The organism is Acidobacterium capsulatum ATCC 51196, from assembly GCF_000022565.1.
GTDB classification, from domain to species: domain Bacteria; phylum Acidobacteriota; class Terriglobia; order Terriglobales; family Acidobacteriaceae; genus Acidobacterium; species Acidobacterium capsulatum.
On record NC_012483.1, the window covers coordinates 1,959,023 to 2,016,693 of the forward strand.

General features: G+C 62.4%; 52 protein-coding genes (2 of these 52 running past the window's edge). 22 read left to right on the forward strand and 30 right to left on the reverse strand.

Annotation, left to right across the window (positions count from 1 at the left end):
• The 3 genes from ACP_RS07865 to ACP_RS07875 all read left to right on the forward strand — a co-directional run.
• Positions 1-745: the 3' portion of a glycoside hydrolase family 31 protein gene (locus tag ACP_RS07865; RefSeq protein WP_015896764.1), read on the forward strand. 1,709 nt of this gene lie to the left of the window's left edge; only the last 745 of its 2,454 coding nucleotides appear in the window; its start codon lies off the left edge, out of view; its stop codon occupies positions 743-745.
• Positions 746-914: 169 nt separating this feature from the next.
• Complete coding sequence (locus ACP_RS07870) at positions 915-1,343, forward strand: type II toxin-antitoxin system RelE/ParE family toxin (RefSeq protein ID WP_015896765.1); 429 nt, start codon at positions 915-917, stop codon at positions 1,341-1,343.
• A gap of 4 nt (positions 1,344-1,347) precedes the next feature.
• Positions 1,348-1,665: a helix-turn-helix domain-containing protein gene (locus tag ACP_RS07875; protein WP_015896766.1), complete on the forward strand. Its 318-nt coding sequence runs from the start codon at positions 1,348-1,350 to the stop codon at positions 1,663-1,665.
• A gap of 136 nt (positions 1,666-1,801) precedes the next feature.
• Here ACP_RS07875 and mqnC read toward each other — a convergent pair whose 3' ends face one another.
• Positions 1,802-2,848 (reverse strand): cyclic dehypoxanthinyl futalosine synthase, encoded by a 1,047-nt coding sequence (gene mqnC / locus ACP_RS07880; protein WP_015896767.1) that lies wholly within the window; start codon positions 2,846-2,848, stop codon positions 1,802-1,804.
• Between the two features lie 378 nt (positions 2,849-3,226).
• On the opposite strand from mqnC, the gene ACP_RS07885 reads away from it, so the two are divergent.
• Positions 3,227-4,492, forward strand: a complete 1,266-nt coding sequence (locus tag ACP_RS07885) for a DUF481 domain-containing protein (RefSeq protein WP_015896768.1) — start codon at positions 3,227-3,229, stop codon at positions 4,490-4,492.
• A gap of 113 nt (positions 4,493-4,605) precedes the next feature.
• On the opposite strand, the gene ACP_RS07890 is transcribed toward ACP_RS07885, so the two are convergent.
• From ACP_RS07890 to der, 4 genes are all read right to left on the reverse strand, one after another.
• Positions 4,606-5,190 (reverse strand): c-type cytochrome, encoded by a 585-nt coding sequence (locus ACP_RS07890; RefSeq protein WP_015896770.1) that lies wholly within the window; start codon positions 5,188-5,190, stop codon positions 4,606-4,608.
• Positions 5,191-5,255: 65 nt separating this feature from the next.
• Positions 5,256-6,257 (reverse strand): glycosyltransferase family 2 protein, encoded by a 1,002-nt coding sequence (locus ACP_RS07895; RefSeq protein ID WP_015896771.1) that lies wholly within the window; start codon positions 6,255-6,257, stop codon positions 5,256-5,258.
• A 140-nt stretch (positions 6,258-6,397) separates the two neighbouring features.
• On the reverse strand, positions 6,398-7,522 hold the full coding sequence (gene mnmA / locus ACP_RS07900) for a tRNA 2-thiouridine(34) synthase MnmA (protein ID WP_015896772.1): 1,125 nt from the start codon (positions 7,520-7,522) through the stop codon (positions 6,398-6,400).
• Between the two features lie 150 nt (positions 7,523-7,672).
• Positions 7,673-9,091 (reverse strand): ribosome biogenesis GTPase Der, encoded by a 1,419-nt coding sequence (gene der / locus ACP_RS07905; RefSeq protein ID WP_015896773.1) that lies wholly within the window; start codon positions 9,089-9,091, stop codon positions 7,673-7,675.
• Positions 9,092-9,324: 233 nt separating this feature from the next.
• Between der and ACP_RS07910 the strand changes: the two genes are divergently transcribed.
• The 3 genes from ACP_RS07910 (at position 9,325) to ACP_RS07920 (ending at position 12,030) form a co-directional block, all read left to right on the forward strand.
• Positions 9,325-9,579: a ribbon-helix-helix domain-containing protein gene (locus ACP_RS07910; protein WP_015896774.1), complete on the forward strand. Its 255-nt coding sequence runs from the start codon at positions 9,325-9,327 to the stop codon at positions 9,577-9,579.
• Complete coding sequence (locus tag ACP_RS07915; RefSeq protein WP_015896775.1) at positions 9,580-9,954, forward strand: type II toxin-antitoxin system VapC family toxin; 375 nt, start codon at positions 9,580-9,582, stop codon at positions 9,952-9,954. It begins immediately after the preceding gene.
• Between the two features lie 102 nt (positions 9,955-10,056).
• Entirely contained in the window at positions 10,057-12,030 is a 1,974-nt protein-coding gene (locus tag ACP_RS07920) for a DNA repair helicase YoaA (protein WP_238525682.1), read from the forward strand.
• 36 nt (positions 12,031-12,066) lie between these two features.
• On the opposite strand, the gene ACP_RS17325 is transcribed toward ACP_RS07920, so the two are convergent.
• Positions 12,067-12,531 carry a hypothetical protein gene (locus ACP_RS17325; protein ID WP_148215087.1) on the reverse strand — a complete coding sequence of 155 codons (465 nt, stop codon included), beginning with the start codon at positions 12,529-12,531 and terminating at the stop codon, positions 12,067-12,069.
• A complete protein-coding gene (locus ACP_RS07930; RefSeq protein WP_041839411.1) occupies positions 12,518-12,979 on the reverse strand; it encodes a Panacea domain-containing protein in 462 nt (153 codons plus the stop codon). Before ACP_RS07930 ends, ACP_RS17325 begins: the two co-directional genes overlap by 14 nt.
• A 392-nt stretch (positions 12,980-13,371) precedes the next feature.
• Here ACP_RS07930 and ACP_RS07935 point away from each other — a divergent pair, with 392 nt between their 5' ends.
• Entirely contained in the window at positions 13,372-14,829 is a 1,458-nt protein-coding gene (locus ACP_RS07935) for an amidohydrolase family protein (protein WP_015896777.1), read from the forward strand.
• A 235-nt stretch (positions 14,830-15,064) separates the two neighbouring features.
• On the opposite strand, the gene ACP_RS07940 is transcribed toward ACP_RS07935, so the two are convergent.
• From ACP_RS07940 to ACP_RS07965, 6 genes are all read right to left on the reverse strand, one after another.
• Entirely contained in the window at positions 15,065-15,433 is a 369-nt protein-coding gene (locus ACP_RS07940; protein ID WP_015896778.1) for a hypothetical protein, read from the reverse strand.
• Between the two features lie 366 nt (positions 15,434-15,799).
• Positions 15,800-16,246 (reverse strand): ester cyclase, encoded by a 447-nt coding sequence (locus ACP_RS07945; protein ID WP_015896779.1) that lies wholly within the window; start codon positions 16,244-16,246, stop codon positions 15,800-15,802.
• Positions 16,247-16,261: 15 nt separating this feature from the next.
• The gene (locus tag ACP_RS07950) at positions 16,262-16,648 is read right to left on the reverse strand and encodes a DUF6979 family protein (protein WP_015896780.1); all 387 of its coding nucleotides are present in this window, start codon (positions 16,646-16,648) and stop codon (positions 16,262-16,264) included.
• Positions 16,649-16,763: 115 nt separating this feature from the next.
• A complete protein-coding gene (locus tag ACP_RS07955) occupies positions 16,764-17,666 on the reverse strand; it encodes a polyprenyl synthetase family protein (RefSeq protein WP_015896781.1) in 903 nt (300 codons plus the stop codon).
• Positions 17,667-17,805: 139 nt separating this feature from the next.
• The gene (locus ACP_RS07960) at positions 17,806-20,274 is read right to left on the reverse strand and encodes a penicillin acylase family protein (RefSeq protein ID WP_015896782.1); all 2,469 of its coding nucleotides are present in this window, start codon (positions 20,272-20,274) and stop codon (positions 17,806-17,808) included.
• Between the two features lie 227 nt (positions 20,275-20,501).
• Positions 20,502-21,104: an HAD family hydrolase gene (locus ACP_RS07965; protein WP_041839412.1), complete on the reverse strand. Its 603-nt coding sequence runs from the start codon at positions 21,102-21,104 to the stop codon at positions 20,502-20,504.
• Positions 21,105-21,256: 152 nt separating this feature from the next.
• Here ACP_RS07965 and ACP_RS07970 point away from each other — a divergent pair, with 152 nt between their 5' ends.
• Complete coding sequence (locus ACP_RS07970; protein ID WP_015896784.1) at positions 21,257-22,246, forward strand: hypothetical protein; 990 nt, start codon at positions 21,257-21,259, stop codon at positions 22,244-22,246.
• A 16-nt stretch (positions 22,247-22,262) separates the two neighbouring features.
• On the opposite strand, the gene ACP_RS07975 is transcribed toward ACP_RS07970, so the two are convergent.
• The 5 genes from ACP_RS07975 to ACP_RS07995 form a co-directional block, all read right to left on the reverse strand.
• The gene (locus tag ACP_RS07975; RefSeq protein ID WP_015896785.1) at positions 22,263-23,057 is read right to left on the reverse strand and encodes an enoyl-CoA hydratase/isomerase family protein; all 795 of its coding nucleotides are present in this window, start codon (positions 23,055-23,057) and stop codon (positions 22,263-22,265) included.
• A gap of 8 nt (positions 23,058-23,065) precedes the next feature.
• On the reverse strand, positions 23,066-23,941 hold the full coding sequence (locus ACP_RS07980) for a hydroxymethylglutaryl-CoA lyase (protein WP_015896786.1): 876 nt from the start codon (positions 23,939-23,941) through the stop codon (positions 23,066-23,068).
• A gap of 40 nt (positions 23,942-23,981) precedes the next feature.
• Positions 23,982-24,437, reverse strand: a complete 456-nt coding sequence (locus ACP_RS07985) for a hypothetical protein (protein WP_015896787.1) — start codon at positions 24,435-24,437, stop codon at positions 23,982-23,984.
• Positions 24,438-24,506: 69 nt separating this feature from the next.
• On the reverse strand, positions 24,507-26,225 hold the full coding sequence (locus ACP_RS07990) for an acyl-CoA carboxylase subunit beta (RefSeq protein ID WP_015896788.1): 1,719 nt from the start codon (positions 26,223-26,225) through the stop codon (positions 24,507-24,509).
• Positions 26,226-26,823: 598 nt separating this feature from the next.
• Entirely contained in the window at positions 26,824-27,741 is a 918-nt protein-coding gene (locus ACP_RS07995) for an alpha/beta fold hydrolase (RefSeq protein ID WP_015896789.1), read from the reverse strand.
• A 448-nt stretch (positions 27,742-28,189) separates the two neighbouring features.
• Here ACP_RS07995 and ACP_RS08000 point away from each other — a divergent pair, with 448 nt between their 5' ends.
• The 3 genes from ACP_RS08000 to ACP_RS08010 all read left to right on the forward strand — a co-directional run bounded on the left by ACP_RS08000 (position 28,190) and on the right by ACP_RS08010 (position 29,975).
• Complete coding sequence (locus ACP_RS08000) at positions 28,190-28,540, forward strand: ArsR/SmtB family transcription factor (protein WP_238525695.1); 351 nt, start codon at positions 28,190-28,192, stop codon at positions 28,538-28,540.
• Positions 28,518-29,024 (forward strand): SRPBCC family protein, encoded by a 507-nt coding sequence (locus ACP_RS08005; RefSeq protein ID WP_015896792.1) that lies wholly within the window; start codon positions 28,518-28,520, stop codon positions 29,022-29,024. Before ACP_RS08000 ends, ACP_RS08005 begins: the two co-directional genes overlap by 23 nt.
• Positions 29,025-29,438: 414 nt before the next feature.
• Positions 29,439-29,975 (forward strand): helix-turn-helix domain-containing protein, encoded by a 537-nt coding sequence (locus ACP_RS08010; RefSeq protein WP_041839413.1) that lies wholly within the window; start codon positions 29,439-29,441, stop codon positions 29,973-29,975.
• A gap of 187 nt (positions 29,976-30,162) precedes the next feature.
• Here ACP_RS08010 and ACP_RS08015 read toward each other — a convergent pair whose 3' ends face one another.
• From ACP_RS08015 to rodA, 4 genes are all read right to left on the reverse strand, one after another.
• Positions 30,163-32,106: an aryl-sulfate sulfotransferase gene (locus ACP_RS08015; protein WP_015896795.1), complete on the reverse strand. Its 1,944-nt coding sequence runs from the start codon at positions 32,104-32,106 to the stop codon at positions 30,163-30,165.
• Between the two features lie 160 nt (positions 32,107-32,266).
• Positions 32,267-33,151 carry an outer membrane beta-barrel protein gene (locus ACP_RS08020; RefSeq protein ID WP_015896796.1) on the reverse strand — a complete coding sequence of 295 codons (885 nt, stop codon included), beginning with the start codon at positions 33,149-33,151 and terminating at the stop codon, positions 32,267-32,269.
• 267 nt (positions 33,152-33,418) lie between these two features.
• Positions 33,419-36,460, reverse strand: a complete 3,042-nt coding sequence (locus ACP_RS08025) for an Rne/Rng family ribonuclease (RefSeq protein WP_015896797.1) — start codon at positions 36,458-36,460, stop codon at positions 33,419-33,421.
• Between the two features lie 400 nt (positions 36,461-36,860).
• Complete coding sequence (gene rodA, locus ACP_RS08030) at positions 36,861-37,961, reverse strand: rod shape-determining protein RodA (protein WP_041840089.1); 1,101 nt, start codon at positions 37,959-37,961, stop codon at positions 36,861-36,863.
• 186 nt (positions 37,962-38,147) lie between these two features.
• Between rodA and ACP_RS17330 the strand changes: the two genes are divergently transcribed.
• Positions 38,148-38,750, forward strand: coding sequence for a DUF4232 domain-containing protein (locus ACP_RS17330; RefSeq protein WP_083770558.1), 603 nt, complete (start codon positions 38,148-38,150; stop codon positions 38,748-38,750).
• 7 nt (positions 38,751-38,757) lie between these two features.
• Here the strand turns inward: ACP_RS17330 and ACP_RS08040 are convergent, their stop codons facing one another.
• Positions 38,758-39,753 carry a KpsF/GutQ family sugar-phosphate isomerase gene (locus ACP_RS08040; RefSeq protein ID WP_015896800.1) on the reverse strand — a complete coding sequence of 332 codons (996 nt, stop codon included), beginning with the start codon at positions 39,751-39,753 and terminating at the stop codon, positions 38,758-38,760.
• A gap of 122 nt (positions 39,754-39,875) precedes the next feature.
• On the opposite strand from ACP_RS08040, the gene ACP_RS08045 reads away from it, so the two are divergent.
• Positions 39,876-40,529 (forward strand): TlpA family protein disulfide reductase, encoded by a 654-nt coding sequence (locus ACP_RS08045; protein WP_041839415.1) that lies wholly within the window; start codon positions 39,876-39,878, stop codon positions 40,527-40,529.
• Positions 40,526-41,056 (forward strand): protein-disulfide reductase DsbD domain-containing protein, encoded by a 531-nt coding sequence (locus ACP_RS08050; protein WP_015896803.1) that lies wholly within the window; start codon positions 40,526-40,528, stop codon positions 41,054-41,056. Before ACP_RS08045 ends, ACP_RS08050 begins: the two co-directional genes overlap by 4 nt.
• Positions 41,057-41,154: 98 nt before the next feature.
• Here ACP_RS08050 and ACP_RS08055 read toward each other — a convergent pair whose 3' ends face one another.
• The gene (locus ACP_RS08055; RefSeq protein ID WP_015896804.1) at positions 41,155-42,294 is read right to left on the reverse strand and encodes a helix-turn-helix transcriptional regulator; all 1,140 of its coding nucleotides are present in this window, start codon (positions 42,292-42,294) and stop codon (positions 41,155-41,157) included.
• Between the two features lie 296 nt (positions 42,295-42,590).
• Between ACP_RS08055 and ACP_RS08060 the strand changes: the two genes are divergently transcribed.
• The 3 genes from ACP_RS08060 to ACP_RS08070 all read left to right on the forward strand — a co-directional run bounded on the left by ACP_RS08060 (position 42,591) and on the right by ACP_RS08070 (position 44,418).
• The gene (locus tag ACP_RS08060; protein ID WP_015896805.1) at positions 42,591-42,965 is read left to right on the forward strand and encodes a hypothetical protein; all 375 of its coding nucleotides are present in this window, start codon (positions 42,591-42,593) and stop codon (positions 42,963-42,965) included.
• Between the two features lie 295 nt (positions 42,966-43,260).
• Positions 43,261-43,560 (forward strand): hypothetical protein, encoded by a 300-nt coding sequence (locus tag ACP_RS08065; RefSeq protein WP_148215088.1) that lies wholly within the window; start codon positions 43,261-43,263, stop codon positions 43,558-43,560.
• Positions 43,561-43,671: 111 nt separating this feature from the next.
• Complete coding sequence (locus tag ACP_RS08070; protein WP_169305949.1) at positions 43,672-44,418, forward strand: hypothetical protein; 747 nt, start codon at positions 43,672-43,674, stop codon at positions 44,416-44,418.
• A 154-nt stretch (positions 44,419-44,572) separates the two neighbouring features.
• Here the strand turns inward: ACP_RS08070 and mrdA are convergent, their stop codons facing one another.
• From mrdA to ACP_RS08090, 4 genes are all read right to left on the reverse strand, one after another.
• The gene (mrdA, locus tag ACP_RS08075; RefSeq protein WP_015896808.1) at positions 44,573-46,705 is read right to left on the reverse strand and encodes a penicillin-binding protein 2; all 2,133 of its coding nucleotides are present in this window, start codon (positions 46,703-46,705) and stop codon (positions 44,573-44,575) included.
• 60 nt (positions 46,706-46,765) lie between these two features.
• Positions 46,766-47,284, reverse strand: coding sequence for a rod shape-determining protein MreD (gene mreD / locus ACP_RS08080; RefSeq protein WP_015896809.1), 519 nt, complete (start codon positions 47,282-47,284; stop codon positions 46,766-46,768).
• A gap of 2 nt (positions 47,285-47,286) precedes the next feature.
• Positions 47,287-48,666, reverse strand: a complete 1,380-nt coding sequence (mreC, locus tag ACP_RS08085) for a rod shape-determining protein MreC (RefSeq protein ID WP_015896810.1) — start codon at positions 48,664-48,666, stop codon at positions 47,287-47,289.
• A 61-nt stretch (positions 48,667-48,727) separates the two neighbouring features.
• A complete protein-coding gene (locus ACP_RS08090) occupies positions 48,728-49,792 on the reverse strand; it encodes a rod shape-determining protein (protein WP_041839418.1) in 1,065 nt (354 codons plus the stop codon).
• Positions 49,793-50,030: 238 nt separating this feature from the next.
• On the opposite strand from ACP_RS08090, the gene ACP_RS08095 reads away from it, so the two are divergent.
• A complete protein-coding gene (locus ACP_RS08095) occupies positions 50,031-51,524 on the forward strand; it encodes an aldehyde dehydrogenase family protein (protein ID WP_015896812.1) in 1,494 nt (497 codons plus the stop codon).
• A gap of 86 nt (positions 51,525-51,610) precedes the next feature.
• On the opposite strand, the gene ACP_RS17335 is transcribed toward ACP_RS08095, so the two are convergent.
• Complete coding sequence (locus tag ACP_RS17335; RefSeq protein ID WP_169305950.1) at positions 51,611-52,783, reverse strand: acyltransferase family protein; 1,173 nt, start codon at positions 52,781-52,783, stop codon at positions 51,611-51,613.
• Between the two features lie 168 nt (positions 52,784-52,951).
• On the opposite strand from ACP_RS17335, the gene ald reads away from it, so the two are divergent.
• Entirely contained in the window at positions 52,952-54,067 is a 1,116-nt protein-coding gene (gene ald / locus ACP_RS08105) for an alanine dehydrogenase (RefSeq protein ID WP_015896814.1), read from the forward strand.
• A 92-nt stretch (positions 54,068-54,159) separates the two neighbouring features.
• Here ald and ACP_RS18295 read toward each other — a convergent pair whose 3' ends face one another.
• Positions 54,160-54,906, reverse strand: a complete 747-nt coding sequence (locus ACP_RS18295) for a hypothetical protein (RefSeq protein WP_015896815.1) — start codon at positions 54,904-54,906, stop codon at positions 54,160-54,162.
• Between the two features lie 204 nt (positions 54,907-55,110).
• On the opposite strand from ACP_RS18295, the gene ACP_RS08115 reads away from it, so the two are divergent.
• Both ACP_RS08115 and ACP_RS08120 read left to right on the forward strand, forming a co-directional pair.
• Positions 55,111-57,453 (forward strand): sensor histidine kinase, encoded by a 2,343-nt coding sequence (locus ACP_RS08115; RefSeq protein WP_015896816.1) that lies wholly within the window; start codon positions 55,111-55,113, stop codon positions 57,451-57,453.
• On the forward strand, positions 57,450-57,671 hold the beginning of the coding sequence (locus ACP_RS08120) for a sigma-54-dependent transcriptional regulator (RefSeq protein ID WP_015896817.1). Its footprint extends 1,131 nt past the window's final position; 222 of the gene's 1,353 nt are visible here — the first part of the coding sequence; the start codon lies at positions 57,450-57,452; its stop codon lies off the right edge, out of view. The genes ACP_RS08115 and ACP_RS08120 overlap by 4 nt, the downstream gene beginning before the upstream one ends.

Below are 57,671 nucleotides of genomic sequence, written 5' to 3' on the forward strand. Positions count from 1 at the left end.
GCTCAGCCCGGCCGGCTCGCTCAACAACCTGCGCGGCGATACGGATTACCCGGAGCTTTACGTCCGCTGGTTTGAGTACGGCGTCTTTGAGCCGACCTTCCGCACGCACGGCAGCCGGCAGCACAACACCGTGTGGTCCTATGGCGACCAGGCCACGCCGATTCTGGAGAAGTACCTGCGCCTGCGCTACAAACTGATGCCCTACATCTACTCGCTGGGCTGGCAGACGCACCAGACCGGCGCGCCCTTCATGCGCGCGCTGTTCATGGACTTCCCCAACGACGCCAAGGCCGCCAAGCAGCGCTATGAATACATGTTCGGACCCGATCTGCTGGTGGCCCCGGTCTACCAGCAGGGCATGACCACCCGCAAGGTGTATCTGCCGGCCGGCGTGGACTGGTACAACTACTGGACCCACGAGCGCTATCACGGCGGGCAGACCATCACGGTGGATGCGCCGATTCAGACGATTCCGCTGTTTGTGAAGGCTGGCTCGATTCTGCCCATCGGCGAGCCAATCCTGAGCACGGCCACGCCGCAGAAGCTCGCCAGGGTGGAGGTCTTTGCGGGAGCCGATGCGCACTTCACGCTCTACAACGACAACGGTGTCAACTACGACTATGAGAAGGGCGATTACCACCTCACCCAGCTCCAGTGGAATGAGGCCGCGCACAAGTTCAGCTACACGGGCACCAAGGAATGGACGATGCCCGAGTCGCAACTGGTGACGGTGATCGGAAACTGACGACGGCATTTCTCGAAAACGCCCACGCCGGAGGAACTGGCGCGGGCTGAAACTGGAAGCGCAGGAGGGCGGCCCGGATGCAGCGGGCCGCTTTTCCGTTTGGGTTCAGGCCGGGACCGCTCTGTACACGGGCAGCCCTTTTAAGGTGAGGCGGCACGCGGCACCTATTATGGCACCAAGTGCTATACTTTTTCCGTTGCGGCCCTCTTCTCCCAAGACGCTGCCGGTTTACAAGACGAAGCCCTTTACACGCTTCGCGAAAAAGGCCCGCATCGCCGATGCGGATCTTTGGAGGGCCGCTCAGCAGGTCAATCAAGGCCTAATGGATGCAGACCTCGGCGGAGGAGTGATCAAACAACGGATTGCCCGCGCCGGGGAGGGAAAGTCGGGCGGGTCGCGGACGATCATTCTCTTCAGGAAAAACAACCGCGCCGTTTATGTCTACGGCTTCGAGAAAAAGGACCTTGCCAACATCAAGCCGGACGAACTGGAGGCATTCCGGGAACTGGCGGAAGTGATTCTAGGCTACACAAGTGCCGAAATCGCCAAGCGGGTAAAAGATGGAGCGCTCTTCGAGGTCGAAGAGCCGGAGGAATAGAGCTATGCCCAGGAAATACCGCAGCCGTGTCATGGCTGCCATTCACGAGACAGCGGCGGATTTGCATCGCGTGGGTGGCATGGACAAAAAGACCATGCGCAAGTTTGACGCGCTTTGTCTGACGCCGATTCAGAAGATGACACCGCAGAAAATCCGTGCCCTGCGTGCCCGTGAAAAGGCGAGTCAAACGGTTTTCGCGGCCTATCTGAATGTGACCCCGAGCCTGGTGAGCAAATGGGAACGCGGAGAAAAGCACCCGCAGGGCGCATCGCTCAAGCTGCTCTCTCTCGTCGACAAAAAGGGTCTGGAGTCTGTGGCCTGAGAATAAGCGGAGCATGAAACCGGCAGCTTCCCATGCAACGATCCGCTTCCCAACCGCCCCCATAAGCATTTCAAGTTCGCGCAAAACAACAAGGGCCAGCATGGCATGCATGCTGGCCCTTCTGCTTGCAGCAAATCTAGTTGAGGAAGAGCGTGTGGTAGAGGGTGTCGCGCTGCACGGGCTTGAAGCCGGCGTCGCGAATCACGCGGCGCAGCTCTTCCTCGGTGGTGCAGTTCGAGGTGCCGGCCGCCTTGACGACATTCTCCTCCAGCATGACCGAGCCGACGTCATTGCCGCCGAAGCGCAGGCCCATCTGCAGCACCTTGAGGCCCTGCGTGACCCAGCTGGACTGCACATTCTCAATGTTGTCGAGGTAGAGCCGCGAGATGGCCAGCGTCTTGAGGTATTCGACGGCCGTGGCCTCGTTCCAGCCGCGTCCGCCGAGAGCGGTGTGCTGAGGCTGGAAGCTCCACGGGATAAACGCGGTGAAGCCGCCGGTCTCTTCCTGCAGGCGGCGAACGTGCTCGAAGTGGTTGACGCGGTGCTCAAAGCTCTCGCCCACGCCAAACATCATGGTGGCGGTGGTGCGCAGTCCGAGCTGGTGCGCCGTGCGGTGAACGAGCAGCCAGTCCTCGGTGCCGCACTTGAGCCGTGCGATGCGGTGGCGCACCTCGTCGTCGAGAATCTCGGCGCCGCCGCCGGGGATGGAATCAAGCCCGGCATCGCGCAGCCGCAGGATGGTGTCATGCACGCTGAGGTCGCTGTATTCGGCAATGGCCAGAATCTCAGAGGCCGAGAAGCAGTGCAGCCATATCTGCGGGAAGCGTTGCTTGATGCCCTTGAGCAGGCGCTCAAACCACTCGATCTTGAGATCAGGATGCAGGCCGCCCTGCATCAGCACACCGGTGCCGCCCATCTCGACCGTCTCGGCAATCTTGGCGTAGATGGTCTCAAAGTCGAGAATGTAGCCTTCGCTCGCCATCTTGCCTTTGAGCGGGCGATAGAAGGCGCAGAAGGTGCAGTACTCGGTGCAGAAGTTGGTGTAGTTGATATTGCGGTCGATGATGTAGGTGACCACGCCCTCGGGGTGCAGCCGGCGGCGTACGGCGTCGGCTTCCATGCCGAGGCCGATCAGATCATCGGAGGCGAAGTAATCGAGGGCTTGCTGGCGGGTGATTCCCATGACTCTATTGTATGAAACCCCGGGCTCGCGTGGAAATGTGCGCTCCCGCCGGTTTTGAGACGGCAAAGAGAGCGGTTACCAATTGGATGCGGGGCAAAGATCGCCACAACTTCGCGACGCAAGGCCGGGTCCATGCATCCGACAAAAGGGAGTCTGGAGAGATGCCGGTCAATGCCGCTCGCTGAAGAGGACGTGTGTCCTTTCTCTGCACAAGTGCGGTAGCCTGATCGGGTCTGAGTCTGCGCCCCCTGGTCTTAGCTCGATCTTGCATCCAACCGGGCCTTTGTAGAACGAATACTCAATGGATCTGCCGCATGGCCCGCCTGGGAGTGGCAGTATCTCAACCTTGATTTCATTGCTTTCGACAGGTTTGTTCCCTTGCAATATTTTGTACGCAGTTCTCCTCACCAGATTCGCAGGACGCCCGCCGGCGTTTTGCTGTGCCTGCTGATGCTGGCGTTATCCATGCCCCTTGCCGCGCGGGCCGATGGCGACGGCGGAGCGGCGGCGGCCAAGAAGAAGAACGCGCCGCCCCCTGATGTCGTGGTCTTCACTAACGGCGATCAAATCTCCGGCACCTTTGTGCGCGCCGTGGGCAAGAGCATCACCTTTCACAGCGACATGCTCGGCGATGTCACGATTCCCTGGAGCAAGGTGAAGACGCTGCACACGCACTCGAAGCTGGCCGTGCTGGCCGGCAGCGTCACGATTCGCCACCGGCATCTACCGCCGGAAATTCCCATCGGCACGCTCTCGCTTGCAAACAGCATGTTGACCGTGCAGCCCACTCAGCCGGCCCCGGCTGTGACGTTTCCGGTCAAGCGAGCGCAGTATGTGCTCGACAAGCAGACCGTGGCCAAAGAGCTGCGCGGCGCGCCAGGCTGGCTGCAGGCCTGGAACGGCACCCTGACCGGCGGCGCGACGGTGGTGCAGGCCACACAGCAGGAGTTCACCTTCACCGGCGGAGTCGCGCTGGCACGCACTGTGCCCACCGTGCCATGGCTGAACACTCGCTCACGCACCACGGTGGACTTTAGCGGCTCCTACGGCAAGATCAAGCAGCCGGCCTACTCGTACGTTTCCGGTACGCCTCCGGCGATCACCTATGTGCCGGCGAGCATCACCAAGAGCGCCATCTATCACGCCGACGCGGAAGAAGACCGCTACTTCTCCCCACGCTTTTATGCGCTGGCCCAGACCTCGTTTGACCACAACTATGCCCAGAACCTCGATCTGCAGCAGGCCTATGGCGGCGGCATCGGTTGGACGACGATCAAGCGGCCCAAGCAGGAACTGGATCTGAAAATCTCACTGCAATATGAAGGGCAGACGTTCATTCAGGCGACATCAGGGCAGAACCAGACACTGTTTGGCTCGACCGTGGCAAGCGTCTATCAACTGAAGCTGCCACACAACATGCAGTTTGTGCAGAACGTCTCCTACATCCCGGCCTTCAACAACACAGCCGCCTACTCGGGAAGTGAAACCGATACGGTGACGATTCCCTTCTTCAAGAATCTGAGCTTCTCGTTTGGCACCATTGACAGCTACCTGAACGATCCCCCAGCCTCGGAGCCGCCAACCAAGCGGAACTCCTTCCAGTTGACGACCGGGGTCAGCTACACGATCAAGTCGAAGTACTAGAGCACCCCACGAACAAAGACCTGTTCGTGGGGGCCCCGCAAAGACCGCCCCATCGACGAACGCAAAAAGCCCCACGCCTCTTCATCAAAGCGTGGGGCTTTTCTTGTTGCCGTTTACTTTTTGGCAGGAGCAGGCATGGGCATAGCCGCCGCGGCCGGAGTAGCCGAGAAGTCGAGCGGCTGGTGCAGAATCTGTTCCACTGCAGGCGGCAGCGGCGTGTTTGCCTTGGAGAGCAGCAGGCTCACCTGCCACATCTGCTCGGGGCTGAGCACCTTGTCAAACGAGGGCATGCCGGTCAGGCGAATGCCATTGGCGACCTTCCAGTAGGTGACCCCGGCCGGATCGTCACTGACGCCAACCACGCTCTTGTTCCAGGGATGAGGCACCCAGAGCTGCGGCGCATGCGGATACATGTGCGCGGCAAAGTCGGAGTTATGTCCCACCACGCCGTGGCAGGCCGCACACTGCTCACGGTAGATCTCGGCGCCCGCATAGAGATTCTCCGGAGTAATGGCGATAGGGGCTGCGCCGGGCATCTCCCGCGCAATGCGGGCATGTAACGGGACATGCACAATCTGCTTTTCAAAAGGGAAGGGTTGATCGGCCACAGCCACCGGCGGATGACCGAAGCGGAAGTAAAAGAACACAGCCAGAGGCAATATCAGCAGACCAACAATCAGACCCGACAGGAATTTCATGGAGCGCTCCTCGCGAACCATCATAGCGGGAGGCGATGTTCAGAGAATCAACAATGACAAGTTCTTCATGCTTGCGGCGGACGCCAGCCGCGGTTGCGCTCATCCGGCGCGAAGAGGCGGCGAGCAACCGTAATCCGAAAGGCTCGTCCTCCAAGCGACATAAAGAAAAGCACCCATGTCAAAAATGGCCCGAACGAGAACTCCGCGCTGCCCAGCTCCCGCATGACCACGCGCAGATAAGTGGAGTCGCGCCGAAAGAGAAGTCCTTTGACGCCGCGATCCATGTGCTGCGCAGTGTAGCCCATGGTGAGCATCAGACGCAGCCAGAGACCGGGGGTGCCGGATGCCACCGCATTGCGGTAAAGAGGCTCCAGCACGGCGCGCATCTGTTTCATCAGCTCACCTTTGAAATTCAAAAAGTTCGACGCCTGCCCGTCGTGCGAGCGGATCACCGTCGTGCGGGTCTGGCTCAGCGCCCAGGGAGAGCGGTGGCCGACACGGCTCCAGAACTCAAAGTCCCCGGAGTAAGGCAGATCGGGCCGATACCATCCGGCCTCGGCCACCACCGCCGTACGCAACGAAACATTCGAAAGATTGCCCGGAATGCAGCCGAACACAGCAAAGTAAAGATCAGAGCGGGCCGGGTCCACCCAGGCCGGTAAAACCTCGCGCTCGAATGCGGAGAGCTTCGAGTTCGCATTGGCCGGATCATGATTGCAGCGCAAAAAGGCGATCTGCGGCGGCAGCTTCTCCCATTCCGCCATGAGCCTGTCCAGAGAGTGCTCATCATGGAAGTAGTCATCCTGACAGAAAATCTGAATGATCGGATACCGGGCCTGAGCGCACACAAAATTAAGGTTGCCGAAGATGCCGAGATTCTTCTCTTGAAAATGCACGTGAATGCGCGGGTCATTCAGAGTGGACAACCAGGCGCGGGTGTCGTCCTTGGAGCCATCGTCGCTGATGATCAGCTCCCAGTCCTGATAATGCTGGGCCAGCACCGATTCCACTGCTTGCGGCAGAAACTTCATCCCGTTGTAGGTGGGCATGACGAGGGAAACCGGCATTCTCTCTCCTGAATTTCTCGGGTCGGTTCGGGGCAAGGTTGACAGAGGATGACGCTTGACGGACGGCAGAGACTGCTTTTCCCGAGTGTATCGCGTGGGCTGCGGATGGGCATGTCAAAAAAAGCTGCCGCTCGCCGGCCTCAAACGATCCAGCCGCCGCCGATCACCTCGTCCTCGTCATAGAAGACGGCCGACTGCCCCGGAGTCACCGCACGCTGCGGCTCGTCGAAGGTGATCTCAGCCTCGGCCGTGCCATCCGCGCCGCGCACCGGGCGCACAGTGGCCCAGGCGGGCTCATGGCGGTGGCGAATCTTGACCTGCGCGCGCCGCTCGCCGGTCAGATCAGCAATGCTGATCCAGTTGCAGTCGCGGGCGCGGAAGGTCTCGGTCGCCAGCTCCGTATCGCTGCCCACGGTGACGCGGTGCGATGCCGGATCAATCTGCAGCACATAGAGCGGATTGGGCGCGGTGACGCCGAGCCCCTTGCGCTGGCCCACGGTGAAGTTGTGAATGCCGGCATGACGCCCCAGCACTTCGCCCGTGGTGGAAACAAGCTCGCCCGCGCTGTCTGGAATGCTCTCGCCCTGCTCATCGAGATAAGCGTCAATGAAACGCTTGTAGTCGCCGTTCGGGATGAAGCAGATCTCCTGCGAATCCGGCTTGGCCGCGAGGGCCAGCTTGTGCGTGGCGGCAATTTCGCGCACCTCGGGCTTGGTGTAGCCGCCCAGCGGAAACAGCGTGCGCGAAAGCTGCTCCTGCGTGAGGCCAAAGAGGAACCACGTCTGATCCTTGCTGCGGTCGGCCGGACGCTTCAATATCCAGCGGCCGCGCGCCGGGTCATACTCGTTGCGCGCATAATGGCCCGTCGCGATGCGGTCGGCGCCAAACTGGCGCGCGCGCAGCAGAAGCTGATCAAACTTGAGGTGGTTGTTGCAGAGCGAGCACGGAATGGGCGTGCGTCCGTGCAGGTATTCGCTGACGAAGGGGCGCACCACGTCAGACTCGAAGCGCTCCTGCTCGTTGACCAGATAGTAAGGGATGCCGAGCGTCTCGGCGACGCGGCGCGCGTCATACACATCATCGATGGAGCAGCAGCGGCCCTGCACCGGCTCGGGCATGCCGTCCTTGCCGGCGAGGCGGCGCTGGTTCCAGAGCTGCAGCGTGAGGCCGATGAGGTCGTAGCCCTCTTCGCGCAGCATGGCCGCCACCGTGGAGGAATCGACTCCGCCGGACATGGCCACCGCGACTGTATTGTTGAAGCTCACGTTATTAGTATGCGCCAGGGGTGGTTGGGGATGCAGCCGGTCAGCAAGTCAGCGAGTTAGCCGGTCAGCGGGTCAGCCAACCCGAAGGCGTGAGACTCTGCTAACTGACTTGCTGGCTGGCTTGCGCCAAAGGCGCGCTGACTCGCTGCTTTACCCCTTCTCATCCTTCTTCTCGCGCGGGCGCACCTTGAGCCAGATGGGCGAACCCTCAAAGCCGAAGGCGGCGCGAATCTGGTTCTCCAGAAAACGCTCGAAGGAGAAGTGCAGCTTCACATCCCGGTTGGTAAACAGCACAAAGGTCGGGGGCGCAACTGCGGCCTGCGTCATGTAAAAGATGCGCATCTTGTGCGACATGGGCACGCCCGCGCGCTGAAAGTCGATCTGGTCGAGGAAGCGGTTCATCTGGCCCGTGGTGACGCGCTTGCGGCGCTCCGCGGCAACGCGCATGACGGCATCGAGAATGCGGTTCAGATTCCTGCCCTCGGCTGCGGAGATGAAGATGACCGGCGCATAGCTCAGGTACTTGAGGTGGTCGCGCACCTGCTCCTCAAAGATGGCGCGGTCGGCGGGCGGCTTGCCGTCGGTGCGGCCTGTCGTCACGGCGTCCCACTTGTTGACGACAATGATCACGGACCGGCCGCTCTCATGCGCATAGCCGCCGATGGTGGCGTCGGAGGCCGTCACGCCTTCGGTCGCATCGATGACCAGCAGCGCCACATCGGCGGCCTCAAGATGGCGGCGGGCCATGACCACTGAGAGCTTCTCGGCCATCAGATAGGTCTTGCCCTTGCGGCGAATGCCGGCCGTGTCCACAATGCGCAGCGTCTGGCCGTTGTGCTCAATGACCTCATCGACCGCGTCGCGCGTGGTGCCGGCAATCGGCGACACAATGGCGCGGCTGCTGCCGGTGAGCGCGTTGAGCAGCGTGGACTTGCCCACGTTGGGCCGTCCAATGATGGCGACACGCGTCTCCGGCTGCTCATACTCGCCGTGGGTGCGGTGCAGGGGTTCCGGCTTTTCGGCGGCACCATCGGACTCGGCCTCAGACTCGACTTCCGGCTCGGTCTCGGGTTCCGGAAAATGCAGCACCGCGAAGACCTCGTCGAGCAGGTCGCCGACATTGTGGCCGTGCTCGGCCGAGATGGCGACAAGGTTCTGAATGCCGAGCTGGCGAAAGTTCTCCGCCGAGGCATCGAGCTGCGGCGTATCGATTTTGTTGACGGCCAGAAAGAGCGGCTTGCCGGTGCGCAGCAGCAGGCGCGCGAGGTCAAGGTCGGGCGCGGCCAGCTCAGTGCGGCCATCGACCACCATCACAATGGCCTCGGCCTCTTCGAGCGCAACGCGGGCCTGCCGGAAGATCTCCGCCGGAATCAGCGCTTCGTCATCGGGCACGATGCCACCCGTATCCACCAGGCGCGCCGTGCGGCCGGCCCAGCGAACCTCGCCGTAGATGCGGTCGCGCGTGATGCCCGGCTCGTCGCCGACAATGGAGCGGCGCGACTCGGTGAGGCGGTTAAAGAGCGTGGATTTGCCGACGTTGGGGCGGCCCACAATGGCAAAGGTGGGCATCGCGGCCGAGCCGGGCGTGGCGCCGGCCAACGGCTGATGAATGCGGTGCGCCGCCGTCTTTGAGGACGTGCGTGCAGGCGGCCGCGCGGGTTTACGAGTCTTTTTCAAGGGACAGGACCGGACTTTCCAGAATTGGCGGGCAGGGTGGAACGGATTCCGGGCTGCCTCATTGATTTTAGCGGGTTTGGCGGCACAATGGCCGGGCGGCTGGAAATAGATGTACGATATACATCATGAGGCGGACGCAACTCTATCTCGAAGAGGACCTGTGGAGTGCCCTGCATGCGCGGGCGCGCCGCGAGCAGACGACCATCTCTGAGTTGGTTCGACGGGCCGCCCGCGAACAGTACCTGCACGGCGTCGAGGATCGCCAGGCCGTTATGGCGGCCTTTGCCGGCAGCCGGGCTGCTCAGCACGACACGCAGGACTCGACCGAATACGTGCGCGAGATGCGGCGTGGCAACCGGCTGGCAAGGCTCAACAGCTAGGTGAGCGTTCTCGTCGATTCCGACATTCTGATCGAGGTCTCGCGCGGCCGCGACACGGCGATCGTGGAACGATGGATGGCCTTGAGCCGCAGCGTGGAAGCCGTTCTCTACACGCCGGTGACAGCCGCCGAGTTGTGGGCCGGCGCACGCCCGGGCGAACAGGAACTGCTCACGCGGCTGTTTCAGGCGATCGATTGTGCTCCGCTGGATGAAGAAACCGGCAGGATGGCCGGAGCATTTCTGCGGCAGTTTCACAAAAGCCATAGTGTCGAGCTGGGCGATGCGCTGATTGCCGCGGCCGCCGTGCAGCAGGAAGCGATGCTGTGGACACGCAACCGCAAGCATTATCCGATGGCCGGAGTGCGGTTTTACTGAAAGGGCTTACGCCTCTTCGGGCTCGATCTCGCTCGGACGGCGCTCCCTTACTCTCCGCTTCCCCGCATCCACACGATTGCCGGTATGCTGAGGGAGTTCCCCATGTCTTCGCCTGCGACCCATTCCATGTCCGCCATGTCCGGCTTCCCTTCGCTGCATGCGTTTTTTGCGCCGGGCGGGCTGCTGGCCAACTCGCAGTTGCCCTATGAGTTTCGCAAGGGGCAGCTCGAAATGGCGCAGGCCTTGGAGCGCGCCATCGAAGAGGGCCGCCACCTGATCGTGGAGGCCGGCACCGGCACCGGCAAAACGCTCGCCTACCTGCTGCCGGCGCTGAGGAGCGGCCGGCGGGTCATCATCTCCACCGGCACCAAGAACCTGCAGGAGCAGCTCTACTTCAAGGACATTCCCTTTCTTGAGTCGCTGCTTGGGCCCCTGCGCGTGACCTATATGAAGGGCCGCGCGAACTATCTTTGCCGCCACAAGCTCTATGCGCTGCGCAGCCAGCCCATCCTGAACGGTCTGGAAGAGATCAGCCAATACCAGGCCATTGCCGAGTGGGAGAAGACCACCGAAACCGGCGACCGCGCCGAGATTGACAACCTGCCCGAGGCAAGCGCCGTCTGGCCCAAGCTCGATGCGCGCAGCGAGGCCTGCCTGGGGCAGAAGTGCCCCGACTATGAGCGCTGCTTCATCACCGAGATGCGCCGCAAGGCCGCCGAGAGCGATGTGGTGATTGTGAATCATCATTTGTTCTTTGCCGACCTGGCCATCAAGCAGCAGGCTCGGGCCGCGCCGGATGCGGGCGTGCTGCCCGACTCCACCGTGGTGATTTTTGACGAGGCGCATGAGCTTGAAGATGTGGCGTCGAGCTACTTTGGCATCAGCCTGAGCAACGTGCGCTTTGAAGAGCTGGCGCGCGACATTGAGATCACGCTGCGCACCAAAGACGCCCTCAAGGTGGAGATGGTGCAGGCGGCGCAGATGCTGCGCGAGCGGGCGCGCATGTTCTTTGGCGCGCTGCCGCGCGGCGCGGCCAATGAAGGCCGCATGCCCTTCACCGAACGCGACGAATTTCTTGAGCTGCACGGCGACCTGTACCTGGGCGTGACCAATGCACTGCACCGGCTCGAAAAAGAGCTGGAGCAGTTGCGCGGCGTGGACGAAGCCGGTCCGCTCAAAAAGCGGGCCGCCGATGTGCGCGAGCAGTTGCGGTTTGTGCTCGAGGCCGGCGACCGCAACACCGTCTTCTGGATTGAGCGGCGCGGCGGCAAAAACCTGACCGTGCATCTGCAGGCCACGCCCATCGATGTGTCAGAGCTGCTGGGCGAGGTGCTGTTTGAGAACTTCGGCACCGTCGTGCTAACCTCGGCCACGCTCACGGTGCAGGGCGGCTTTGCTCACTTCCGCAAGCGGCTGGGCCTTGAAGAAGCGCGCGAGCTCATCATTCCCTCGCACTTCAAATACGAGCAGCAGGCGCTCTTGTATCTGCCGCCGTACATGCCCGATCCGCGCGAGCCGGACTTCGCCGTCGAGGCCACGGCGCGCATCCGGCGCATTCTTGAAATCACGCAAGGCCGCGCCTTCTGCCTCTTCACCAGCTACCAGCAGATGCGCGACGTGTATGAGCGCCTGCTCTCCGAGGTCGGCTTCCCCTTGCTGCTGCAGGGCACCGCGCCCAAGAAGGCGCTGATCGAGGAGTTCCGCAACACGCCCAACGCCGTGCTCTTCGGCACATCGAGCTTCTGGCAGGGGGTGGACGTGCAGGGCGAGGCGCTGAGCTGCGTCATCATTGACCGCCTGCCCTTTGCCGTGCCGTCTGACCCCGTAGTGCAGGCGCGCATGCGGGCCATTGAAGAGACCGGCGGCAACCCGTTCTTCGACTTCCAGATTCCGGCCGCGGTCATCACGCTCAAGCAGGGCTTCGGGCGTCTGATTCGCTCCATGGAAGATCGCGGCGTGCTGGTGCTGCTCGACCCGCGCCTGCAGCAGAAGCGCTACGGCAAGGTCTTTCTCGACAGCCTGCCGCGCTACCGCGTCACGCAGGAGCTAGGCGATGTGGAAGCTTTTTTCGCTTAGGAATTAGGCCGAGGCGGCCTACACCCTGCATACGCGCTATTTCGGCTGTTTTTTACCTGTGGGCTGACAAAGAAGATGCTCCGGATCGAGCCATTTGATGAAAAATGTACTGCCAACGATGAAGCCATGCACTCGCCACTTTTCAGTGGGCTTTAGGCATATCTGCCAATACTCTCCGGAATCCAACTGTTCGTCCAATTCAAAACCTTGCGGCTCGGTAGTGCTTTCAAAGTCGATTAGGTGGCGATGAAACTGGTGATTCTGCTCACAAAACCGCTCTACACTCCATCCGCTATACGACTTAATTGTCCGAAGAAGCTCCTGGTAGAAATCAGCGTTGCAAGCTGTAAGCGGAAACTTTTTATGCTCGATATCCAGATGTTTGAACGAGAAGGTGATGAGTTCCAGGCCCACAGGCATCTGCGGGTCTGGGATTTGCTGCGGAATTTGTTGCTGTCGTTTTGCTGCGCGACGCTTTTGTCTGCTTTTATTTAGCGGCACTCGCCTGCATCAACGCGGAAAAATGAGCCCTCAATGCTTCTTGAGTGATAACTCTCGTGGAAGGTTCGTCAACAGCCAGACCAGCCCTCGCATCAATCCACGGCCTTTCATTGTGAGTAAACTGTTCTAACTCTTTTGCTGAGTATCTGCCATACTTCTCTAGCAGCATCCCCAAGTAACGGTGCAAAACGGGGTTACCCTGCTTGCCTTTCTCATCAATAGCACCCCACTTATAGGGCTTAAAACGATGAAACAGGCACGGGATAACAGGGCCGTGGACCCAAGCCTGAATATCCTCAGAGTACAGAGGCTGACTGGTGAGAACCAGATACCACCCCTGGGCGTAATACATCAGCTTCTGCAACTTGAGATTGCTGACCTCAATGCGACGTTCACGGCTTGCATTCAGCAAAGCATCAGCGACGACGTCAATGTTGTAAGCCATCATTTCCTCCCAAGTGCGCCGAGGCGGCCTGTGGAAAACTCGGCCGCTAAGCGGAAAACTTCCTCTACTATAGGACGCTTGAACGCGCTATAAGACATGAATTTCCGTATTTTTTTCATTCTGTTCCTTTGTGGAAAACCTGATATTGAAAATTAAACATTCCACGCTCACAACACGCGACCGGGCTCCTACAGGAACTTGCGCTCGCCTGCGCGCAATGGCGACATATTTTCACTCCATAGAGAAATTCTGCAGTTCAATTAAAGCCGTTGCCGTCGATTGCATTTCGCTCTCAAGTGGACTTTTCTTTCCTGCTTGACCGCATGGCTCGCGTCGGCGACAGTGGTGTTTCCTCTTAATCCTGTTTTGATTCGTGGTGGAAAGGTTTCGCGAATATGTCACTGAAACAGTTCCGTTTTCCCGCATTGGTTTCTCTCCTGGCTGCGCTCGGTGCTTCGGCAATGGCGCAAACGGCGGCCAAACCGCTGCCCTCCGTCAGCATCGACGCGGCGGTCGTGGTGCTGGAGCACGTCCACGTAATCGACGGCACGGGCGAGCCGGAGCGCGCAGCGCAGACCATCATCGTCGCGCATGGCGCCATCACCTACGCCGGCCCGGCGGCGGGTGCTCCGCACCCGGACGGGGCGAAGGTGCTCGACCTGAGCGGCGACACCGTCATGCCCGGCTATGTGGCGATGCACGAGCATCTGTTTTATCCGCTGCCGGGCAATGGCCGGGGGCATCTGCCGCTCTATGGCGAGATGGCCGACAGCGCTCCCCGGCTCTATCTGGCGGCGGGCGTGACCACGGCGCGCACCACCGGCAGCATTGAGCCGTACACCGATCTGGCAGTGAAAAAGCTGGTGGATACGGGCGCGATTCCGGGGCCGGACTTCTACATCACCTCGCCGTACCTTGAGGGCAACCCGCCGATTGGCCCGCAACTCCATGCCCTGACCGGGCCGGCGGATGCGGCGCGCACGGTGGACTACTGGGCGGCCGAGGGCGTCACCTCTTACAAGGCCTACATGCACATCACTCCGCCCGAGCTGCGCGCGGCGATTGCGCACGTCCACGCGCACGGCATGAAGATCACCGGGCACCTCTGCTCCATCGGCTTTCAGCAGGCCGCCGCCATGGGCATGGACAATCTGGAGCACGGCCTGATTGTGGATACCGAATTTGTGCCGAACAAGCAGCCGGGCGTGTGTCCGGGGCAGCGCGAGGGCGAAGAGGCGCTGGCGAAGCTGGACGTCTCCGGCCCGCGGATTCAGAAGACCATTCACGTGCTGGTGGCGCATCACGTCGCCGTGACGTCCACGCTGGCGGTGTTTGAGAGCTTCGCGCCGAACCAGCCGCCCATGAGCGAAGAGATTCGCGCCAAGGCCGTGCTCTTCCCCGCCAGTTGGAAGGATTACATGGCCACGCGCACCGCCATCGCCGCGCACGCGAAGGGCTCCATCATGCCGCGCCTGCTCACCATGGAGATGCAGTTTGAGCGCGACTTTGTGAAGCAGGGCGGCCTGCTGATGTTCGGCTGCGACCCCACCGGCTACGGCGGCGTGTTGCCGGGCTATGGCGACCAGCGCGCGCTCGAACTGCTGGTGCAGGCCGGATTCACCCCCGAAGAGGCCATTCACATTGCCACCGAAAATGGCGCGACGTTTCTCGGCATTGCCCGGCGCGTGGGCACGGTCGCCGCAGGCAAGCAGGCAGACCTGATCGTGGTGAAGGGCGACCCGGGCAAAAATATTCACGACATTGAGAATGTGCAGGTGGTGTTCAAAGACGGTGTGGGATATGACCCGGCGAAGCTGATTGCCCCGATTCAGGGATGGATGGGCCTGCGCTAAACGCAGGTCTTGGGGGAAATGGACGAGGATTCGCAAAAAAGCTGGCGGTCTTGAGCAGTGCAATGGACAGCCGGCTTGAATCCTGTCTGCGAATAGTACTTCCGGCGCGAGAGTAAATTGCTATTTGTAACAATTGCCGAGTCACTCTGCCCCACGCATGCCAGATGCGGACATGAATGAGGCAGAGGAACTCTGATTGCTACGTTGTGTTTGGGCGCTGGAGTGGCTCGATAGCCTATCTGGGTTGAATCTTGCTCACGTGAACGGTATTGTTTGCCATGTTGAGTGTTCCGGTTACCATCACGGCCTTGCCGGAATACTTGCTGGCTTCCTTGGTGTCATCCACAAAGTGACCCACCAACTGCCCCTGCGGCCCTTTCCCCGTGACCAAAGCATAATGTCCGTTTTTCAGAGGCATGATCTTGCCTGAAAACATCTGATTCTTTTGCTGCGGCGCTGGTTGTTGTTGTGCCTGCGCATACTGACTCTGCGTTTGCGCATGCAACAAAGTAGGAGACTGACAGACCGCTGCGGCAAAGAGCAATGCTGTCAACCCGGCGGCAAAAGGACTCTTCTTCATCGTGTTGATCGCTTTTCTTTCCATATATCGATGCTAGTACTCAGGATGCGCCTGTCAAACCGCGGGCACGGGATATCTACAGCATTAGAAACCGTCATAGTTACGTTTTTCTGTTAACCGGTTTTATTTGTAAAAGTTGAAGAGGCAACCCCAGAAAAACCAAAAAATAAAAAAGTTGTGCTCCTGCTGTCACATGGTGAGTGACAAAAGACAATTCCGGCCCTTTCCGGCGGCCGCGCGAGACACCGAGTGCCCGGAGCGCATATCTATTGCCCTTACCCGCCTGGCAGTTGACTACTTTCTATTTGTAACTCCACACGCTCTATTTGCATTCGAGAGCCAACCATGGGTGCACAGAGGGCATCTAAAAGCGTCCTCGTGTGAGCGCGGTCACCCATTTCCCGCAGATGCGGCCTTGTTGCGCTCAAGCTGCTGAAAGATTGTCAGCCGGTCGGTGATTTGCCAGTGGCCCGTGAGACGGTCCTGCTCGTCAAAGAAGTAGGCCGTGGCCCCGGACATGCGGAGGGTTTTTCCGGTCGCCACGTAACCCGGAAGGTCGCCCTGATGCGTGGCCTGCCAGAGCCAGGTGATGACGACCGTATCTCCATCCTCGATGGAATGCTGAATGTCGAAGCGCTGGTCAGGGAACGCGGCACGCGAGCGCAGCAGGCGATCCTTGAATCCGGCGCGATCAAGGGTCTGGCCTTCCCAGGCATCGCCGGGATCGTGATGCAGGGTATACGCGGGCGCAAGGTAGGCATCCACGGCATCGGCATTGCCTTCGTCCCAAACCTGCCGGATAAATTGCGCGAGCTTCTGCTTGCGGGAATGGGTCATGGGAGTCAGGCCGCCTTATCTCTTCACGATCAGGTCGTGTTTCCAGAGTGCCAGGACAATGTCCATCTGATGATTTTCCTTTTTAGATGGATCCTCTGTGACGGCCTGCCACAGTTCACTTCGAGACCATTTGCGTGAGCCTTCCAGCAATAATTCCGCAGCCCGGACCGCATAATTCTTGTTGTCCTTCGACGCCGCGTAGTGCCCCGGAGGAATGCCCTTCACGAATCCCTCTTCGCAAAGACCGAGAAATGCTCCCCGAGGAGAGCCTTTCTTCCGGGCCGCGATGCTTGTGGGATAGACCTGCAACATAGCGGCTTCCCACCTTGCCACGGGATTGACTGTGCCTGAGCTGCCTTGTTGAGATGCGATCAGTGCCGCCTCTCCGTACCTGTTGGCCACGGCGAACCCTACCTTCTTTTAGTTTTGACTCTACAAGAGAACCAGCCCGCTTTTAGCTTTTAGCTTTTAGCTTCTAGCTAAGAGCTAACAGCTAACAGCTATTAGCTGTTCCTACCTAATTCGTGCGCTCGACCAGAAAACGGGCGACCGTTTTGAGTCCATCGGCGGCAGGGCCGTACGGCTCGAGCGCGGCGAAGGCTTCGTCGATGAGGCGCGCGGCGTCGCGGCGCGAGGCCTCGATGCCGAAGACGGCCGGCCAGGTGGCCTTGTCGGTGGCGAGATCCTTGCCGGCGGTCTTGCCCAGGTGCGCGGAATCCTGCGTCATGTCGAGCACATCGTCCACAATCTGGAAGGCGAGGCCCGCCTTGCGGCCAAAGATGGTCAGGCGCTCCACGTCTTCGGGCGTGGCCCCGGCATACACGCCGCCGGTGACGATGCTGACACGAATGAGCGCGCCGGTCTTGGCGCGATGAATGGCATCGACCGACTCCGCCGTGGGCCTGGTTCCCTCGCCCTCGAGATCGAGCACCTGGCCGCCAATCATACCTTCGACGGTGCCGGTGGCCTCGGCGATGAGGCGAATGATCTCCACCGTCGCGGGCGCGGGGCAGCGAAGCTGCGCGAGCGTTTGATAAGCGAGCGTCTGCAGGGCGTCGCCCGCCAGAATGGCAATAGCCTCGCCAAAGACGACGTGGCAGGTGGGCTTGCCACGGCGCAGGTCATCGTTGTCAAGCGCCGGAAGATCGTCGTGAATCAGCGAGTAGGTGTGCAGCATTTCAATGGCTGCACCCAGGTCCTCCACTCCGGCTGGCAGGGCGCGGTCGCGGCGCAGCGTGCGCGCGGCCTCCATGGCGAGCACCGGGCGCAGGCGCTTGCCGCCGGCAAAGGTGCTGTGACGGATGGCGCGATGAATGGAACTGGGCACGGCATCGGGAGCGGGCAGCAGACGCTCCAGAGCGGCGTCGGTGGCCTCAACCCCGGCGCGAAGAATTTCGGTGACATCGATCGTGGCGGACATTGTCGTTTGAAGTAACAGGATAGCAAGTTGTGAGTTGCCAGTCCCCAGTCGTGAGTTTCCCGGCCTCCCTGCAGGAGCGAATCGCTTTACTGAGAACTGGGGACTGAGAACTGACAACTGATCCCTGACAACTCGACTCTCACGGCACCAGATGCAGCGCGTGCGTGGTGGCGGCGGAGACCTCGGCCTCGCCGTAGGGGAGCGTAAAGGTGGTTCCGTGATACCAGAAGGGCCACTGGTCGCTGTACCAGGGGCTCAACGGGTCGCCGGACTGGCCGATCACGATATTCTCTGTCGCGGCGTTGGGGTTGCCGAAGTCGATGGTGAAGCGCTGCGACGGGCCAAAGCTGCGGCTCACATGCTTGACGGTGCTGGTGTCGCCCGAGAGCGGCAGCGGGCCCACGCCGGTCCAATTATGGAACCACGGCAGCATGCCCCAGAGCGGATGCTCCACCTCGACCACGTGCCAGGAGCCAAACTGCCAGTGGGTCAGATCGGCCGGGGCGTGCTTCTTGCGCAGCCCCTCGGTGACCACGGCGGCCAGAAAGTCGTTCCAGTTGCGGTAGCGGCGCGGCAGCCAGCCCGCGGGCTGATTCACGAGAAGCTGCTCCTCGGCATACTGGCTCTCGGCCCAACTGTAGAGCGTCCAGCGCGCGCGGAGTTTCGGCTCGAGCAGCATGCGCCAGAAGACGCTGCGCTCCGCATCCACAATGGCTGCCGCGGAAGAATCCGTGGTGACCTCGCCATTCCAGGTGCGCATGATGTTGGCCGCCCGCCGCAGCCGCTTTGACGGATGATCCGCATGGTCGATGGCATAGACGAGCCGCTGCGCCACGAGCTGATCGAGCGCGGAGTAGACATCATTCTGCAGCGCGAGCATGTCGGCCGGGGTGAGCCCGTTGCGCCCGCTCAGCACGCGCCAGATGCGCTGGTTGCGATACGGGTCAGCCCACTCGAGCGTCAGCGGCATGGGGTCATCTGTGGGCGTGACGCGTGCATTCGCCGTGGCCAGCAGGCCCTCGGGAGGATTGAAAGACTCCGGCAGCTTGTTGAACGGAATCATGCCCTGCCACTCATGCTGCGCATCGGCAATGGGCACGCCGGCCAGTCCACCCGGACGGTAGGGTACATAGCCAATGGCCTGATAGCCGATGTTGCCCTGATCGTCGGCATACACCACGTTGAGCGTGGGTGCCCACCACTCGGCGAGCGCCGCGCGAAAGCTGGCCCAGTCACAGGCCGTATCGAGCGCGAAGAGCGGCAGGTGATTGGCGCTGGCATCGTAGGCGGTCCAGCGCAGCGAGAGCGTCTCGCGGGTATGCGGCAGCACGGGGTTGAGAATGGGCCCGTGATTGGTGATGCGAATGGTCAGCGGCACGCTGGGACCGCCGCGCACCGGAATGCGCTCATGCCGCAGCGTGAGGCGATGCCAGCCGGAAGCGTCATGGTAAGCGGTGCCGCGCCGGTTGAGATGCTCGATGTAGAGATCCTGCGTATCGGCGTAGAGCGCGGTGAATCCCCAGGCAATGTGGCTATTGTGCCCGGCAATGATGAAGGGCATGCCGGGCACCGTGACTCCGGCGGCGTGAAAGCCGGGAGCCTCAAGGTCGGCCTCATACCAGATGCCCGGAAGCTGCATCTCAAGGTGCATGTCATTGGACAGCATGGGCTTGCCGCTGGCCGTGTGCGCGCCCGAGACCACCCATTCATTGGAGCCCGAGGTGCATCCGCGGCAGGCGGGCTGGCCGTCGATGGCGCGCAGCCGGGCGAGGTCGGCGCTGGCGGCACGGCTGAATCTGGTATGCGCGAGGGGCCGCGTCAGGCGCGCTGCCGTCTGCGAGGGATCGAGCGGAATCTGCGGAATGATCTGATCCGGCGCGGAGATGGGCGGCTGATCGCTCACCGGCGGATGGTCGCGCCACGAGCCCGTGGGGTAAAGAGCGGATGCAAGCGCCGGGCCGATCTTTGCGGTGATCTGCTGCCGGGCCAGCTTGTCGGGCCAGTGCTCATCGAGCATCTGCACCATGCTGAGGCCAATGAGGATGGAATCGACCGAGGTCCACGGCTCGGGCTTGTACATGAGCACGCGAAAGGGCGTGGGCAGATTGCCGCGATGCTGCGCAATGTAGGCGTTGACGCCGCGCGCATAGTCGGCGAAGTAGCGCTGCTCCGCCGGACTCATGCTGGCGGCGATGCGCTGCGCGGTGGGCAGCAGCAGCAGCGTGCGCTCCAGCTTGTCGTGCGCTACCAGTGAGGAGCCGAGCACCTGCGCGGCATCTCCGGCGGCGAGGCGGCGCGCCATGTCCATCTGCCAGAGGCGGTCCTGCGCGGTGACATAACCCTGCGCAAAGACAAGGTCATCGATGCTCGCGGCCTGAATGTGCGGCACGCCGTGCTGGTCGCGGCGCACGAGCGCGGGCGCGGCGAGGCCGGGGATGTGGAGGGTTCCATCCAGACGGGGCAGCGTCGCGAACATGTCGTGGCGAATCCACCATGCGCCGCCCACGATGCCGAGCGCGGCGGCGGCCACTAGAAACAGAAAGGCAGAGAGGGTCCAGCGCAGCCAGGGGCGGCGCGAGCGGGAAGACACAGAAGAGACGGAGGCCATGTCGCACTCATTGTCTCAGGGACTGGCCCTGTACCAGCAATCTCACATCCCCGGACTGGCAAACCCACATCTCAGAAGCGAGATGTGGGGCACCCGCGCTCTGATTCCCGGGTCCGGACACACGGACCCGGGGCACCCACGTCTTCATGACGAATCTCAGATCACTGAGGACTGAAAACTGGGGACTGAAAACTGGGGACTGACCACTGAGGACTGAGAACTGTTCTCTACTCCGCGAGGCGGCGCACCGGAACGCGCACCCAGTCCATGCCGGCGGCCTCGGCCGAGGCGATGCCGGCGTCGGCGTCTTCAAAGACGAGGCAGTCGGCGGGCGCGACATTGAGGCGCGCGGCGGCGGTCAGAAAGGGTTCGGGGTGAGGCTTGCCGTGCGTGTAATCCTCTGACCCGATGAGCACGTCGAAGCGGTCCAGCAGGCCGAGGCGCGTGAGCGTGTTGTGAATGCCCGCGCAGGGCGAGCCGGAGACGATGGCGAGGGGAATGCGCCCATGCTGTTCCAGAACGTGCGCCAGCACGGAGTGGATGGGTTCGAGCTCCGGCAGCAGCTCGTAGTAAAGCTGCTCCTTGCGGCGCACCACGTCGGCGGGAATCATCCGGTAGCCGAAGCGCTCGTTGAGCAGCTCCACGCTCTTGACCAGCGGCATGCCGCCCCACTCATAAAAAAGATCCATGGGAAAATGGCCGCCATGCTCCTCGACGGCCTGCTGCCACGAGCGCAGGTGCAGCGGCATGGAGTCCGCGACGGTGCCGTCCAGGTCAAAAAGGTAGGCGCGGTAGGGCTTCAAGGGAATGGCGAGCGGTTCGTGCGTCATTCGGGGCAGGATCATCGCTTTCTGGAAAATCGATTTCTACTTTGAGGGTACGATACCCGCGAAAGACCAGCCTTTGCCTTGACACACCGCCCGGCTCCGGCAATCCTAAAGAATTCCAACGCAGGATTGTGAACGAACAGGAGCCGTCACCGTTGAAAGTTCGCGTTTTTTATCACGACAAGTGTTTTGATGGAGCATGCTCGGCTTCTCTCTTCAGCCGGTTTCATCGCGAGTGCATCACCAGGGGCGCGGAGTATGAGTTCCACGGCCTTGTGCATCGCGCGGGCGCGCTCTTCAACGAGGCGGACTTCACCGGCGATGAGAATGCGATTGTCGATTTCAAGTATTCGGCGTCGCCGAAGATTACCTGGTGGTTCGATCACCATCTGAGCGCCTTTCTGACGCCGGAGGATCACGAAGACTACCGCCGCGGTATGGCTGACGGACGCTATGCAAACCGCCGCTTCTATGACCCGGAGTACACCTCCTGCACGAGCTTTCTCGCGCACATCGCGGCGACGCGCTTCGGCTTTGACGCCGCGCCGGTAAAGGACCTGATTCATTGGGCCGATATTGTGGACGGTGCGCTCTACGAGAGCCCTGAAGCCGCCGTGGAGATGGCCGCGCCCGCCATGAAGCTGACGCTCATCATCGAGGCCACGCAGGATGCGCACTTTGTGCCGCGCCTGATTCCGCTGCTGACCGAGATGCCGCTGGCCGAGGTGCTGCGCCAGCCGTTTGTGGCCGAACTGCTGCCCCCGCTCATGGAGCGGCACGAGCATTCGCTGGCGCTGATTCGCGAGCGCTCGGCCTGTGAGGACGGCACCATCTACTTCGACATCACCGACCAGCCGATGGAAGGCTTCAACAAGTTCATTCCGTACTACCTGCATCCTCAGGCGACGTACTCGATCGGGCTGTCAAAGTCCAGCTTCCGCACAAAGGTGGCCGTGGGGTCGAATCCATGGACGACGCGCAAGACGGAAGAGATGGTGAATCTGGCGGAAATCTGCGAGCGCTATGGCGGCGGCGGACATGCGCGGGTGGGCGCGATCTCGTTTCCGCCCGACCGCGAAGAGGATGCCCGCAAAGCCGCTGCGGAGATCGTGACGGAGTTGCGCGCGCACGAGCGCGGGTTGTAGATCGAACGACTCCTCTTTACTTGAGATTGAGCGAGGGCCACTGCGGCGGGCGTTTCTCCAGAAACGACCGGATGCCTTCGCGAAAGTCGTCTGTGAGGCGCGCGTCGGCATTGGCCTGAACGGCGGCGGCGATTTCGGCATCGAGCGCGGCGCGGGTCTGGTCGCGCAGCAGGCGCTTGGTGGCGGCGATCGCCTCGGGGCTATTCTTCAATAACTCCGCTGCGAGCGCCTCGCAGGCGGGCAGGAGTTCTTCCGGCTCCACGATGCGGTTGACGAGGCCGAGGGCGAGCGCTTCAGGCGCTTCCACGATGCGGCCCGTGAGCAATAGGTCGCGGGCCTGTTTTTCTCCAACCTGCGCGCGCAGAAACGACGACACAATCGCGGGGATGAAGCCGATGCGCACCTCGGTGTAGCCGAACCTCGCGCGCGGCACGGCAAGCGTGAAGTCGCAGAGCGTGGCCAGGCCGCATCCGCCGGCGATGGCCGCACCGTTGACGGCGGCGATGGTGGGCCTGGGGCAGTCGTAGAGCGCGAGAAACAGCTCGGCAATGCGGGCGGAGTCGGCATGGTGCTCGGCGGGTGTTTTGTGTTCGAGCGATTGCAGATGTTCGAGGTCAAGCCCGGCGCAGAAGGCCGAACCCGCGCCGGTGAGCAGAATGGCTCCGCAGGCTGCGTCACTGCCAGCCGCGCGGAAGGCCTCGATCAGCTCGCCGATGAGTTGCGGATGCAGCGCGTTGCGCTTGTCTGGCCGGTTGAGGGTGATGCGGCAGAGGCCGGATTGCTGATGGACCTGGATCATCTCATAGTGCATGGCTTCACTCACTGGCGCGTGTGTCCGTACTTCTGTTCGATGGCATGTGTGGCGGCGATGAGGCCGTCGAGCGGGCGCAGATCGGGCAGCGGCGCGCCCAGCCGCTGCAGTTCGGCGAGCGCCACCTCGGTGGCGATGTTGCCGACGAGCGCATCCTGCGCGAAGGGACATCCACCGAGGCCGCCGATGGCGGTATCAAAGCGGCGGCATCCGGCCTCGTAACCGGCGGCAATTTTTTCGGCGCTCTCCTCGGGCCGCGCGTGCAGATGCAGGCCCAGCTCGATGCCTTCCGGCAGGGCGTCGAGCGCGGCGCGCGTGAGCGCGTGCACCTCTTCCGGCGTGGCGAGGCCGACGGTATCGGCAAGCGAAATTTGCGTGATGCCCGAATCGGCAAGCAGATCGCAGGCGGCGGCCAGTTCGTCCGCGCCCGCCGGGTCGCCGTAGGGATTCCCGAAGGCCATCGAGATATAGACCACGAAATCGAGCCCGGCCTTGTAGGCGGCTTCGCCAATCTGTTCGAGCATATCCACGGCTTCTTCGGGCGACTGGTGTTGGTTGCGGCGCAGAAATTCGGGCGAGATGGAGTAGGGATAGCCGAGGGTCGCGACGGCGTTGGTGGCGATGGCTCGTTCGGCGCCTTTGGGATTGACGACGATGCCGATCAGCTCGACGTCATCGGGCGGGTCAGCGTAGTCGAGCACCTGCTCGGAGTCGGCCATCTGCGGCACGGCTTTGGGCGAGACAAAGGAGACGGCGTCAATGTGACGGAAGCCCGCGGCGATGAGGGTGCGCAGGTAGTCCGCCTTGATTTCGGCAGGGATGGTTTTGGGCAGCCCCTGCCATGCGTCGCGGGGGCACTCAATGAGCTTGACGGTATTGGCCACTGGACAGGTTAGCGCATTGGACGTGGTCGGGGCGAGTGCCTCAGTGGCCGCGCAGCAGGCTCATCAGCAGCACCAGCAGGATGCCGAAGATGTGCACGGCAAAGATGGCCGTGACCGCGCGCCAGAAACGCCGCGTGGCAAAAAGAACGATGCCCGCGAGCAGCCCATAGAGCGGGAACTGCAGGTAGAGCAGCATCTGGCTGAGGGCCGAGGCGTTGTCATAAGACAGCCCCACGGGATGTCCGCTGAAGAGCGCCACCCACGGATAGAGCAGCGAGAACGGCTGCGGCCCCATAAAGGTGAGAATCGCGGCCAGCCGCACGGTGCCGAAGGTGGCCGCGATGCCGAGCGCGAGCGGCAACAGCACCTGCCAGACGGAGTGATCCTGCGCCGGGCCGCGACGCTGCGCAGGACTGCGGCGCTGGGCGGTGCGGGCGCGCGAGTCTTGCTTGGGGCGGGTGTTGCGGGCGCGGGATCGTGCTTTGGCCGGAGGCATGAGTCCAGCATAGCCACTTCTCTGCCCGGAGTTTTCCAGAGTCTCGCACCCGGGGCGTTACTCGCGTGATTACGTCTGCAGAATGCCGGGGTGAAAGCGCGGCACCTCGGGGTTGAGCGCAGCCGATTCGAGCGCGATGAGGAGCGCCTCGCGCGTGCGGGCCGGGTCAATGACGGCATCGACCCACAGACGCGCCGCGGCGTAGCGGCAGTCGGTCTGCTCGTCATAGGTAGCCTTGATGCTGGCGAGCACTTCCTGCTTTTCAGCGTCGCTGAGCTTTTTGCCGCCGCGCTCCAACTGGCGAATGCGCAGCTCGACGAGCGTGTTCGCGGCCGAGGCTCCGCTCATGACGGCATAGCGGGCCGTGGGCCACGCAAAGAGGAAGCGCGGGTCATACGCCTTGCCGCACATGGCGTAGTTGCCCGCGCCAAACGAACCACCCACAATCACCGACAGCTTGGGCACGACGGAGTTGGAGACCGCCGTGACCATCTTGGCGCCGGAGCGGATGATGCCGCTCCACTCGGCATCGCGGCCCACCATGAAGCCGTTGACGTCGTGCAGAAAAATGAGCGGGATGAGGTTCTGGTTGCAGTCGAGAATGAAGCGGGCGGCCTTGTCGGCGCTCTCGGCATAGATGACGCCGCCAAACTCCATGCGCTTTTCGCCGCTCTCGCTGGTCTGCGTCTGGGGCTGCTTCTGGTTGGCGACAATGCCCACGGAGAAGCCGCCGAGCCGCGCGTAGCCGCAGAGGAGGGTGCGGCCATACTCGGGCTTGTACTCCTCAAACTCGCTGCGATCGACCAGGCGGGCGATGATCTCGTGCATGTCATAGACATTGGCGGCAGCGCGTGCCGGATCGGGGTCGAGCAGGGTGTAGAGATCTTCCGCCGGATACTTGGGCCGGTCACGCTCGGGGTCATAGGCCGCGCGATCAAAGGGCGCGGGCGGCTTGTGGCCGAGGTGCGAGACGAGCGAGCGCATGCGGGCGATGGCGAGATGGTCGTTCGGCTCTTTGAAATCGACCGTGCCTGAGATGGCGGCGTGCATTTCGGCCCCGCCCAGCTCTTCGGCGGAGTACTTCTGGCCAATCGCCGCCTGCACGAGCGCGGGCCCGGCGAGGAAGAGTCCGCTGCCCTCGGTCATGATGACGTGGTCGGTCATGACGGGCAGATAGGCTCCGCCGGCGACGCACATGCCCATGATGGCGGTGATTTGCGGAATGCCCATCGCCGACATGACGGCGTTGTTGCGGAAGACGCGGCCAAAGTCGTCCTGGTCAGGGAAGACATCCTCCTGCAGGGGCAGGAAGACGCCGGCCGAGTCCACCAGGTAGAGGGTGGGCAGATGGTTTTCCATGGCAATGTGCTGGGCGCGCAGCACCTTTTTGCACGTCATGGGGAAGAAGGCGCCGGCCTTGACCGTGGCGTCGTTGGCGATGATCATGCAGAGCCGGCCGGAGACGCGGCCAATGCCGGTGATGGTGCCGGCGGCGGGCGCTCCGCCCCACTCCTCATACATGCCGAAGGCGGCGAAGAGCGACAGCTCAAACAGCTCGGTTCCGGGATCAAGCAGCAGGGCGAGGCGCTCGCGCGCGGTGAGGCGCTTCTTGTTGTGCTGCGACTCGATCGCCTTTGGGCCGCCGCCCTCGCGGAGGGTGGCCTCCTGCTGGCGAATCTGCCCGAGCAAAGCCAGCATGGCCTGCGCATTGGCGCGGGCGCGGGGGATGGTGACGTCGAGGCGCGAGGCGATTTCAGTACGGAGCGTGGGAGCGGATTCGTTAGCCATAGAAAACTCGCCAGCATAGCATGCGCGGGGGCAGCGAGTCAGCGGGGCAGCGGGTCAGCGAGTTAGCGGGTCAGCGGGTCAGGGATGGAGCGGTCAGGGGTGAAGCGGTCAGGGATGGGGCGGCCAGGGTGGGGTGGTCAGCGGTCAGGCGGTCGGCGGGGTGGGCTTGGCGGGGAGTGGGTTACGGATGGTGGAATTTTTGCGGGGACCGGTCCGCAGGAGTCTGGTGGACGGCTGGTTACGGGTGGGGAAGGCTGCGAAAAAAACTCCCATTAACGTCCTGCAACTGATTGATATGGCTGGACTTGCCGGACATTAGGCTCACAAGATCTTTAGAATCAACGCGAATTAACCCCTTCCATAGCCGCTCAAAAGCGGAAAAGCTCAGGAAAAATCCGCATGGGAGCGGTCTTTTCCTGAGCTTCTACTTCCATTTTATCGGAAGACGCGGAAATTACCGGCAAGGGACTGGCCGTCCAGGCACACGCGCCTTTGGCGCCCCTCGACCCGCATGGGTGGAGGGTGTTTCAGCGGGATGGGGAGGATGCGCGAACGGACGAGTGTTACTGGCGTGAAGAGCGTTTATCGGGGCCACGATTCAGGGTCGCTTCTGGTTATAGTTCGCTGGCTCTCGATGGGCCGTCCGTGTGATGGCTTCGATCAATACGTCGTGAAAGACCGGTGGTATGTCGTGTCCCATGCCGTCGATCAGCAGAAGCCTGGCTCCTTCGATGGAAGCTGCCGTGTCCTCTCCGCAGGCAGGAAGAATGAGAGGATCATCTTTCCCATGTACGACAAGGGTAGGCACCTGAATGGACCGTAGTTGCAGACGGCGGTCTCCATTCGTGGCCAGCGCCGCAATCTGCCGCCCGGTCCCTCCGGGATCAAATCCCCGATTGAGCTCCTCCAGCAAAAGAGCGCGGTACGCGCGTTCGTCAAAGACATACCCGGAGCCCGCAATGCGGCGCGCGAACGCAATGCCATGTTTCAGAAACCCTTCCAGATCGCGGGTGGGATCTGGAGCAGGACTGGCCATCATAGCCATCACGTCCGGAGGGGTCTGCGGAAGCGAAGGGTTTCCGGAACTGGACATGATCGACGTCAGCGATAAAACGCGGTCCGCATGTTCGTAGGCCACCACCTGCGCGATTGCTCCGCCCATGGATCGCCCGACAATATGCGCGCGTTCAATCGAGAGGACATCGAGAAGAGCCACGGCATCATTAGCCATATCGATAAGCGAATAAGGTATCTCCGGTTGCCTGCCCGCCATAAAAGCCGCTCTCAGGTCTGCGATCGTAGGAGTGGCGCAGTGAGTCAGGTGGGTTGATTCGCCAGCATCCCGGTTGTCAAACCGGATGACCCGGAAGCCTCGACCCGCAAGAGCTTCGCAAAATGGGTCCGACCAGCGAATTCTTTGCGCGCCAGCGCCTGAGATCAGTAAAAGAGCTTCGTCTCGTTCGTTCCCGAAGCTATCGAACGCCAAATGGATACCATCGATCGTTGCTAGCGGCACTTCCTTAACACCTCGACGTTAATTGTTCCACGACCGCTCGGATATCCATCTGCATTCGACCAGGAATGGTAAGCCGGCTGGTCGGAAGTCATCCGTCCCGGCATTCTCAACTGCCGCATTCTGATCAACGAACTCATTCAGAATTTCTGGCGCATGGCAGGGCGTCCTGAGGGACTGAAGCCCTGTCTGTTTGCGGCCCTGGCGGCATGGCTGAAGCCATGTCCTGATACAGGGTTATAGACCAGGCGGAGAGGTAACAGATTGGACGGGGAAGATTTGCGCTCCCACGTCTGAATGCACCCTGACCCAGGCAAGGATGGGGCACCCGGGGACTGGCTGTCCGTGCGGGCGCGGCTTTGCCGGCTTGGGGTTTCGGCTGGATGGGAGAAATTGTGCGGGATCTGGAAATATTCATTGACATCTGGCGGCAATTCACTACTATTTGGTTGTGGATTCTTTAGACACAACCTTTGCCGCCCTCTCTGACCCGACGCGCCGGGCCATGGTGGAGCGGCTCACGCGCGGGCCGGCCACGGTGCATGGGCTGACCGAGCCTTTTGATCTTTCGCAGCAGATGATTTCAAAACACATTGCCTGCCTGGTGCGGGCGCGCATTGTCTCCAAGACCAAACGCGGCCGGGAGAGCATCTGCACGCTCCGGCCCGAGGCCATCAAGACGGTGAGCGACTGGGCGATGAGCTATCGGCAGTACTGGGAAGAGAGTCTGGACAAGCTGGAAGCGGTGGTGAACGAAATGAAAAAAGCGGAGATGAGAGATGACCAACAAGGCAGGAAATGAGACAGAGCGGATGACGATCACCCGCATCTTTGACGCTCCACGCGAGCTGGTTTGGAAGGCGTGGACCGACCCGAAGTATGTGATGCAGTGGTGGGGGCCGAAGGGCTTTACCGCTCCGGTGTGCAAGATGGATTTTCGCGTGGGCGGCAAATCGCTGTGCTGCATGCAGTCGCCCGATGGGCAGGAGTTCTGGAACGGCGTGGAGTACCACGAGATTGTGCCGCTGGAGAAGATTGTCTCGACAATGTACTTTGCCGACTCCGAGGGCAACAAGGTCGGGGCGGAAGACTATGGCATCGAGCATGAGGCCATTGACGGCGCCTGTGATGTGACCCTGTTTGAAGACCTCGGCGACGGGCGGACGAAGCTCACCTTCATTGGCAACGAGCCGATGGAGAGCGCGAAGAACAGCGGACAGATCGAGGGCTGGAACCAGATTCTCGACAAGGTGGCCGCCGTGGTGGCGGAGCTGGCGCAGGCGTAGTCAGGGGCGTGTTTCCCGGGTCCGAAAGAACGGACCCGGGGCACCCGGGTTCTTTGCTGGCCGCTTTACCCCTAGCCGCTTCATCCCTGACCGTTTTACCCCTGACCGTTTCATTCCTGACTGCTGACCGCTTTACCCCTGACCGTTGGCCGTCAGCCTGCCGTTGAGTTTGTGCGTGTATTCCGGAAGCAGAAACCATGCTTTGGGTTGCATATCGGCATTTGAAATTTCCATTTCGGAATCGTCTCCGGGTTTTTCAGGTTTTTTTCGGGAATTTTATGGCTGACACTGCGTTTTGACTTGACAAGAAGGATACCCCGAACGCAAGGTAGAGAGCAGTTGTTCCACTTCCGGCTGTTATACTCCCCCGGATTTGGACGGCTATTGCACCCGCTCTGGTGCTCCGTACAATTTATGGCAACTACCTTAGCAACCGTTGAGGCCCGCGAGGTACTACGCTGCGACCACTGCAGCCTGGTGCAGTTCCGCACGCAGAACGCACTCTGCAGACGTTGCCACCAACCCCTCGATCACGAAGAGCCCGAAGTTCTGGCTCCGCAGCTGGTGGTGACTCCGCCTGCGGCCCCGGAAGAGAAGCCGGGCATCGACGTGGCGCGAGCGGTGAGGGACATTCGCCTGGGGCGCAAGCTCAGCCAGCGCCAGCTCGCGACTCGCATGCAGGTGCCGCGCACCTACATCTCAAAAATCGAAAATGGCAAGGCCGTGCCGACGCTCTCATCGCTCGAGCGGCTGGCTGAAGCCCTGGAAGTGAACATCTGCGCCCTGCTGCAGGACGCCCGCAGCCGCCGCGAACAGGATGCGCTGGCCATCTGGGCCGATCCGTTTCTGACGGAGATGGCTCCGCTGGTGAGCGGGCTGGACGCGCTGCAGCGCTCGATGGTCATGAACCAGATACGCGAAATGGCGAGCGGCCGGCGCAGACTGGCCTAGCGCCTTTTCACAGATCGTGGCACCTTCTCTCTCCGAGGAATTGAGGGCGAGCTCCCGGGTCCGCACAGACGGACCCGGGGCACCCTGAGCTTGTCTTTGCGGCCTCAGCCGAGGCTGCTCCTCATCTGCCTGACAACTTTTGTGGCTCCAAGCGGTGCGCGGTTGTGCGCTTATCGCCATTACGCGCCTAGAAGGAAGTCTGCGTCCAGGTGATGCCGGGATAGAGGCTGCCGAGCCGGTCCACGTGAAATTGATCGGCGGCGGGCTGCTTCCCTGCCGCGGGAGTATTCCCCTGCCAGACGACCTGGTTCTGCGGCGTCAGCTCCTGTACGATGGCACCGCCGCTCGGAGCGCAGAAGTCCACCTGGTAGTCGCCATTGCCCAGTTGCTCGGCGTTGCCGCCGAAGAAGCTGAAGTCCTGCGGGCCGGGGTTGTAGTTGTCGAGCAGGGTGGCGGTGCGGGCCTGCTCGTTGATGCGCAGCACCGGCATGGTGCTGTAGCACTGCGGATTAAACGCCGCCCCGGGCTTGCGCTGGCCGCACTGCACCTGCTGGCCTGAGGAAAAGTAACGGTCGTTGCCGTTGTCCATGAGGCCGAGATTGAAGATGCCCGAGGTGCTGGAGCCGAAGAAGCTGATGCCGTGCTGGGCATAGAACCAGTCGGCGGGGTTATTGTCGGGCTGGCCGTTCTGCAGGAGCTGGAAATCGCCCTGGTAGCCGAGCCGCCAGAGGATATTGCCGCTGCCCTGGCCGTCCTCGAAGTCGATCTTGATGATCCAGTTCTGGTGGCGCATGGAGAGCAGCAGATCGTGATCGTCGGGCGAGTAGACCAGATCGTTGGAGTGCGTCCAGTCCGGGAAGTTCATGGGATGGCGATTCACGTCGAGGTGGTCAAAGGAGTTCCATACCCAGTCGGGCTGCATGTTCTGGTCGAGATCGACGAGCACGTCGCCGGTCACCGTCGTGGAGCCGGGATAGCCGGGCAGATTGGGGAAGGTCTTCGGATAGGTAGCCAGCACCACAAGATGCCCATTGGGCAGCTCGATGGCGCTGTGGTGGAAGCTCTTGAGGGTGAGGTTGTAGCCCTTGGCGGCGAGCTCTTTGTTGAGCTGATCCATGGTGATTTCGCGGATGGTGTTGCCGGCGAGGTCGATCTCGCGCACGGCGTTGATGACGTTGTTCTGCAGGAAGCCCAGAGAGCTTTTGAGCGAGGAGAGATAGGAAACCAGGATGAGGAAATGGCCGTTCGAGAGCGGCTGAAAGCCCTGCACCAGATCAATGGACGCGCCCGAATAGGTGTAGGTCCAGAGCACGTGCCCGGCCAGATCGGTCGCGAAGAGCTGGGCGTCGTTCTGGGGCAGAATGGTGTTCCACATCTCGATGCCGGGCTGCGGATACTGGCCGCTCATGATCTGCGCCTGCACGGGGGAGGTTTGCGGCGGATTGCCGGTGGTGAAGGAGTGGTCGGTATCCTGAAAAGTTGCGCCGTCGTCGAGGATGACATCGGCGCGCATGTGATAGCCACTGTTGCCGAGCATTCCAGCGACCTGCAGGCTGACCTGGCCGCCGTTGCCGGTGGGCGTGGGCTGGGCCCAGGTGCTGAGCCCGTAGCCGGTGGAGGGTCCGAACTCGACCGAGACCTTGCCGGGTGCCGGCAGGTAGATGGAGTATTGCGCGACCTGGGGATTGCCGGTTTTAACCACGATGCCGGGCTGAATGATGGAGACGACCGCAGTGGCGTAGTCCTGCGTGGGCGCGCTGGCGAGTGCAGCCGTGACGGTTACGTTTTCGCTTTGCTGGATAAAGGCCGGCGCGGTGTAGTGGCCGGAGGCATCGACGGTGCCCACCTGGGCGTTGCCGCCGGCGATGCCGTTCACTGACCATTGCAGTGCGCCCGCAGTGCCGGTAGTGGTGGCCTGCAGGCTGAGCTGCTGTCCCGGCCCGATGGCGGAGTATTGCGGCGCAATGCTGAGGGAACCCATCTGCACCGCGACAGGCGGCGGCCCGGATGGCGGCGCGGAATTGTTGCTGGCCAGCCCCGGACCAGGTGTAACCCCGCAGCCGGAAAATAGAAAAGGGATGGCAGACAGAGCCAGAACCAGTGCGACAGGGAACCTGCGATGCAGATGCATGAGAATTCAGCGGCCTTGCTTGCCTTTCGTAGAAAAAGAAGCAGTGGGGAAACCGGGCGTACAGCCGTCGCAAGGTGACGGAGAGATGACAGAAGTCGCGCTTCGCACAAAAGGGTGAGCCCGGCGGGCCCACCCTTTTTCACGCGTGCCGAGGGTGCAATTAGAAACGGACGCCGAAGGTCACAGGAATCAGGCCTTCGGTGCCCGAGCCGTAAGGATCCGCGCGGCTGGCGTTCGGTGAATTGATCCAGACGTAGCGGGCTTCCATGTAGAGTTTGGCGTTGGAGTCTTCGCCGAAGGCCTTCCAGTAAAGGCCCGCGCCGATGTTGAGTCCGCCCTGGTTGCTCGACGAGTGCGCGACCGTTTGCGCGGCGTAGCCGTAGTAGCAGCCGTAGTAGAAGTCGCATCCGGTAAACGGCACCGGCGTGGAGAAGTTGGTCACCTTGCGGTAGAACCCGCCGCCGCCCGTGATGTAAGCGCCCGTTGTTTTGGTGAAGGGCTGGTAAATGATCGGGTCGATGGTGAATGACCAGTTGTTGATGTTGCCGTAGAGCGGATAGATGCCGCTCTCGTTGGAGAGATAGCTGAGCGTGGAGCCGGGGATCTTGGTGCGGTCAAAGGTGTACTCGACCAGCACGCCCAGGCGCTTGGAGAAGTTCCAGCCGGCGCCGACGCGGAAGTTGTATCCCCAGGTGTTGTATCCGTGGGTGTCGTTGCCGATGGGGGCGGTGAAGCCGCCGCCTGCTTCAAAGGCGAGCTTGCTCCAGCGGCTCTGGTAGTTGGGATACTGTGCCCCATACTGGCCGCCGCCGTTGCTGCCATACTGGCCCGCAGGCGCATCGGCGAGGGTGTTGCCCACCAGATTGTCGATGTTGAGGCCGCGCGTGTAAGCGGCGGAGCTCGAGTAGCCGTCAGAGCTGCTGCTGGACGTAGCGGGAGAGGCCGCGAATGCGGGCAGGGAGAGCGCTCCGGCGACGGCAAGAGCAGCGGCGACGGCGCTGACGCGCCGCAGGGAGACTGGCAAAGTACGGCAAATGGCCAACATGATTACCTCCGATGGCATTCCTCAAGGGTAACGAACTTCATACAGAGCGGACGAACCGCTGCACCTGCTTTAACACTATGTAGACGCGGAAGTTTCGGAGATGGATGCGTGAAGCGGGCGTGACGGCGGAATCTGCTGTTGATAAACAGAGAAACCGGCGGCGGGAAGTTTTCTCTCACGCATGCCGGAAAGCGGCGCGGCGAAAGAAAAAGAGGACAGCCGGAAGGACTGTCCTCTTGGTGTCACACGCACGCGGCGCGAACGGGTCTAGTGGATGTCAAACTGCTCGGGGTGGAGCGTGGGATCGCTCTTGACGATGATGGTCTTGCCCGTCATCTCCTCGAGTTCGTTGAGCCAGCGGCCGCCGCTTGCCTTGAGGGTCTTCACCACCTCAGGGTTCACGCGCAGCAGAACGTCCTTGTTCTCAAGATGGCGCTGCATCTTGCGCATCTCCACATAGATTTCGTTGGCCACCGTCGCCGGGCTCTTGACCATGCCGGTGCCGGTGCAGATGTTGCAGGGAATGCTCAGCGTGCGCTCCAGCGACTGCTTGACGCGCTTGCGCGTGATGGCGACCAGGCCGAAGTCATTGAACTGCAGCACCTTGGACGGAGCGCGATCATGCTTGAGCTCTTCTTCGAGAGCCTGCAGCACCTTGTGGCGATTCTTGCGCTCGTCCATGTCGATGAAGTCGATGACGATGATGCCGCCCAGGTCGCGCAGGCGAATCTGCCGCACGATTTCAGGAATGGCATCGAGGTTGGTCTTGACGATGGTGTCTTCCAGGCGAGCCGTCTTGCCGACATATTTGCCGGTGTTGATGTCGATGGCCACCAGCGCCTCGGTCTGGTTGATGACGATCGAGCCGCCGGACTTGAGCCAGACCTTGGACTTGAGGGCCTTGGTGATCTCGTCCTGAATGCCGAACTGCTCAAAGAGCGGCATCTCTTTGGTGTAGAGCTTGACGCGGCGCACCAGCGACGGCTGGAAGCGGTTGAGGAAGCGGACAATGCGCTCGTAGTCCGTCTCAGAGTCCACCCAGATGGTCGAGAACTCTTCGCTGACCTGATCGCGCAGAATGCGCTCGACCAGGTTGAGGTCGTGATAAATCAGCGCGGGAGCCTTGCCGGAATCCGAGCGCTCCTTGATCTCGTTCCAGAGATTGATGAGGAAGCGGATATCCGCGCGCAGCTCGTCTTCGCCCGCGCCTTCAGCGGCGGTGCGCACGATGAAGCCGCCGGTCGCGTCGCCCTTCTCGCTGATCAAAATGCGCTTGAGGCGCTGGCGCTCTTCATCAGAAGAGATTTTGCGCGAGACGCCGACGTGATTGACGGTGGGCATGAAGACCAGGAAGCGCCCGGGGAGCGCGATGTGGCTGGTGATGCGCGCGCCCTTCTTGGCGATCGGCTCCTTGGCAATCTGCACCAGGATCTCCTGCCCTTGCTTCAGCAGGTCGCTGATGATGGGCAGGTCCATCGTCTGCACAGAAGCGCGGCGATGGCCGCCGCCTCCGCCATGACGCTGGCGTCCACCACCCTGGCGGCCACGGCGGCGGTCAAACTTGCGGCCTTCGCGGCGGGCGGGCGCGGCGGCGCGAGGCTCGCCGGACTCCTCTTCCGACTCAGCGGCGTCTTCGTCAAAGTCTTCGCTGACTTCGGCAAAGCCCTGCTCGTCTTCGTCGTCCTCTTCTTCGGCTGCGTCTTCTTCTTCGCCATCGGAGACGCCGAGGCGCTCTTCCAGATGTGCCTCACGCACCACTTCGCCGAGGTAAGCGCCCTGATCGAGCGTCTCCTCTTCGAGATCGTCGGCCTCGTGCTCTTCAAAGGCCGGGTCGTGCAGCAGCTCAAAGTCGTATTCGTCGTCGTCGATCTCTTCTTCTTCAAAGACGCCGGCCCCGGCGGCAAGGCCGTAGATATCGGTTTCGCCGGGCGCGGCAGCGGCTTCGGCCGCCTCGTGCGTGGCGTCGGCGATGGCATCGGCTTCTTCGTGCGAGACTTCCGGCTCGGGCTCGGCAGCCACCGTAACTTCTTCGGTCACTTCCTCGGTCTCGTCTTCGTCTTCGTCTTCCGTTTCCTCGTGAAAGTCTTCAGACTCGGGCGGGCTGATGCGGAATTCGCTCGGGGCCGAGGGATCGACGCGGTGCGAGGCCGAGCCTTCTTCGGGCTCAAACTCGTGCACTTCCTCGACGACCTCTTCGATCCCATCCAGATGTTCTTCGACCGGCGTGGCGGCGGGCGCAGCGGCTTCTACGGCTTCATGAACCGCATCGGCTTCGGTGGCTTCTTCGATGGCCTCGACGGCGGCCTGCGCTTCAGGCGCCTCGGCTACAGCCGCGATTTCGGCGGGAGCGGGCACTTCGACAGCTTCAGCAACGGGGACAGCTTCGGCAGCGGGCGCGGCGATCACCTCGGGTTCCGGGGCGCTCTCTGGAAGCGATTCCACAGGAGCCGTGGCCGCGCCTTTGCGGCGGCGCGAGATGGACTCGCCCGGCAGCACGAAGCCGCCGTCCCAATCGGTGATGGGCGCTTCGACCAGCGTGGAGGGCTTGGCGAAGACTTCGGCCTTCGGCTTGGCAGATTCTGTGCCCTCGGAGGACGACCCGGAACCGGCAGGCTTGCCGCCGTAGCGGGAGAGCGATTCGCCGGGCAGCACAAACGGCGTGTGGGCGGCCTCTTCAGTCTCGGCAGGCGCATGATGGTGCGCAACAGCCTCGTGATGCTCCCGGTGGACGGCCCGATATGCATCCGGGGATGCGGCCGGCTCGGCGGCGGCGGAGAACTCTACGGCTTCCACTTCTCCCGGCGCTGCTTCGAGGCCCGTGCTCTCGGATGTTTCTTCCTGCTGCCCGCGGCCACGCACGCCACGGCGGCGGCCACGGCGGCCACGCCAGCGGCGCGCGCCACGCGCATCTTCACCGTCGCCCGATTCAGCTTCGCCACCCGGTGCGGCCTCGGCCCGCTGAGCCGGGGACTGACTCTGGGACTGGGACGCGGACGGCTGGGACTGCGAAGACTGGGCGCGCTGCTGGGCCTGCGGACGCTGGCCCGTGGAGACGCGCTCGTACTCGTCGGAGTCTTCCTGCTCCTCAAGAAAGTCGGTGACGTAAAGGAATGCGTCGCGTTCGAGACCAATGTCGACGAAAGCCGACTGCATGCCGGGCAACACGCGGGTGACGCGGCCCTTATAGATGGAACCCGCGAGGGTATATTCGTTTTCGCGCTCGTAGTAAATCTCTGCGAGCTGATCGTCTTCAAGAATCGCCAGACGCGTTTCATGCGGCGTGCTGGAGATGCATATTTCCTTTGCCATTGCTGCCTCTTTTCGGCAGCCAGGCAGAAATCAGACCGGGATGCCCCCTTGCGGGAGATCCTTGAAACCGGAGAAGACCGGGAGCCGCCAGAAAGAGGCCTCAGCCAGAGAGAGCTGTCGCGATGCAGTGGGCGTGGGCCCACGGTCCGCCAACCTGCGCGGAGAGGTGCAAAGAAGAGCTTTGCTGGGAGGGTTCTGGAGGCGCAACAATTTTGTGACCGCTTCAGCCGGACTCACCGGCGGGGCCGTTCCCCATTGTTGCGTGTTCATGCCCGATCCTGCCCGGCCGGCGATTCCACCTGGCCGGTTCAAATGATTGAAATTCTTTGGTACTGCTCAAAAAAACTTGTCATGCGGCGACCGCGCCGCCTTGCCGGAAAACCTTTTGTGGCCGGGGAGTCTAATTCACAAACCGGCTCATGCGCACATTCATCACCATGCCGAGAGCCAGGAAGGTGAACAGCACCGAGGATCCACCGTAACTCATTAACGGAAGCGGGATCCCGGTGACCGGCATCAATCCCACGACCATTCCGATATTGACCGCGATCTCAAAGATCAAAGTGGCCACTACGCCCATGATAAGGAGCGAACCGGGCAGGTCGGAGGCTGTTTGAGCGTTTTGAATCAAACGCATCAATATCAGGAAGTATAGCAGCAGGACGAAGAGCGCACCCACAAAGCCGTGCTCCTCAGAGAAGGCGGCAAAGATGAAGTCGGTGTAGGGAATGGGCAGAAAGTCGCCCTGCGTCTGGGTTCCCTTGGTGGCTCCGCGGCCAAAGACGCCGCCGTCGCCCACGGCGATCTTCGACTGCAGAATCTGGTAGCCGGTGCCGCGCGGGTCGGCATTGGGGTTGATGAAACTGGTGAGCCGCGCCTTCTGGTAGGGCTTGAGGATCTTGCCGCTCATCCAGACGCCGGCGATGAGCGTGACACCCGCCACGATGAGGATGAGGCCCTTCTTCCAACTGATGCCGCCCAGAAAGAGACCGGCAAAGAGGATGGGCGAGTAGGTGAGGGCGGTGCCCATGTCCGGCTGCTTGAGCACCAGAATCATGGGGACGGCGATGAGCGCGATGGCTTTGAAGACGTCGCTCCAGGAGAGATCGCGGCCATACAGCCCGGCGATGTAACGGGCCATGGTCACGATGAGCACGAGCTTGACCCATTCGGAGGGCTGAAAATGAATGCCGCCGGGCAGGTGAATCCAGCGGCGCGCGCCCATGACGCGCTGGCCGACGACCAGCACGGCCAGCAGCGAGACGACGGCCACTCCATAGAGCCAGGCCGAGGCGTCGAGCAGCCAGTGATAATCGAGCACCGACATGGCAAACATGCCGAAGAGGCCGGCGAGAATCCAGACCACCTGCATGCGGTCAAAGCCGACAAACTTGGTGTGCAGCGTGGCGCTGTAAATTTCAAGGACGCTGAGAATGCACATCAGCATCACCATGCCGAGCAGCGGCCAGTCAAAGTCACGGAAGCGGAGGAAGCGGCGAATCACAACGGGCTCTGAGCAACAGCATAGACGCCGGAGCGCGGGGAAGAAAGTAGATGTGTAGCATCCTGCATCAGAAAGAAAAGAAAATGGGAATTCATTCCGGTTTTTTGTCCCGGGGTTTCATTCCGGAACAAGCACGCGCTGGCGAGCAACACGCTCGACCAAAAGGAAAGGATCGAAAGCACGATGAAGAAAACAGGGATGGCAGCGGTGATGGCTTTTGTGACGATGGGCCTGGCAACGGCAGGCACGGCGCAGATGCCCGCGAAAAAATTGATGAAACACCCAAAGCCATGCCCGGCCTCGTGGCTCTCACTGGCGCTCGACCCGGAGAACGGCACCTTCAACGGCATGTCGCACAGCGGCACGCTTCTGGTGCTGCGCAATCTGGGCCCCATGGCCTGCACCGTGCCGGCGCTGCCGAGGCTGCGCTTTGAGGACGCGCACCATCATCCCCTCGACGTCACGCGCAAGGCCCCGGTGGGCATGCATCCGGGACCGGTGATGTTGCCGGTCGTGGTTCCGCCCAACGCCGAGCTGACGTCGAGGCTGCTCTGGGTGGATGGAGACGTATTCGGCGACAGCAGCGGCAGTGGCAGCTCGGCCAGCCCGGAGTATCTGCGGGTTTCGCTGCGGGGGCCGGTGAGCGCCCCGGCGAACAGCGATAAGAATGCCCGCAGTCTGCGCACAGCCTTTCACGGCACGATGTACGGCCCGAAGGGCAAGCCGCCGGAGTACACGCAGACGCCGCTGCGGAGGGATCCGGCCTGGTGCGGAGACAGGAAATAGCAGAGCTTTAGAACAGCTCGGTCTCCCACAGATCGTGCAGGTGCAGCACGCCCTGCAGCACGCCGGCGTCATCCACCACCACCAGCGAGGTGATCTTGCGCTCTTCCATGCGATGCAGCGCGCGCGCGGCCAGCTCGCCGGGCGCGATGATCTGCGGACGCGGATTCATCACCTCGGCGGCGGTCTTGTCGAGGCAGGCCGCGCCCTCGTGCTCCAGCAGGCGGCGCAGATCACCGTCGCTCAGGATGCCCGCAAGCCGCCCGTCTTCGACCACGGTGGTCATGCCGAGGCCCTTGCGCGACATCTCGTAGATGACGTCTTTCATGGGCGTGGCGGGGGTGACGCGGGGCAGGGCCTCGCCCGCATGCATCAGCTCGTGCACGCGCGCCAGCCGCTTGCCCAGCTTGCCGCCGGGGTGCAGTTCGGCGAAGTCCTCGGCGCGAAAGCCCTTACGCATCGACACGGCAATGGCCAGCGCGTCACCCAGAGCGAGCATCGCCGTGGTGGAGGCCGTGGGCGCGAGACCCAGGTCGCAGGCCTCGCCCGGCACGCTGACATCGAGCGCCACATCGCTGGCCCCGGCGAGCGTCGAATTGAGATTGCAGCAGAAGCTCAGCAGCGCGTCGCCCATGCGCTTGAGCGTGGCTAGCAGGCGCAGGATTTCTTCGGTCTCTCCGCTGGCCGAAAGCGCCAGCACCACGTCGCCCCGGGCAATCATGCCGAGGTCGCCATGCACGGCCTCGGCCGGATGCAGAAAGAGCGCGGGCGTACCGGTGGAGCTGAGCGTGGCGGCAATTTTCTGCGCGATGAGGCCGCTCTTGCCCATGCCGGTGACCACGACGCGGCCCCGGTCGCGGCCGCAGGCAATCACTGTCTCCACGGCGCGCTCAAAGGCGGCCTGCATGGGGCCTTCCAGCCGCTCGGCCAGTGCGAGCAGCGCGGCGGCCTCGGTGCGGACCAGTTGCGCGGGCGTGCGGCCGGGCTGCATATCAGATGGCGTCATGAAAAAGTGAGTTCCTCAAAGGATGCATGCTACCAGAGCGCGGCGGGTTTGCGCCGTGTGGCGACGGCGAGCGCCCGGCTGCGTCCAATCACTACAATAGAGGCAGAGGGTTTGGGTTCGCCGTGAAGCGAAATGCAATTGTGCTGTTGATGATGGTCACCGGCCTCGGGCTGATGATCTGGGCGGGCGTGGAGAACTACTCCGCGCGCCAGCAGGACGACGTGAAGGTGCAGTCGCTCGAAGCCGAGCTGCACCAGATCGAGACGCAGGCTGATAGCGCGCATGTGGGCACCGATGCCACCCAGGCGCCCGACACGCCGCTGCTCGGCGAGCAGGCGCCCGACTTCACGCTGACCAGCCTCGACGGGAAGAAGATTTCGCTCAAGAGCTATCGGGGCAAGGCCGTGATCGTCGATTTCTGGGCAACGTGGTGCGGGCCGTGCCGGGTGGAGATTCCCTGGTTTGAGGACTTCCGCCAGCAGTACGGGCCGCAGGGGCTGGCCGTGCTGGGCGTCTCCACCGACCAGTTGGACGACAGCGACACGGCCAAGGCGCACCAGGTGGTCACCGATTTTGCAAAGCAGATTCACATGAACTATCCCGTGCTGATGGCCACCGACAGCGTGGAGCAGCAGTACGGCGGCATCAGCGCCCTGCCCACGACGTTTTTCATCAACCGCAGCGGACAAGTGGTGGCAAGCACCATCGGGCTCGCACCCCACAGCGTGATTGAAGCCGACATCAAAAAAGCGCTCGGCACAGGAGGCAATGCGTGAAGAAGTCTCAACAGGCAAAAAAATGGATCGGCGCGGGCGTGATCGCCGTGGCGCTCTCGGGCGTGGCCCTGGCCCAGCAGATGCATCTGCCATGGCAGACCGGCAGCCAGAACAGCAACACGCCAAAGCAGTCAGTCGAATTCCTCTACCCGCTGCAAATCAAGGTGCCCGCGGGCAAGCCGACTGAAGTCGCGCTGCACTTTCGCGTGCTGCCGGGGCTGCATATCAACTCGCACGTGCCCTCGGACAAGAGCTACATTCCCACGACGCTGGTGCTGCCCGCGGGGTCAAACGTGAAGCTTTCTTCGGTGCAGTTTCCCGCAGGCGAGCCCTTCGCCTTCAAAGCCTTCCCCAAAGACAAGCTGAGCGTCTATGAGGGCGAGTTCACCGTGCATGCCAAGGTGACAGCCGTGCGCGGAGATCATCTGCTGAACGCCGCGCTGCGCTATCAGGCCTGCGACTCGAATACGAATTCATGCTATCCGCCCAGGAAAGCCCCGGTCGCCATCGACATCCTCGGGGATTAGGAATCGCCGGGACTGAACAACGAGTCATCCCCTGCAAGAACCGGGGGATGACTCATTTCGCCGGAAGCAAGCGCATTTCAGCAGAAATGGCATAACGGCTAAATGCGCGGCAGCGACAACATGAGCCGCATCAATTCCGTCTGGCGTCTTGTGCCGGTCTTCACGAGCACTCGTTTGGTGTGGAAGCGCGCTGTCTCCAGGCTGATGCCGAGCGAGTTTGCGGCCTCCCGCACTTCGAGGCCAGCCAGCAACTGATCGGCGACTCTCGCTTCCATCGGCGTGAGAGCGTAGAGCGCGGTCAGAATTGCGCTTCTTGATGGAGGGCTGCTCGCCGGATCCGTGACAAAGACCAATGCGGCCAGTTGTACCGTGCTGCCGGGCAAGGGAGACATGAACGGCGCGGCCACAATTCGCAGAGGACTCTTGCGCGACTTGCCATAAAGCAGCAACGGGCTGCCGGGAGACATACCCGTTCCTGTACCCACAGCTAACGCATCGGACAGGCACTTCTGCAGATGGCGGTTTTGTTCGGGAAAGACTGCGGCCAGCCTGCCACGATCGAGACGAAGCGCGGTGGCAGCCTGGACAATTGCCTCCGCTTTCCGGTTGGAGAGGATGACTCTGCCTTTGCGGTCGAGGCCGAAGACGGCGTGCCCAAGGGAGTCGAGCGCCGACTCCAGCCCCAGCACCTTCGATTGGGTCTGGGTGAACTGCACGTAGAGCATCAGGGCGCGCTGCAGGTGGGGCATCAGCGTTTCGTACACCACGCCTTCGCGCTCGCTAAAAGGCTCGGCCGTCCTGGGACGCTGGCAGCTCATGTACACGGGGGGCAGATTTCCCAGCGGCACCTTGATTCCAAAGGAATGGTGCATGTTGTATGGGCGGAAGAAGTCGCTGTAGAACTCCGTTTTCTCAAGCTCGCGGGCCGGCATGGCGATATGGCCGTAACGCACCGTGCCGTCTGGAAACGCCTCGTCGCAATGGTGGCTGAGCACGTTGATCGAGGCATAGTGGCTCACGTACTGCTGCATGGCCGCGGGGTCGGTGCGGGCCATGGAAAACAGTTGCTCGCTGGGAAGCATGGCAAACATCGTGGTGGATTCGCCATGAACCGCCTCGGCGATGCCTTCCATCACGGCGGGCCAGAGCTCCGGCTGCTGCACAGCGGAGTAAATGGTCTCGATCAGGCCCAACAGCCGGGCCGTTCCACCGAATGCCTGTTCAGGATTGGCGTACATGCGGTGCTCCTTCGTTCCGTGGAAGACCGTCCCAGTTACCCCTGAATGGACCTGCCCCCGCAGACTCAGAGAGTTCACTCTGTCTGAAAACAATCCTTGCCAAACGGTGGAGGCGTTCGTGGCCTTCGGGGGAACTCAGCATAGCAACAGCCCGTCGCCCGCTCAAGCGTTTTCTCCCATTTGGGTTAAGTGATACATGGCGGGGCAGCGATAGGATCACCGCATTAGCCCCCAGACAGGAGGCTGGAAGGCGCCTCCTGCGAGCCGCTCTTCCAGAGGAAAGGACTCACTGAAACATGAAAAAGTACCTCGCCATTCCCTTTGCCGCAGTCTTGTTGACTCTCGCTTCCCGAGGCGCGCACGCCCAGCAGGACGCTCCCCGCACCATCGCCGGCTTGAATGACTGCATCGGCGTCCAATACACGAGCAACCGCGTGCTGGAATTCGTCAGCAGCTGCACGCAGAAGGCGACCATTTTGTTCTTCACCGACGACTCAGGACGTCCCATGACCGAATATGACGATCCGGGCAAGGTGGACAATACGTTGCTGTCGGGCATCAAACACCTGACCTACTATGCGTGCCCATATCCCAGCTACTACCCCAGAAATCTAGACGGCACCCAGATCGAGCACCCGGTCGCGCGGTACGTCTGCAGAAGGAATTTTTAGGTAGATCGAGGACCGCTCAATCGAAACGGCGGCATATCCGGGTTCAAGAAACGCTCTCATCTTTTCCTGAACCCGGAGAACGCTATACGGCTGGATATGCGAGCAGCTCTGCAACTGAGGCTGTACAAGTCAAAACTCAACTCATCAGGAGGTCGCAGAAATGCGGTCCGTGTCGAAGTTCATTCCAGGACTAATCGCAGCAATTCTTTTCAGTACAAGCGCTCACGCTTCCGGCAACTATGGTTACTGCCAGGCAAGCTGGTCGCCTTCGCCAACCTCCGCGGCGAGAATCGTAGTGACTCCGGTTTTCGAGGGAGAGGATGGATTGTTCGACCAGCCCAACCGGATCGGGAATCCTACGCCCAGCGGCTACCAGAAGCAGTTCGTTGCAATGGTGAAGGAAGAGTACGGGCTGCAGAACGCGAACATGTCCAGCTACGGAATCGGGTTCTCTGCCCAGTGCCGGGCTTTCGACAATCCTGCCGGAGCCATCACCTTTTGGTCGCAAATCAACGAGTACAACTATTCCAGGCAGGCGTATCTCATCGACCATCTCAAGTGGATGCCCCCGGGAACGATAAAGGTGAGCAATTAAATCCCGGACCACCTATGACAACAGCAATGGCGGCGTGCAGATGAAGGAGTCTCACTGGGTTCCCGACGGCACAACGCGCGTCGATGAGTAAGAAGGTTTTCTCTATCTCCCGTGCGCATTGGCGCAGCACCTGATATGGGCCAATGCGCACGGCTCTTCCGAGCTTCATTCAACTGGCGAACAGACAGGCAGACGCTTATCAAAGTGACGGGAATCATCGTAGGAAAACAAGAAAGGGACGCATCCATGGTCAGTACATCTCAAAAAGGAATTGCAGTGAAGATCGCTCGTCTCGCGGTCATGCTGTTTGCGCTTGCGGCGACAGCGATGCCCATGATGCTTGCGGCTCAGAGCGCCGGGGGCGCGGACAACCTGCCGAAGGTGCCTGTCCGCAAGCCCACTCCGGCAGAAGCGCAAAAGGCGATGGACGCGGTCAAATTTCTGGACGCTCACGACGACGATGCTGTCTGCGGCGGTTTCCGGGCGACTCATTTTATGGCCCCACCTGACATACATGGGCTGTTGATGGTCACCTACGATGCAGAGGTCTGGCTCCGCAGCGAAGATGGACACAGCGCCGGAGACTGTGCCGGGATTGGAAAAGACGACAACGGGAAAAAGAAGATAGCTGGAGTCATTAACCTAGCATTCCTGGATAGGATCACCGTAAGAAGGGCCTATAACATAAACTGGGCAATTGACTTTCACTGTGACAGCACCTATTGCAACGAAAACGCGCGTGGAACCATCGTGCTTCGCCCGGATATTTCTGAGCAGCAGGCGGACAGCCTGGCGAATGCATGGCGGGCCCTCGTGAGAGGTTTCGGCGCGCCGCTGGTGGACGAGAATGAGTTCTAGAACCGGGCTCCTGTCCGGATGTCCAGCTCCGGCGGGAGCATGAGCCCGGCTTCGGCGGCGAGTCTCATCCTTTCCCCGATCACCAGCCAAATATTAATGAGACCCGCTCCAGTCAACGTCCTTAGTTCTTCAGGGTGCTCACAAGGCACCCTGATTATCTGCGGTTCGCTTTGCGCGGGCCGCTGGGATGAACAAAGAAGTGTCCGGCGTAGACCGAGGCCAACGCCGCGGCCTGGCTGCGGCTGGTCCGGTGGAATGAGGACAGCGGGCGTCCGCCCAGAAAAGCCGGATGTTCGGGATCGGACCAGATGGCGCCCACATCGACCTTGCCGGTCTGTTGCTTCCCGTTCGATTTGCCGGAGGTGCTGGCGTCGGTTTTCGCAGGCTTCACCGGCGTGGAAGCAGACCCGGAAGAAGCTGGCAAAGCCGAAGCCGGAGCCGCTGCGGGCGCAGACTCGCCGGCGACGAGGTTGTGCCGCAGGCGGCGCTGCTTGGTCACATAGGCGTCGATGACCTGCGCGGCGATGTGGGCCACGTCGGTGCCCCATCCGCCATGCTCCCAGAAAACAGCCACCACAATGTCAGGGTTGCGGCGCGGCGCCATGCCGACGAACCATGCATTGGGGCGCTGCGCGGCCACGTGCGAGATGCCCTTCGCGCCGAAGTCCTGGCTGACGACCTGCGCGGTGCCGGTTTTTCCGGCGAAATCAATGCCCTGCAACTCAGAGCTGTGCGCGGTGCCGATGGGCGACTGCGTGACGTTAGCCATCGCGTCGGTCACCGTCTCCCACGTAGCCGTGGAGATGGGCACGGTCACATTGCCCGAGCCGGGATAGTTGGCGAGCATGGCCTTGTAATACTCCGGCGGCAGCTCGCTCGGGAAGACCACGTGCGGGCGCTTGAGCACGCCTCCGCTGGCGATGCCGCCGAGGGCGCGGGCCATCTGGATGGGCGTGACCTGAATGGCTCCCTGGCCGATGCCAACCGAGATGGTTTCGCCGGGGTACCAGGGCTGATGAAAGGTCTTCATCTTCCATGCGGTGGAGGGCATCGTGCCGGCGGCCTCGCCCGGCAGGTCCACGCCGGTCTTCTGGCCGATGCCAAACTTGTGCGCCCAGTGCGCGATGGTGTCGATGCCGAGCTTCTGCGCGAGCGTGTAGAAGTAGGTGTCGCAGGAGTAAGGGATGGCGTTGTTGATGTTCACTTCGCCATGATGCGAATCGCAGGCAAACCAATGACCGTAGAAGTAGGCTCCGCCCTGGCAATCGACGTTGAGGTTTTGCGCGATGCCGGTCTGAAGTCCGGCCACGGCCATGATGAGCTTGAAGGTTGAGCCGGGAGCCGAGAGCGCCTGGATGGCCTTGTCCATCAGCGGATGCTCCGGATCGGTGACGAGCGCGTCCCACTCCTTGCGGCTGATGTGCGTGGTGAAGGCATTCGGGTCAAACGTGGGATGGCTGACAAGCGCCAGAATCTCGCCGGTGTGCGGATCGAGCGCGACGACGGCCCCGTTGCGGTTGCCGAGCGCATTCTCGGCCGCGCGCTGAATGTCGAGGTCGATGGTCAGCCGCAGATCCGTGCCGGGCTTGGCCGGTTCGGTACCGAGTACGCCCACCTCGCGGCCATGGCTGTTCACAATGATGTCGCGCGAGCCATCCACGCCGCGCAGAATGGGGTCGTAGGACTCCTCGACGCCCGACTCGCCCACCACGTCGCCCGGCTGGTAGTAGGCATAGCGAGGGTTATTGAGCATGGCCTCGCTGACCTCACCCACATAGCCGATGAGCGCGGCGGCAAAGCCGTTTTTCGGGTAAAGGCGGCGGTATTCCTCGATGGTGTCCAGCTCGGGCAGCTCATCTTCATGCGCGGCGATGAACTGCTGCTCGCTCGGCGTGATGTCTTCCTTGAGGGGGATGGGCTGGTACTTCGGCGAGTAGCGATAGTGCCGCAGCACGGCCTTGACCTGATCGAGCGTCATGTCGAGCCCGCGCGCGATCAGCGGCAGGTCGGGCGTGATGTCATGGTTCTGGTCGCGCACCAGGTAGCAGGTGACCGACTGGTAGTTGTCCACGATGAGGCGGCCGTCGCGGTCAAAGATGCGTCCACGCGGGGCCAGCATGGGCACCTTGCGAATGCGGTTGGCCTGCGCCAGCGCGTGATAGTTTTGCGCGCCCACCACCTGCAGACGCCACAAACCGAACGAAAGCACCAGCAGAATGGCGACAATCAGGTACTGGCTGGCGGTCAGCTTGCCTGGAGAGAGTTTCTCGTCCCGATTGGTTGCCATAGTTTCAGGGTAACGCCGGGGTCACCCGCTCTCCTTCAATAAAACTCTCCGCGCGGGGCCCTAGTCGCGGCGGCGGGCGCGGTCAAACAGCGAAAACAGCATGACCCCGATCACGGCGTTGACCACGGCGTGCAGGCCTTCAAGCCACCAGATCCAGGCATAGGGCTGGTCGATGAGGTGCGTTTCGAGCAGCCAGACAATGCCGCCATGCACCAGCGTGAAGGCCGGAATCAGCAGCAGGCGCGTGCCGAGGCTCTCTGTATCAATGCGAATGCCGATCGAAGCCGCAAAATAGCCGATGATGGCCTTGGCGATGCCGTAAACGCCCAGAGGGTGCTGCGTCGGCACATCCTGCAGAATGCCGATGGCCGCGCCGCACAGCGTGCCGCCAATGGGGTTGCGCCACGTGATGGCGAAATAGATCGTGACCAGCAGCGGCAGATCGAGCACATCAAAGTGAGGCAGATGCAGCGCCAACAGCGACTGCAGCCACAGCGCCAGAATAGGCAGCAGAATCAGCAGCCAGACCGGATAGTCAGGAACATCGGCTTCGCGCCGGCTCGACGCCATGAGCGCCATGGTCAGTGGCCCTCCCCTGAGGTGGCGTGCGCGGCGGCCTTGTTGTGCGCCGGTTGAGTGACAGCCGCATGAGACTTCGCCGGATGGGACGAAGCCGGATGAGAGGAAGCCGGATGCGCCGTGGCGGCGGCCTTCGCGGGCTGCCCCGTCTTTGTATTGGCCGGCGGCGGATTGCCCGTGACCACAATGCCCGGCGTAGGCGCGGTGATGATGCCCGCGGGCGGCGGCTGGTTGGGATTGCGCCGTGGCACGCGCTCAATGCCGTTGCGCACCGGGCCATTGCGCGCGCCGGGCGTCATGCTGGCCGCGGGCGGCGTCTGGCCGGGCGTGAACTGGTCAGGCTGCGCGGGTGCCGGCGGATGCAGCGCCGGCAGCGGCTGCTCAAGGGCGAATCCATTCACGATGGAGGTGAACAGCTCTTCGGGCGGAGCCTCGGGATCGATGGCGCTCGGCAGGCGCTCGGCCAGAATGTCGGCGGCCTTCTGCTGCACCTGGTCCAGCTCGCTGTTGGCGATGTCCTGGACTTCCTGCTGCGGCATCTGGCTGGCGGTGTTGGTGATGATGAGCACCTCATTGAGGCGGTTGAGGTGCGCGGCCGGATGAATGAGGATGTTCACAAGCGGGCTGTGGCCGGGGTCAGGCACAATGCGGTCCACGGTGCCGACGGGCAGGCCGCGCGGAAAGATCTGGTCTCCGCCGCTGGTGATGACCGGGTTGCCGGGCTGAATGCGCTCGTCGGGCAGCACATCGACAATCTCCGGCTGCCCGTAGGAGTTGCCGCGCAGCACGCCCTGCAGCCGCGTGGTGGCCAGTTCGACACCCGCGCCGCTGGTGGCGTCCGAGATCTCGAGCAGCAGGCTGTGATGCTGGAAGACCGAACGCAGACGGCCCACAATGCCATTCGGCGTGATGACGGCGTCATCGCGCTCCAGTCCATCAGCCGAGCCTTTGTCCAGAATGAGCAGGTGCGACTGGTCAGAGCCCGAGGAGCCGATGACCTGCGCGGCCACGGTCTGGTAGATGTACTTCTCCTTGAAGCCGAGCAAGGCCTGCAGCCTCTGTGCCTGGCGGGCATCCTCGGCCAGACCGGCCTGCTCGATGCGCAGGCGGTCCACTTCCTGCAGTAGCTGGCGGTTCTTTTGCCGGACGTGAATCAGATCGACGTAGTTATCCCAAAGCCCGGTGATGCCGTTGCCGGTGGCGGCGACCAGGTGCTCGGGCGGCCCGAGCAGGTCAAGCGTCCAGGAGCGGATCAGCAGCACGCCCGGCGCGCCGGGAGCCGAGGAGGGCCGCCGGACCTGCACCGCCAGGCCGATGATCTGCACCAGCAGCACGGCGAGCAGCACCAGAGGATTCCTGTAACGGCTGAAAAACGATTCCATGGCACTGGTCCGGGCCGGGCTGGACCGCGATCCTTCTTCCGAGGCTCGGGTCCGGCCGGCGTTAGTCGATCTTGATCTTGCGCAGCAGGCGGAAGTCGCTGAGCATCTTGCCGGTGCCGAGCACCACGCTGGCCAGCGGATCGTCCGCAATCGAAACCGGCAGGCCGGTCTCCTCGCGAATGCGCTTGTCGAGATTCTTGATGAGCGCGCCGCCGCCGGTGAGCACAATGCCGCGGTCGCTGATGTCGGCGCTCAGCTCAGGGGGGGTGCGCTCCAGCGCGACGCGAATGGCGTTCATGATGGTCGAGATGCACTCGCCGAGCGCCTCGCGAATCTCGCTGTCGTCAATGGTGATCGTCTTCGGCACGCCCTCGATGAGGTTGCGGCCCTTGATCTCCATGGTCAGCGGCTTGTCGAGCGGGTAGGCGGAGCCGATCTCCATCTTGATCTGCTCGGCGGTGCGCTCGCCGATCAGCAGGTTGTACTTGCGCTTGAGGTAATTCATGATGGCTTCGTCCATCTGGTTGCCGGCCATGCGGACCGAGCGCGAGTAGACGATGCCGGAAAGCGAAATGACGGCGATGTCGGTAGTCCCGCCGCCGATATCCACCACCATGTTGCCGCTGGGCTCGGTGATGGGCAGCCCGGCGCCGATGGCGGCCACCATGGCCTGCTCCACCAGAAACACTTCACTGGCCTTGGCGCGATACGCCGAGTCCTCGACGGCGCGCTTTTCCACCTGCGTGATCTCAGACGGCACGCCGATGACGATGCGCGGATGCACCATCATCTTGCGGTTGTGAGCCTTCTGAATGAAGTAGTTGAGCATCTTTTCGGTGACCTTGAAGTCAGCGATGACGCCGTCCTTCATCGGCTTGATGGCCACGATGTTGCCGGGCGTGCGGCCCAGCATCTCCTTGGCCTCTTTGCCGACCGCCTCCACCTCGCCGGTGTTCTTATTGAGGGCGACGATGGAGGGCTCATTGACGACAATGCCCTTGCCGGCCGCGTAGACCAGCGTGTTGGCCGTGCCCAGGTCAATGGCCAGGTCACTGGAAAAAACACTGAACAGCGATCGCACGCCGTGCGACCGGGAAGAGCGCGAATGGAAACCGTTTGAAGGCATGTCGGGGGTGTTTTCTTATGAGAACTCTACCGGTATTGTACGGCCAGCGCGCGCGGTGTCATGAGTAAGGGGGTGCATATTTTGGGGCGCGGGGCAGGGATTTGCACAGGATTGGGAATTTGTGTGCTGCAAGTGCCAAATGGGGAACCGGCACGGTAGCGATGGAACCCCCAATCCGCTATGCTGGTGAGTTTTCCTCCCTGTTCCCTTTTCTTTAACCAGTCAGGAGCTTTCAAGCGTGGCGACCAAGTCTTATCAGAATCTGATCGGCGGCCGGTGGGTTCCGGCCCGCAGCGGCAAGACCTTTCTCAATGTGAATCCGGCGAACCACGACGACGTGGTGGGCGAGTTTGCGCTCTCGGGCGCCGAAGACGTGGCCGACGCCGTCGAGGCCGCCGAGGAGGCCTACAAGACCTGGCGGCTGACGCCCGCGCCCAAGAGGGCAGAGATTCTCTACCGCACCGGCGAGCTGCTCACCCAGCGCAAAGAGGAGTATGCCCGCGCCATGACCCGCGAAATGGGCAAGGTGCTGAGTGAGACGCGTGGCGACGTGCAGGAGGCCATCGACACGGCCTTTTACATGGCCGGCGAGGGCCGCCGCCTCTTTGGCCAGACCACCCCGTCTGAGCTGCAGAACAAATTCGCCATGTCCGTGCGCATGCCCGTGGGCGTGGTGGGCATGATCGCGCCCTGGAACTTCCCCATGGCGATTCCCTCGTGGAAGCTCTTCCCTGCCCTGGTCTGCGGCAACACCTGCGTCATCAAGCCGGCGGAAGACACGCCGCTCTCGACCATCCATCTCGTCGAAACGCTCATCGACGCCGGACTGCCCGCAGGCGTCGTGAACATCGTCACCGGCTACGGCCCCGAGGCGGGCGCACCGATCGTCGAGCACCCCGGCGTGCGCGCCGTCTCCTTCACCGGATCAAGCGAGGTAGGCCGCATCGTCGGGCAGAACGCGGCGGCGCGCTTCAAGCCCTGCTCGCTCGAAATGGGCGGCAAAAACGCCATGATCGTGCTGGCCGATGCCAATCTTGACCTCGCGCTTGAGGGCGCGCTGTGGGGCGCGTTCGGCACGACCGGGCAGCGCTGCACCGCGACCAGCCGCATCATTGTGGACAAGGCCGTGGCAGGCGAATTTACAGCGCGGCTGGTGGAGCGGGCGAAGAGTCTTCGCGTCGGCGACGGCCTCGACGAAGCCATCCAGATGGGCCCGCAGGTGAACCAGCAGCAGATCGAGACCTCGGCAAACTACTGCGCCATCGCCAAAGCAGAGGGCGCGGAGCTGCTCTGCGGCGGCGAGCGGCTCACCGGCGGCGCGCATGCCAGGGGCACCTTCTTCGCTCCCACCGTGGTTGGCCGGGTGAAGCCGGGCATGCGCATCGCGCAGGAAGAGGTCTTCGGGCCGGTGGTGAGCGTCATCGAGTGCGACGGCTTTGACGATGCCGTAAAGATCGCCAACGGCATCCAGTACGGGCTTTCGACCGCGCTCTACTCGCGCGACGTAAACCTGGCCTTCCGGGCCATGCGCGATCTCGAGGCCGGCATCACCTACATCAACGCGCCCACCATCGGCGCGGAGGTCCACCTGCCCTTTGGCGGCGTGAAGCAGACCGGCAACGGGCACCGCGAGGGCGGCACGGGCGCGCTCGACTTCTACACCACCTGGAAGTCCGTCTACGTGGACTACTCGGACAAACTGCAGCGCGCGCAGATTGACAACGCAGACTAGGACTGGCCGTCCAGGCACACGCGCCTGCGGCGTCCGTCCATCTTTCTCCCACGTCCGGCAACGGACGTGGGACGCCCCACTCAGAATTATTTTGTAGCGACTGACTGCGCCGGGAATAGAAAATTCAGGCGCGCCTTCACAAAGTCGCGCACCTTTTCCGTATGGAACTCCGTGACGCTGGCCAGCAGGTAAGCATAGCCGGTCGCGGCCAGCAGCAGGCACAGCGCAAAACCCAGGTGCGCCCACGTCGGCTGCCAGCGATGGTCATGCAGCAGCAGCGCCGTGAGCAGAGTCAAAAACGGCACATGCACCAGGTAAAGCGTGTACGAGAACCCGGCAGCCCGGCGGCTGACGGCAACTTCGGTCGAGGGCTTGGCCTCGATACGGTAGCTGAGCAGGGCCAGCATCAACGGAATGGTCGCGAGCGTCAGCAGATAGTCCGACACCGTGCCATTCAGTCCGTGGACCTTCGCCAGAAAGAAAAAGACAGGCACATAGGCCGCGATGATGATGGGGCGCATCCGCGCAGGGATCTGCGGCAGCGGAAAGAACGCCAGCGCCGCCCCGGCCAGCCAGACCGGAAAAAGCAGCAGAATGGAGCGCGACAGAAAGACGGCCATCACCAGAAAAAGCGCGGCGTGCGTCAGGCGGCGGGCCCAGCCGCTTCCCGGGCGCAGCGCGATAATGGCGCAGGGAAAGAGCAGGTAATACCAGAACTCGTTCGCCAAACTCCACAGCGGCCCGTCCGATCCGAAGGTATGGGTCACCGTGTCCTGCAGGAAAAAGAGGTTGCCGAAAAAAGTGCCCCAGTTGTGCCGTTGCTGCACGTTGGAAGTCACATGATTGGACACCTGGCCCGTATAGAGCAGCGTGGCCGCGTGGCTGTGCAGGCCGATAGCATCCCACAGGGCGCAGAGCACCAGCGCGGGAATCAGCACGAGCCACAGCCGCGTGAGGCGATGCAGCAGATAATCACGCCAGTCCCAACGTTTCTGGCCTGTCTTGCGCCAGACGCTGCTGCCAATGAGAAATCCGCTCAACACAAAAAAGATGATGACGGCCTGATGGCCCGCGCCCGTGAGCACATACGGCACAGCCAGCAGCGCGCGCAGTTTGTGCGAGGCAATCTCGGGAAAGTCGATGAACAGCAGCGCCCGCCAATGCGAGACCAGGACCAGGAATGCGGCCAGAGCGCGCAGCAGGTCGAGATTGACCGAAGCTCGGCTTTGATGGAACGAAACTGTTCGAATCTGGGTCATCTCGCACAGCATAACCGATTGCCCTTGAAAGCCTGATTTCATCCGCGTCGGCGCGCATTTTGCCCGGGAATACGTTATTCTTTGGAGTTTGCCCCCAACAGCCAACGTGGCTTCCCGGCGGGCTGCGGTAGTTGCTTCACGATGTAGCAGGAAGTGCAGAGGAATCAGATGATTATCGGAGTACCCAAGGAAGTCAAAGACCACGAGAGCCGCGTCGGCATTACGCCGGCCGGCGCCAAAGAGCTGACCGCCGCCGGCCACAAGGTGCTGGTGGAGACCCGCGCGGGCGAGCTGTCGGCCTTCACCGACGACGAGTACCAGGCCGCCGGCGCTGAAATAGCCGGCAACGCCGCCGAGGTATGGGGCCACGCCGAGATGGTGGTCAAGGTCAAGGAGCCCGTCGAGAAGGAGTACATCTTCTTCCGCGAGGGGCTGGTGCTGTTCACCTATCTGCATCTGGCTCCGCTGCCGGTGCTGACTGATCAGCTTCTCAAGAAGAAGGTCACCGGCATCGCCTATGAGACGATTCGTGACCGGCACAACACGCTGCCGCTGCTCACGCCCATGTCCGAAGTGGCGGGCCGCATGTCCGTGCAGGTGGGCGCTTCCTATCTTGAAAAAGAGCGCGGCGGCCGCGGGCTGCTGCTCGGCGGCGTTCCGGGCGTACCCCCGGCCAACGTGTGCATCATTGGCGGCGGCATCGTCGGCACCAACGCCGCGAAGATCGCCCTCGGCATGGGAGCCAAGGTCACCCTGGTAGACCTGAACCTCAACCGCCTGCGCGAGCTGGACGACATCTTCAACGGCCGCCTCTACACGCTCGCCTCCAACAGCTACAACGTGGCGCAGGCCGTGCGTGAGGCCGATCTGGTGATCGGCGGCGTGCTGATTCCCGGCGCAGCCGCGCCGAAGATCGTGACCCGCGAGATGGTTTCACAAATGAAGAAGGGCGCGGTCATTGTCGATGTGGCCATCGATCAGGGCGGCTGCATTGAGACGGCCCGGCCCACCACGCACAGCGACCCCGCCTACGAGGTAGACGGTGTCGTCCACTACTGCGTCACCAACATGCCGGCGGCGGTGCCGAACACCTCCACGCTCGCGCTCACCAACGCCACCTTCCCCTACGTGATGCGGCTGGCCCGTCTGGGCGCCAAGGCCGCCATTCTGGAAGACCGCGGCCTCAGCGACGGCGTGAACACCTACAACGGCGTGCTGACCTGCGAGCCGGTCGCCGTGTCGCAGAACAAGGACTGGGAAGGCATCCTGTCGCTGCTGCAGTAAATCTCGCTGCCAGCGGAACGGATATTTTCACAAGCAAACAGAAGAGGCGCGGCTCATGAGCCGCGCCTCTCTTGTTTGCAAATGGTATTCCCTCACTGCAGACGAACCGAGTGCTCCAGACGGAAGGTCAGAATCGACTCCGCCGGAATCACAATGTTCTTGTTGCCGGTGAAGGCCGTGCCGGCCGTGCCGGCTCCAGCGCCGGCTGCCGCGCCAATGAGCGCGCCCTTGCCGCCGCCAGCCAGACCGCCAATCAGAGCACCCAGGCCCGCACCGCCGCCAATAAAGCCCAGCGAACGGCGTCCCTTGCCCTTTTCCACGCGAGAGATGCTGCTGGTCATGACGGGGAAGCTGTGCCCCTGCACGTCGATGCGTTCCAGGCGAATCGCCAGAACAGCGCCGCCCTTGAAGCGCCCGAGTGGCTTCGCCTCAAGCACCGCGCCCTCGGCGCGCGCGCCGCGAGGAACCACAACATTGCCGTTGGAGTCCGTGATCGCATTCTCCACGGTCGCGCTGAAGGTGTCACCACTCTGGCTGATCTTCGAGCCGAGATCCTGGTTGATGCGCACGCGAATATCCCGGCCTGCCGGAATCACCTGCGCGGGCGGCGGCGAAGGCGCACGACGCGCGCGCGCCGGACGCGAACTGTAGGAAGAAGAGGAAGAAGAAGAAGAAGAAGAAGAATTATCCGCGGGCGGAGGCGGTGGCGTGGACTGCGCCGTGCTGCTGGCAGCCGGTGCAGCCGTCTGGCTTGCCGCCGCTGCCGGTTGGGTAGAGTTCTGCGTGTTATCAGCACTCTTCTTACTGCAGCCGGACACAATCAGCGCGGCTGACAGCACTAAACTGCTCGCGAAAGCAAAAGAGACTTTGTTTTTCATCGGCCTATTGAGATGCGGCCCGGGGAGCCGCAGTTGTGCCTTTCTATGAATGTTTTATGAAGCACTGAGGTTGCCTCTATCGATGCGCAACCCGTTGAACCTGCAGAACCTTATAATACGGCGCAAGCGCTCTGGCGAGCCACGGCGTCACGCGCGGGAGAGTTTTTGCCTGGATCAAAACCAAAACGCTATCCGGCCTTTCTGGCCATCTGCATGCTGCTGCTGCTGCTGGCGCTGAGCATGCTCAATGCCTTTAACCTGCACTTTCTGCACCCCCAATCGGCGGGCGAAATCTACCTGTTCACCGCGATCTCCATTGTCAGCTTTCTGCTGCTGGTCACGCTCATCGTGCTGCTGGCCCGCAACATTCTCAAGCTGCTGGCCGATCAGCAGAGCCGCGTGCTGGGCTCGCGGTTGCGCTCGCGCATGATTCTGGGCGCGCTCATCCTCTCATTCGCGCCCGCGCTCTTCATGTTTCTCTTCAGCTACCTGCTGATGAACCGCTCCATTGACCGATGGTTCTCGCAGCCCTCCACCGATCTGCGCGAGGCCTCGCGCTCCATTGCAGTGGAGCTGGCCAGCTACATGAGCGCCAACGCGCGCGCCGAGGCGGACTCGCTCGCCAGTTCGCCAGCCTTCGCCGCTCCGCCGCCGGGAACCGCCTCCGCCAGTGCACAAAAGGCCCGCGAAGCCGCCATCACCCAGGAGATGAAGCGCCACCGCCTCACGCTGCAGGGCGGCTTTGTCGCCATTTATGAGGATGCGCAATTGCGCGCCGGCTACCAGTTGCCCGCGCGGGCGCAGACGGCCTCTCTGCACTCCTGGCTCGAAGACTCCGAACGAGACTCCCGGGAACACGCCACGCGCCCCCCCGCGCTGCCGCTCTCCCTGGCCATTCTGCAGGCGGCTCAGAGCAGCGACGACCCAATTCTGAGCGCGGCCGGCACGGAGTACGCCTTAGGAGCGGCCAGCCTCAACAACGGCGGCCTCATCGTGGTCGGCCTGCCCGTGCCCGCCGAACTGCCGCCCAATCTTGACACCCTCAGCGCCGGAGCACGCCAGTATTGGGCCATCTACCGCCAGCGGCGCACCATTCGCAGTATGTATCTGCTGCTGTTACTCATGCTGACGGCGCTGGTGTTTTTCTCCAGCAGTTGGCTCGCGCTCTACCTCTCCAAGCAGATCACCCGCCCCGTCGAGGCCCTCGCCGACGCCATGAGCGAGATCAGCCAGGGCCACTACTACCAGCGTGTCACCGTCAACGCCTCGCAGGAGCTGGGTGAGCTGGTCCGCTCCTTTAACGAAATGGCCTCTGACCTCGAGCAGAGCCGCCTGCTCGCCGACTACTATACGCAGCAGCTCTCCACCGCCAACCAGACGCTCGAAACACGCCGCAACGAGCTCGAGACCATTCTTGAAACCATTCCCAGCGCCGTGCTCACGCTCGATGCCGGGCGTCATGTGCTGGGCTGCAACCGCGCCTTTGCCGCGCTCTTTCCCGCACCGGGCGGCACCAGCCGGGAAGGCGCGCCGCTCGCCGGGGTCATTCCCGCCGAGGTGCGCGACGACGTGCTCGAGCTCGACCGCCGCGCCCGCCGCATGGGCCTCGCCAGCACCGAGCTGGAGCTGCGCCGCGACGGCGTCACCCTCAATCTCGCCCTCACCATGGCCGCCGTCAGGCTGGGCGGCCATCAGCGCGGCGCGATTCTGGTGATTGAAAACGTCACCGAACTCTTGCGCGCGCAGCGCCAGGTCGCGTGGAAGGAAGTCGCGCAGCGCGTCGCGCACGAAATCAAAAATCCGCTCACGCCCGTCACCCTCTCGGCGGAACGCATCCGGCGGCACAACGCGCGCAACACGCCCGAGTCCCAGCAGGTCATCGAGCGCTGCTGCGACATCATTCTGAGCGCCGCCGAGTCCGTGCGGCGTCTCGTGGACCAGTTCGGCGTCCTCGCCGAGTTCCCCGCCGCCATGCCTTGCCCCGCCGACCTCAACAACATTGCCGAGAGCGCCGTGCTGCAGTTTGAAGACCGCCTCGACGGCATCCGCATCGAGCAGCACCTGGCGGACCCGCTGCCACCCGTCATGGCCGACGCCGAGGCCCTCAAGCGCGCGCTCGCCAACCTCATCGACAACGCCGCCGAGGCCATGCATGACAGCCTGCTGCGCGTGCTCTCGATTGAAACCTGCCTCAGCGAGACCGCAGGCATGGCCGAAATCGTCATCGCCGACACCGGCTCCGGCCTCACCGAGGAGATGCGCGAGCGGCTCTTCCTGCCCTACTTCTCCACCAAGCAGCGCGGCACCGGCCTCGGCCTCACCATCGCCGCAAAAATCGTGCAGGACCACGGCGGCACCATTCGCGCCGAGCACAACGCGCCCAAGGGCACGCGCTTTGTCATCAACCTGCCGCTGGCCGACGCCGCGCCATCTACACTGACACTGCCGCACGACACCGCAGCGGCAAAGACCAGCGGCTGGCCCGCAGGAGAGATCGACCAGGCATGAACCACATTCTCATCGTCGATGACGAGGCCGAGATCCGGCAGTCGCTCGAAGAAATCCTCAAGGAAGAAGGCTACATCGTCACCACGGCGGCCACCGCCACCGAGGCGCGCACCCTGCTGCACGACGCGGCCTATGACGTGATGCTGCTCGACATCTGGCTGCCTGACGGCGACGGCCTCGACGTGCTGGCCAACGCGCAGACGCTCGGCACCGATTCG

Excerpts from the sequence above, each read along its gene's own strand:
- der (WP_015896773.1), bottom strand. The coding sequence starts at position 9,091 with ATGCCCACCTTTGCCATTGTGGGCCGCCCCAACGTCGGCAAATCCACG.
- ACP_RS08005 (WP_015896792.1), top strand. The coding sequence starts at position 28,518 with ATGACCAACAAGGCAGGAAATGAGACAGAGCGGATGACGATCACCCGC.
- ACP_RS07975 (WP_015896785.1), bottom strand. The coding sequence starts at position 23,057 with ATGCACTATGAGATGATCCAGGTCCATCAGCAATCCGGCCTCTGCCGC.
- ACP_RS07990 (WP_015896788.1), bottom strand. The coding sequence starts at position 26,225 with ATGGCTAACGAATCCGCTCCCACGCTCCGTACTGAAATCGCCTCGCGC.
- ACP_RS07960 (WP_015896782.1), bottom strand. The coding sequence starts at position 20,274 with ATGGCCTCCGTCTCTTCTGTGTCTTCCCGCTCGCGCCGCCCCTGGCTG.
- ACP_RS07910 (WP_015896774.1), top strand. The coding sequence starts at position 9,325 with ATGAGGCGGACGCAACTCTATCTCGAAGAGGACCTGTGGAGTGCCCTG.
- ACP_RS08040 (WP_015896800.1), bottom strand. The coding sequence starts at position 39,753 with ATGACGCCATCTGATATGCAGCCCGGCCGCACGCCCGCGCAACTGGTC.
- ACP_RS07870 (WP_015896765.1), top strand. The coding sequence starts at position 915 with ATGGCACCAAGTGCTATACTTTTTCCGTTGCGGCCCTCTTCTCCCAAG.
- ald (WP_015896814.1), top strand. The coding sequence starts at position 52,952 with ATGATTATCGGAGTACCCAAGGAAGTCAAAGACCACGAGAGCCGCGTC.
- ACP_RS07945 (WP_015896779.1), bottom strand. The coding sequence starts at position 16,246 with ATGACCCATTCCCGCAAGCAGAAGCTCGCGCAATTTATCCGGCAGGTT.
- ACP_RS07955 (WP_015896781.1), bottom strand. The coding sequence starts at position 17,666 with ATGTCCGCCACGATCGATGTCACCGAAATTCTTCGCGCCGGGGTTGAG.
- ACP_RS17335 (WP_169305950.1), bottom strand. The coding sequence starts at position 52,783 with ATGACCCAGATTCGAACAGTTTCGTTCCATCAAAGCCGAGCTTCGGTC.
- mreD (WP_015896809.1), bottom strand. The coding sequence starts at position 47,284 with ATGGCGCTCATGGCGTCGAGCCGGCGCGAAGCCGATGTTCCTGACTAT.
- ACP_RS07985 (WP_015896787.1), bottom strand. The coding sequence starts at position 24,437 with ATGCCTCCGGCCAAAGCACGATCCCGCGCCCGCAACACCCGCCCCAAG.
- mqnC (WP_015896767.1), bottom strand. The coding sequence starts at position 2,848 with ATGGGAATCACCCGCCAGCAAGCCCTCGATTACTTCGCCTCCGATGAT.
- ACP_RS08020 (WP_015896796.1), bottom strand. The coding sequence starts at position 33,151 with ATGTTGGCCATTTGCCGTACTTTGCCAGTCTCCCTGCGGCGCGTCAGC.
- mrdA (WP_015896808.1), bottom strand. The coding sequence starts at position 46,705 with ATGGCAACCAATCGGGACGAGAAACTCTCTCCAGGCAAGCTGACCGCC.
- ACP_RS08090 (WP_041839418.1), bottom strand. The coding sequence starts at position 49,792 with ATGCCTTCAAACGGTTTCCATTCGCGCTCTTCCCGGTCGCACGGCGTG.
- ACP_RS08015 (WP_015896795.1), bottom strand. The coding sequence starts at position 32,106 with ATGCATCTGCATCGCAGGTTCCCTGTCGCACTGGTTCTGGCTCTGTCT.
- ACP_RS08025 (WP_015896797.1), bottom strand. The coding sequence starts at position 36,460 with ATGGCAAAGGAAATATGCATCTCCAGCACGCCGCATGAAACGCGTCTG.
- ACP_RS07875 (WP_015896766.1), top strand. The coding sequence starts at position 1,348 with ATGCCCAGGAAATACCGCAGCCGTGTCATGGCTGCCATTCACGAGACA.
- ACP_RS07895 (WP_015896771.1), bottom strand. The coding sequence starts at position 6,257 with ATGCCGGTTTCCCTCGTCATGCCCACCTACAACGGGATGAAGTTTCTG.
- ACP_RS07930 (WP_041839411.1), bottom strand. The coding sequence starts at position 12,979 with ATGATGGCTTACAACATTGACGTCGTCGCTGATGCTTTGCTGAATGCA.
- ACP_RS08010 (WP_041839413.1), top strand. The coding sequence starts at position 29,439 with ATGGCAACTACCTTAGCAACCGTTGAGGCCCGCGAGGTACTACGCTGC.
- ACP_RS07965 (WP_041839412.1), bottom strand. The coding sequence starts at position 21,104 with ATGACGCACGAACCGCTCGCCATTCCCTTGAAGCCCTACCGCGCCTAC.
- mreC (WP_015896810.1), bottom strand. The coding sequence starts at position 48,666 with ATGGAATCGTTTTTCAGCCGTTACAGGAATCCTCTGGTGCTGCTCGCC.
- ACP_RS07890 (WP_015896770.1), bottom strand. The coding sequence starts at position 5,190 with ATGAAATTCCTGTCGGGTCTGATTGTTGGTCTGCTGATATTGCCTCTG.
- ACP_RS07935 (WP_015896777.1), top strand. The coding sequence starts at position 13,372 with ATGTCACTGAAACAGTTCCGTTTTCCCGCATTGGTTTCTCTCCTGGCT.
- ACP_RS07920 (WP_238525682.1), top strand. The coding sequence starts at position 10,057 with ATGTCTTCGCCTGCGACCCATTCCATGTCCGCCATGTCCGGCTTCCCT.
- ACP_RS07940 (WP_015896778.1), bottom strand. The coding sequence starts at position 15,433 with ATGGAAAGAAAAGCGATCAACACGATGAAGAAGAGTCCTTTTGCCGCC.
- ACP_RS08060 (WP_015896805.1), top strand. The coding sequence starts at position 42,591 with ATGAAAAAGTACCTCGCCATTCCCTTTGCCGCAGTCTTGTTGACTCTC.
- ACP_RS08055 (WP_015896804.1), bottom strand. The coding sequence starts at position 42,294 with ATGTACGCCAATCCTGAACAGGCATTCGGTGGAACGGCCCGGCTGTTG.
- ACP_RS17330 (WP_083770558.1), top strand. The coding sequence starts at position 38,148 with ATGAAGAAAACAGGGATGGCAGCGGTGATGGCTTTTGTGACGATGGGC.